This window comes from Nodosilinea sp. FACHB-131, from assembly GCF_014695395.1.
Lineage (GTDB): Bacteria > Cyanobacteriota > Cyanobacteriia > Phormidesmidales > Phormidesmidaceae > Nodosilinea.
This window is the reverse complement of sequence record NZ_JACJOF010000005.1, coordinates 115,344-173,014: the sequence shown is the minus strand read 5'-3', so window position 1 is coordinate 173,014 and position 57,671 is coordinate 115,344. Positions and strand designations below refer to the sequence as shown.

Sequence of the window (57,671 nt, the reverse complement as noted above, 5' to 3'; positions counted from 1 at the left end):
TTCGACCCAGAGGACTTTGACGCCTTTCGTCCCGTTGCCGTGATCGATACCGTACTGGCTCAGCAGCTCTTTCAAGCGGCTTCGCCCCTGGGGGAAGGTATTTTCATCAACGGCACCCGCTTCACTGTGATCGGTTTGATTGAAAACAAAAACCTGTACGGTAGCGAAGAAGGAGAACCTACCGGCACTCTCTGGGTACCTGAACCCTACGGCGACCTGTTGCAAGGGCGCTTTCGCTTCGGGGGCCAAATTCAAATTGCCCTGCATAGCCTCAACGACTTTGAGACCACCCGCGACGGCGTCGAAGCTCAGCTCCAGCAGATGTTTCCGGGCTACGACCTGTATATCGATGGCAATGTCGCAGATCTCTACGAAGAGGAGCAGCGCCAGCGGGCTTCCATTCGCGTGCTCAAGGCTGTGGGTCTACTGGCCCTGGTGATTGGCGGCGTCGGCATTGCCAATATCACCATCGCCGCCATTATGGAACGCACCCGCGAGATCGGCCTGCGCCGCGCCATCGGGGCCACCGATTTGGAGATCATGGCCCAGTTCATTGCCGAAGCGGCCCTGCTCAGCCTGATCGGCGGCACCACGGCGGTGGCGACCGTCCACGGGTTGACTAAAGTGGCGACCACCACCGTGTTTGAGGCCCCCTACGAGTTCAACTGGCGCGATGCGGCCCTGTCGATGGGTGCTGCCTTCGGTGTCGGCGTGGGTGCTAGTTTCCTGCCCGCTCTACGAGTCACGCAGATCGATGTCGTGCAGGCGCTGCGAGGGGAGTAGGGTTAGGGAAGAATGGGTAAGCGAGTGGATGGGAATGCGCTGTGCCCTATAAGGGCAGCGATTGCAAATCCACTTTAAACTGCTGATGTTCGGGGGACTGTAAGCCTGCCTGTAATACAGCCAGAACTTGGGTCATATTGCCCTGTAAAAGCGCTGTCTCGGCTAACCACAAACCCGGAAATGTGGCACTGCGAACAATACCATCGGCATCTATCGGCAGGGGCTGGTAGTCGCCATCTACTAGGTAGAACCAATCCAATCTGTTTTCATACACTTGCCAGACAAGGTATTCGGGTACGCCGTTACGGCGGTAGGCCTGTTTTTTGTCGCCCAAGTCAATGGCAGCGCTGCTGGCAGCAATCTCAATTACCAATTCGGGAGTGCCTTCTAGATAACCATCGGGGCTGAGGCGGGCCTGGCCGCCAGCGACTTCATCAATCAGCAGCACAATGTCGGGCTGAGGTTCATTGTCGAGGTCAAGGCGAACTGTGGGTTCAATGCCCGATCGAGTGCCGGGCGTTAGGGCCGCGTAGGTGCCTATCCAAGTGTTTAAGCGGCTATGAGGTTCGGCATGCTGTTGAAACCTGAGCGGCGACGCCACGTAAACAACTCCTTCAATAAATTCAGCTTTTTTAACGGTAGAGGCTTTGTAGCGCCGCTCAAACTCGGGGCGGGTGAGGCGATCGCCGCTCTCAAGGGGAGCCGTTGTGACACCAGTGGTTGGGGCTGAACCAGCGTGATAGGTTGTCATAGCAATGGGGCGAGTTGTTGGTTCTATCCTACTGGGTAGGTAGAGCTGTGGTTAGGGAGGCAGCGAAAATGATGGGAACTTCGACGATTTTAATTAGCCAGCGACTAGGTCTGTGGGGGGTAGCTCTAGGCTTGGGCGTTAGCGCGATCGCCCTCCCCACCCTAGCCGAGTCTATCCCCCTCGCAGAGCCGGCCACTGACCTGCCAGCCCTCGAACCCGTTCTACCCACGGCGGATGCTGCCGAAGTTGTAACGCTCACGCTTACCGACCTGCTCAACCTGACCCTGGAGGGCAATCGCGAGCTGCGCAATCAGGCCCTAGGGCGCATTGTGCAGCGGCAGCAGCTCGCCGCCGCCGAGCAAACCTTTAACCCACGGCTAACACCAACGCTGCGGGTTGATGCCACTCGCAGCAACTCAGGCAACGGCGGTGATGCAGAGTTAACTCCGGGCTCGGTGCTGCTGGGGGGCAGTGACACCGATCTGGACCAGCAAATACGGCTCGACACTACCCTCACCACCCGCCTGGGCACCAGCTTTGAGCTAGGGCTGACGCCCTTTGAGGACGGGCAATCCCTACAATTTAGAGTCAGCCAACCCCTGCTGCGTGGCTTCGGCACCGCCGTCAATGAGGCTCCGCTCAACCAGGCCCGCCTGGGCGAAACCCGCAACCAGCTGGCCCTGCGCAACACCGTCATCGCCACCCTCACTACCGCCATTTTCAGCTACAACAATTTGATCGATGCCCAGGCCCAGGTCGATATTCAGACCCAGGCCCTAGAGCGGCGGCAGCAGCAGCTCGATATTTTGCAGGCCCTGGTAGAGGCGGGGCGGCGGGCCCCCATCGACCTATTTGACCCAGAGCGATCGCTGGCTGATGCCCAGCGCAGCCTCGTCGATGCTCAAAATCAGCTCGACCAGGCCAATAGCGCCCTACTCAACCTGATTGGCACCGATCGCAACCTGCGCTTTGTCGCATCTGTAGAAACTATCGCCGAGCTGTTTGCCGCCGCCGCCGCCCAGTTGGCCACCTACCAGCCCGATGCCCTAGTGACTCTGGCCCTGACCCAGCGCACCGACTACCAACAGGCTCAGCTCCAGCGGCAGCAGCAGGAGCTCGATCTGCTGGTGGCCCAAGATAACCTGCGCTGGCAGCTCGATGCCGTCGCCGATGGCACCCTGGGCGATGGTTCCCGCAGCGCTATGGGGCTAGTGGCCACTCGCACCTTTGGCGACCCCCAACCCGAAACTAACCGTCTAGCTAGCGACATCACCCTGCAACAGCAGGACAACACCCTAGCTCAGCTGCAAGACCAAATTCGCAACGATGTCATCGCTGGGCTCAATGAGGCTCAGGCTAGCTTGAGCCAAGTGGTCGCCGCAGAGCGAGCTACCCTCAACGCTCGACGTCAGCTCGAAGCAGCCCAGGAGCAGTTTCGCCTAGGGCGGGGCAACATTAGCCTGTTTCAGCTGATCAACCAGGAAGAGGCGCTAGTGACGGCTGAAACTAACGAGCTGGAAGCCCGCATCGCCTTCCTCAACAGCGTTGCCCAGCTAGAGCAGACCGTGGGCATTACGTTCGATCGCTGGGCAGCGGAGCTGGAGATTGCCCCTGAGTTGCAGGGGTAGGCGATCGGACAAATGCAAGCAGTCAGCGCCTCTAGAATGGGCTGCTGCCGCTTAATTTCTACCCTGAAAACCCACCGTCAGATAGACGGTCTATCGAGCAACATCCGTGAACATACTTAAATAACGAGTTCTCCTACCGCCATGCTAGATGTCATAAGTTCCACAGTTAGGCCGCTGCTGCTGGATGATCAAGTGCTGGAGGTGGCTTACCGACTCTATATGACGGCTCCCCACGGTGGCTCACCTGCTATCAGTCTCAAGCGTTTATCGGAGCTGACCGGCAAAACGCCCCTAAAGTGTCGCAACGCCATTGTGGAAGCTAATGGACTGGGTCGCTTCCCCGATTGCGAGCTACATCCGTAGCCGTCTCATTACAGGCTACACTTTGGGATAGTTAAGGGAAGACAGCACTGAGTTGGGCGTTGCCCTTTTCTCTAGCTGTGGTCTACCTTACCCCTGTAATGATGCTGCCCCTGTGATGTTGTTAAAGCGCCTGGAACCCTTGCTGAGCCGCAAGCGGGTAGCCATTGTCGAGGCGTGCGTCATCGGGCTAGTGTCTGGGCTAGCGGCGGTGCTGCTCAAGCAGGGGGTCGAGCTACTTACCCTGTGGCGCACCTCCAGTACCTTACCGCTGTGGCTGGCGTTACCCACGATTGGTTTGGTGGGCGGCTGGCTCTCGGGCTGGTCAGTCGAGCGACTAGCTCCGGAGGCGTCGGGCAGCGGCATTCCTCAAGTTAAAGCAGCGCTCGGCTTCGCCAAAATTCCGCTAAACCTGCGGGTGGCGCTGGTGAAGCTGGGCAGTACTCTCTTGGCGCTGGGGTCAGGCCTCTCTCTAGGGCGGCAGGGGCCAACGGTGCAAATTGGCGCGGGCCTGGCGGCGCAGCTGAGTCGTTGGGTGCCAACCTCTCCCGAGTATCGGCGGCAGCTAATCTCTGCTGGTGCGGCAGCTGGTCTGGCGGCAGGCTTTAATGCTCCCATTGCTGGGGTGCTGTTTGTAGTCGAGGAGCTGCTACAAGATTTTTCTGATCTCACCCTGGGCAGCGCTATTTTGGCGTCGTTTATCGGGGCGGTGGTGTCGCGGCTGCTAGGGGGGCAGGGGCTAAATTTAACCATGGATGCCCGACCGATAAGCTTGTCGGTGCATGACCTGCCCTTTCTAATCATTTTGGGTTTAATGGCTGGGCTGCTGGGGTCGCTGTTCCGGCGAGGCATCTTTGGCAGTTTGGCCTTCTTTCGCCAGTTTAAGCAGTTGGGATTGCCGGGGCGCATTGGCCTAGCGGGGCTGGTTACTGGCCTGGTTGGGGTGTTTGTACCGGTGGCGGCGATCGACAACACCGGGTTGCAAGAATTTTTGGTGACGGGCTCTGCCGGGTGGCAACTGATTGCGATCGCCTTCGTCGCCAAGTTTTTGCTGACGCTGCTGGCCTATGGCTCCGGGGCTCCAGGGGGAATTTTTGCTCCCTCGCTGGTGCTGGGGGCAGCGTTGGGATGTCTGGTGAGCTTCTTTGCCCAGGGCGTCTACACGGGCTTTGGCGCCTGGCCCCCGCCAGCTGATCTGGCCACCACTACCACCTACGCGCTAACGGGTATGGGCGCTTTCTTTAGCGCGGTGACGGGGGTACCAATCACCGCTATCGTCATCGTGTTCGAGATGACCGCCAACTTCAACCTAGTGCTGCCCCTGATGATTGGCTCAGGAGTTGCCTATCTGATTGCCGATCGCGCCAACGACGGCTCGATCTATAACCGCTTGCTCGCTCTCCAGGGTATTCATCTCGAGCCGGTGCCTCAGGCTAACAATCCCTGGGGACACCTTAAGGCGGCAGATTTAATGCAGCGTCGAGTCGAAACCCTCTCTAGCCAAATGAGCCTATCCGAAGTGGCGCAGGCCTTTTCGCGATCGCACCATCGCGGCTTTCCGGTGCTCGAAGACGGTCGCTTGGTAGGCATCGTCACCCAGAGCGACCTGAGCGACTCCACTACCCAGGGGCTAGATGACGACGCTGCCCTGGCCGATATTATGACCCCCCACCCGGTCACCGTAGCCCCCGATGCTCCCCTGCCCCGAGTGCTGCACTTGCTCAACCGGCTCAAGCTCAGCCGCCTACCCGTCACCCAGGGCAACAAGCTGGTGGGCATCATCACCCGCGCCGACATCATTCGCGCCGAGTGCGACCAGGTCAGTGGCGATCAACTCAAACTCGGCCCCCAGGCTGAGCCCTCCTATGTAGTGTTTCAGCAGCAGGCTCCCGCCACCGGCCAGGGACGACTGTTGCTGCCCCTAGCCGATCCGCGCACCGCGCCCGATTTGATCAAGATTGCGGCGGCGATCGCCCATGGCCTGCACTACGAACTGGAGTGCATTCACGTCGTCCCTGTGCCCCGCAGCGTCGCCCCCGCCGAAGCCAAGGTTGACCTGCAAGGGGTAGAACCCCTGCGCCAGCTCGCCCTCTCCTACGCCGAAAACAGTGGGCTATCGGTGCATTTTCAGGTGCGGGCGGCCCACGAAATTGGTCGCACTCTGCTCGAAGTGATCAAAGAGCGCCACATCGACCTGGTGCTGATGGGCTGGCACCACCCTAGTCTCACCCCCGGTCGGGTAATCAGTGGCGTCGTCGATACCCTAATTCGCCAAGCCCCCTGCCAGGTCGTGGTGGTGCGTCCCGGCCGCAATCTTACCTTCAACCACTGGCTGATTCCTACTGCGGGCGGGCCCAACGCCCAAAGCGCCCAGGCCCTGCTGCCTGGCCTGCTCACCCTAGGCCACTCCCCCGAAATTCAGCTTTGCACTATCTGCCACCCCGAAAAGGGCGAGTGTCTCACCCTCCAGCACCTCTCTGAAATGGCTAACGGCTTAGAAGAAACTCTGCGCCGCCCAGTTTATACCCAGGTGCTAACCCATCCCTCGGTTTCGGAGGCGATCGTGGATATGGCAAATCTGTGTCACAGCGACGCAATTTTGCTCGGTGCTTCCCGCGAAAATTTGCTCAGCCAGGTGATCAAGGGCAATGTGCCACTGGAAATTGCACAGAACACTCACATGACCGTCATCCTATTGCGCCAAGTTGAAGGCTAAACTCAGAAGCGACCTAAACCTTAACTGCCGAATTGGCGTGTATCCATTGTCTGTAGACTACCGACGAAAACGTTTTAACCTTCGTGGCGACGGCCATAAAAAAGCCGCCTTTTAGGCGGCCCGAATTTGACACAAATCACGCTAGTGATTACCAGTATCTAGTGATACGGTCACCAAAGTTCATAGGAGAACTGGTAGCGTATCGTATCTGTGGCTTAGGTATCTGCTTCTGCCGACTCCTCTTGCTTACGCCGTAGCGCAGCTACTCCCAGTCCAAGCAGGCCGGGCAGCAGGAATGGGGTTGGAATTTCCTCGGTTGTGATGCTCACTCCGTAAGTACCCGAGCCGTTCGGTACACCGGTAAACGAAAGGCTACCAAAGCCAGCGACTTCGCCGCTGGAATCAATAAACCGGCCGCTTAGGGGAGCCAAACCGCCAATGGATACAAAGTTCCTATTTTGGAATCGGGTTCTGACTAATTGTCCTGCATCTAGAGCAAAGGTAAAGCCGTTGCTCAATGTAAAGAAATCAGAAATTTCCGCAAAGCTGTACAGCCCTTGGGTAATTCCGTCAACAGAAGGGTCATTATCAAAGGGGTCTACGCGGTCAATCGTGAAGGACGAGATCAGCGAGGTAATGGTTACCCCGACAAAATCGCCGGTCGTTGTTCCCAAATTTGGTGCTCCAAGGTTGAAGGTATCGGTGCCAGGGTTAACACCTGGATTAACCCCCGACAGCGAGTTGCTGAAGGAGATGCTGCCGTATAGACTGGCCGCGTAGGCTTCATCTGCATTAAATACAGTTGCAACCGAACCCATTGCCGCTGCACCCGCAACAGCTAGGCTGAGCTTGGAAAATGTTTTCATGGCTTCAATCCTTATCCAAATATAGAGATTTAGTTCAAATTAACTTTGGGCAATGTAGCTGCGGTAGATGAAAAATTCGTGTTTGTGGCTGTGCCCTAAAGTATTAGAAATCCCTGATTCGAGGGAGCAGACTATAATCCGATTGGTTGGGAGATGCAGTGCAGTGGGATGTTGTTGCCTTGTACTTTGGGTTTTCTATTAAGCTCCAGTAGTAGCTTTAAAGTGGCCAGATCAGACTAGAAACCGTTTGCAACTCTTGATTTGCTGCGGTAGCTGCACCTTGGGTAGATTCATGCCTGAAGCTTGAGAAGTCATCCACTGTACAGAATTTGGTAGATTCTACGATGTCTGCGTTGAAAGATGCACTTCATGCCCACCCTTATAGATTAAATTACACAGGCAGAATTTGCTCTGATTTACAATTTCAAGTCGCCTTTCTTCAAGGAATCAACAAAATGTGTAAAGCTTGCCTTTATCTGGAAACATTGCAACTCGGTCACTCGGCAGATGCGTAAACCCATTTGCGTTTGGGCTCTTTACAAATTAAACGGGTAGTAGTGACAGCTTAGAGGCAGCTTCTTTAGCAATTAAGCCAACCAAAGGAATCTTGGCAATCCAGAGTTTCTCTAGCGCTTGCTCAAGTTGAATCGACTTAACAGTGCCTAGATGAGATACGAGCACCAATCCGCTGGTTTCCGCCGAAAGTAAGGCGGCGTCGGCGTACTCAGAGAACGGTGGAGAGTCGTAGATAATTAAGTCAAAATAAGACTCGGTTTTGGCGACAAACTGTGTCATCTTAGATGACGATAAGAGCCGAGCCGGGTCGATTTCTGTGGTGCCTGTGGTTAGTACAAACAGATTGGGTTCAGTGGGCGATCGCTTAATCACATTCTTTAGATCCAGCTCGCCAGCTAAAATGTTGGCGAAGCCCTGGTGATTAGGTAGCTCTAAAAAGTTGTGCAGGTGTGGAAAGCGAAAATCGGCATCGATCAGCAGCACTCGATTGCCTAGCTCAGCAGCGGCCCAGGCCAAATAAGCGGCGGTGGTTGAGTCAGCCAGCTGGTTGTCGGCAGAGCTAATCACCAGCGATCTGAGCGGGCGATCGGCATCGAGTCGCTGTAGGTTGGCCACCAGCGATCGAAACGCCTCGCGATAGGCGTAGAGATCATCAATGGGCAAATCTCCCTTTTTAGGCCCTTGGCCATTCAACATCTCATCGACTACCTGATACAGCGACAGTAAATGCTGCTCGTCATAACCCCGTTCAACCGCCCCGTTGTGGGGAATCAGCCCTAAAATGGGTACTGGCGTAACCCGTTTGAGATCGCGGGCGGTGTAAAGCACATCTTTTTGAGAGTCGAGAGCGAGGGCCAAGCCGACTCCGAGCAGCAGTCCAAGTAGCCCCCCCAGCACTAAATTGTTTGACAAATTGGCGACATCCGTCGCCACCGTCGCAGGGGTAATCAGCTCCCAGGGTAGCTCGCGCTGAGCTGCTTCAATCTGTAAGGTTTCGCGGCGCTCTAGCAGCTGGCTCAAGTTGGTGTTAGCAATGGTTAACTCTCGCTCTAGATCAGTAAACTCACGGGTAACCCCAGCTAGCTGGCCTACGTCTACATTGAGGTTGGTGAGCGTAGACGAGAGAGCCGCCTCTCTCGCCGCCAGAACGTCAATTTGGCCCATTAGCTCTTGCTGAGCGTTGGCCCCTTCGCGGGCCATGAGAGCCAGCAGATTTTGGCGCTGCTCTTGCAGCACCTGCATATCGGCGCTTGTGCTACGAAAAATCGTAGAAGCCTGAGCAATCTGGCTATCTAGGGTCAGTAGTTGCTCAACTAGAGCCTGATAGCGGCTGTTGCTGCTGAGCACTGACGATACCGAAACGTCCTGAGGGCGCTCGCTCAGCTGGCGTTCTAGTTCTTCGTAACGGGTCAGGTTTTCTTCTAGCTCAATCAGTACGGCCCGATACTCATTTTCAAAGTTAGCAATTTGGCCAGATAGCTTGCTGCCTTCAGCCTCAGGGGTGATTAAATTAGAGCCTTGGCGCAGACTTTGCAGGTTGCCCTGGAGTTCATCTACCCTTTTGCTAGCATCGGGTATTTTGTCCGCTAAGAACTTAAGCCCCTGCTGTAGATCGCGCTGGCGCGAAGCTAGCCCGTAGTCTAGAAACGTTCGGGCAATTAAACTAGCCACATATTCGACATCTTGAGACGATGCCCCCCGATATGTTGCCCGAACAATTCTTGATTCTTTCGTTAGTTGCAGACCTAGTCGGCTTTTAACTTGGCTATAACAAGTTCTATTTAACTCTTCTTCAGACAGACCCGTTGAGGCGGCTTGGTTCGAAGGTACACAGCCCTCTAGCCCCTTAGCGCGCAGATCGGCTACTACTGGCTGCAGCACCCCAGGGCTGGTTAAGATTCTGGTTTGGTCACCCAAAGTTAGCTCCGTCTCCTGCTGATTCACAGGCACCTCAGACAGCGAAGAGATCACCTCAGTTTCAGCACTTTGGGGCTGAATCAAAATTTCAAAGGTGGCGGAGTAAGAGGGTGGGCTGAGGTAGGCCCGTAATCCTGCGGCTCCGGCAAAAGCAGCGGTTATGCCAGCAATTAAGAGCAGTCTGCGCCTGAGGGTAGATAGCAGGCTGCTCAAATCTAGCCCGCCTTCTGAGCCAGAGTCGGCCCCCGCAGCCATGGGTAGTGTGGGCGAAGGTTGGAGAGTGTGAGCTTTCATCCCTGATTCCTAAACTAAGTGTGGTTGTGGGCGGTGAAGAGGTGCTCCAATCACAAAATGTGCGCTCCAGCAGAGGCAAGCACGCGGTAAGCCGCGTCCTTGGGCCCCGATCAAAATAAGTTGAAGATGCGGAAGGGTGCAGACAAAATATTCAGGAAATTGGCGAGGGGGTTGGCTATGCCGCCCAATGTGTCTGAGAAACTGGCTAAGCCCGATCGCCCGACAATAATAATGTCGTTATTCTGCAGCGCTGGATTGTCAGCATCGCTGATGCCTTGGGCAAAGTCGATGTTGATCTCTCGCTGGGTAACTGTGCCATCTGGGTTAAGACGCACCAGCCCCACAGTGGTTTCCCTCGCGCGAGTGTTAAAACCACCAGCCGCTAAAATTCCCTGGTTGAGCGGCGTATTGGGGGGCACCTCAACCAGCCCAGCATTGCGCACCTCACCTACGACATTAATGCGAATGGTGTCGGGCGCAAAACTGGCGGACGCCAAGCTAGAAGCCTCCGCTGGCCCCAACGCTGTCGTTGCGGTGGGGATAAACACTGTATCGCCTTCCTGAAGCAGTGCGTTTTGCTGGGTTGCGCCCGCCTCTAGCAGGCTCCACAAGTCTACGGTAAAGACTTGCTCACCGCTGGTGCGGGTCAGACGCCGTACCTGCACCTGGCGAATGTTGGCCATGGGCTTAATGCCCCCTGCAATTTGAATGGCATCAGTAATTTTGGGAGGCCGGGCCGAGCTGCCACCGCCTTCGCCGCCGGGTAGACCGGCATCGCCAGTGCGGGTGCTGCCGCCTCTCAGGGTATACGGGCCAGGGCGAAAGACTTCGCCCACCACCGCAATGTTGATGGGTGAGGTGTTGGTCGGCGCGATCGCCGCCTCAGCCAGCAGCTGAGCCTCTTCGAGGGGTACCAGAGTAGACGGAATAAAAATGCTGTCACCATCGCGCAGGGTAATGTCTTGGCCCAAATCGCCGCCACTGACCAAATCCCACAGATTGACAGCAAATAGTTGAGTCTGTCCGTTGCGCAGTCGCCGGATCTGCACTTCGCGAACGTTGGCGCTGCCGGTAACACCCCCTGCCTGGGTCAACAACTGAGTAATCGTGGGAAAGGCTGTGCCGTTGATGGCGAGGGTGTACGATCCAGGCCGGTTAACTTCTCCGGCGACTCCAATCACCAGCGGACGGCGAGTCAGCAAGTTGAGCGTTACCCCTGGGCGGCGCAAAAATTGACTATAGCGGGCCGTAATTCGCTCAGTGGCGGTATCTAGGGTAAGACCCTGCACGTTGACATCGCCTACGACCGGCAGCGTTAAGGTGCCGTCGACCTGCACTTCAAACTCGCCGCTGTATTGGGGCAGCTGAAACAGCGCTAGCTGCACGCGATCGCCGGCCCCTAGCGTGTAAGGCTCATTGGTCACCTGTGGCGAAAGACGAGGTGCAGCAGTCGTTGTTGGAGGTTTTTGGGCCTCTACTACAGGTACCGCGGTCGTGCTGCCACCCGGCATGCGTTGGGCTGGAGCAGCGCTGGGGTAGAGGCCATCAATGCCGATGAGCAGCACGCCTGCAGTGAGGGCTAAGCCCAAACGCTGCTTTAGCAGCGCCTTAGATATAACTAAATTAGACATGAGTAGACTCCCTTTTCGGGTAGAGTAGGCCCTGCGTCTATCCAATATCCGTAGGTCTAGTCATGAATCCGAAAGGTTTTGGCCTCGGACCGTAGTTTTACCGAAGCCTTTACATAATTTTTGTAAATGGGTAAAAGCCGCTAAGATAAGCTAAAGGAGAGTACGTATTTTCACTGGCCAGGCAAAAGTATGTCACATTAAGTTATGTACATGCTAATGTTTAGCAGTGCATCGCTCTATCAAGGGCTTAGGCCATTCCCTCCAGCCATGGTCTAAGCCAAAGTCAGTCATAGCTCAGGGGCAGTATTAGTAGTTACGATATCGACGGGGAAATACGGGCAGGAAAATTTTCTAAGCAACCTGGTCCAGATAAAACCGTTAAAGTGGGTTAGTAGGGGTATACCTGAAAGTCCACATTTCTATAATTGCTTTGGAGCGGTCTAATCAAGTTTGGCTCTGCATTCTGGACAAACCAAATGTGGTAGTTAGGCGTCATTTTTCCTTAAACGATGAACTTTTTTAGACGGTGCGCGTCTCAGGTGTTTTAACGGGTCCATAGCTTAGCTAGCTACGGACTGCGTATGCCGGATGTAAACTAGTAGCTTTTAACTGACAAATCCTATCGGGGCGTCTACCACTGATTGTCCTTTAAGCTCCTTAGGATCATGTCAATCTCCAAGAATCTCATCAATGAATCCGTAATTGGATTTTCGGTTGCGGCCAACCCTTTTGCAGAGCAAATTGATCTGATTATGCACTGGGGTCAACAGCGGCTGAGCCGGGTAGTTTGTGTAGCCAATGTGCACATGCTGATGGAAGCGCGGTGGAACGAGACCTTTGCTAAGGTGCTAAGCCAAGCCGATCTGCTCACCCCAGACGGTATGCCCCTAGTATGGACTTTAAACCTGCTGCGCAAGAGTACTCACGATCGCGTCGCGGGCATGTACATTCTGCGCGAAGTATGCGAACGCGCCTCAGCATCGGGGTTGCCAATTTATTTCTTAGGCACCGATGAGTCGACCTTGGGCAAAATGCGGCAGCGCCTGCAAAAAGAGTATCCAAACCTCATTATTGCGGGCATGGAACCGCTGCCTTTTCGGCCCCTAACTCCCGAAGAAGACGCCCAGGTTGTTAAAGATATCAATGCCAGTCGGGCCGGAATTGTGTTTGTTGCCTTGGGCTGCCCCAAGCAAGAAATTTGGATGTATCAACATCGCTCTAAAATTAAAGCGGCAATGGTAGGCATTGGTGGAGTCTTTCCTATCTATGCCGGCATCAAAAAGCATGCCCCCGCTTGGGTACAAGACTCGGGGTTAGAGTGGCTCTATCGGCTCACCCAAGAGCCGGGTCGTCTGTGGCAGCGGTACTTTAAAACGATTCCACCTTTTGTCTATCTTTCGATTAAGCAGGTGGTCGTTACCCGATTGCACCGCCGCATTAATCGCATGCTGAGGGCGTTCTAGAGCAGCACTTCAAGTTTGCCTTAAACGCTGAAACGTAGTATTTTTCTAATCGGTAGCACACTACTCAACAGTTCGGATCCCTGGTTATTGCTGTCAAAACGTCACTTTGTACCCCCTGATCAAAGGGGAAGTCAAGATCTATGTTAGTGAGACACGCGAGCATAGGAATAATAGCGATTTGTCAGAAATGGGCTACCTGTGGAGGCTTTCTCGATCACTTCCCCTTTGAGACTGTTCGAAAAATTGATCTATCGTGACTTTAACCACCTGCTGTCCCCCAGCCCTCCCTAAAAAGGGGGATGCTCAAGTGACTCAAAATTCTCCTCCTCAAAAAGGTTTGTGGTTTCTCGCAGGGTAAAGAGAGTTCTGCAGTTTGTAGCGCTGTTTTACGAATTCTGTATAGCCATACTAATACCCCTAGAGTGCTCACCCCATTTCCACAAAAGAGATGGGGTGAATGGCCTTTGTATACAGGAGAAAAAGTGCAAAAACCATGGGAATTCCAGACTGATTTTAAGATTCTTCCTGATTTTCTTGCCGTCGCTAGAAACTGAGTGTATGGCCGTATCTACCTCAAGAGATTATGACTCAGCCCCGATCGCGCAATCGTAACCGATCTAAACGACGGAGCATTCTCTGTCCTCTCCATGGTGGCTATCTTGACAGCGTTAGCCAAAAATATCCTCTCTTTGCCACTAAGCCTGAGCATTTGCAACAGAGTGGGCTTAGCCGTCGGGCGGCTCTTGCCCTGGTTGCTGGCTTGGGCACAGTTCCTCTAACAGGGGAATGGCTAGAGGCCTTTTGGTGCGATCGCTGTCAAGCCACCCAGTGGTACCACGTGCGCAAGACCGGAGCCAACCAGTACACACTCTGTACGGTGCCGGCGACCCTGTGGATGCAGACTGCTGGAGTAATTTTACCCACCGGCAACCCCACCGTGGGTGAGTTCACTCGTCGACAGGCACGGCAGACGACCTACGGCGGCGTGAAGGATTTTCACCGGATGGGGTGAGGAGATGGAGAAGATGAGGAGATAAGGAAGCCAGGGAATCGGGAATGTAAAAACACATTTTTAATTTCCTTTCTTGCCGCCCTCATCTTCCTCACCTTCCTTACCTCCCCTATCCTCCTCACCTTCCTTAATCGTCACTCCTGTTGTTCATTCACTATCTAAACCCTATGACTAATCCCAAAAAAGCTCTCGTTACCGGCATTACCGGTCAAGATGGCTCTTACCTAAGTGAACTACTATTAGAAAAAGGCTACGAAGTCCACGGCATTATTCGTCGCACCTCTACTATTAATACCGATCGCATTGATCACCTCTACGAAGACCCTCACAGCGATTCGGCTCGGCTATTTTTGCACTACGGTGACCTCACCGATGGCACTACCCTGCGGCGCATTCTCGAAGAGGTGCAGCCCATAGAGATTTATAACTTGGGGGCACAGTCTCACGTGCGGGTGAGCTTTGACTCACCTGAGTACACCGTTGATGCGGTGGGTATGGGCACTTTGCGCCTGCTCGAAGCCATTCGCGACTATCGCCAGCGCACTGGCATTGAGGTGCGCTACTACCAGGCGGGCTCTTCAGAAATGTACGGCAAAGTGCAGGATGTGCCCCAGAGCGAAACCACCCCGTTCTATCCCCGCAGCCCCTATGCCTGTGCCAAGGTCTATGCCCACTGGCAAACGCTCAATCACCGTGAATCGTACGGCATGTTTGCCTGCAACGGTATTTTGTTTAACCACGAGTCACCCCGCCGGGGCGAAACCTTTGTCACTCGCAAAATCACCCGCGCTGTGGCCCGCATCGTCGCTGGGCAGCAGAGCAAGATCTACATGGGCAACCTCGACGCCAAGCGCGACTGGGGCTACGCCAAAGACTACGTCAAAGCCATGTGGCTGATGCTGCAGCAAGACGAGCCCGATGACTACGTAGTAGCTACAGGCGAAACCTACTCGGTGCGCGAATTTTTAGACATTGCCTTTGGTCGCGTCAACCTCGATTGGCAAGATTATGTGGCCTTTGATGAGCGCTACCTGCGCCCCGCCGAAGTAGAACTGCTAATTGGTGACCCCACCAAAGCCAAGACCAAACTAGGCTGGGAACCATCGGTAACTTTTGAAGAACTGGTGCACCTGATGGTCGAAGCCGATCTGCAAGCGCTGGGCTTGGTGACGCTCAACGGCAGTGCGGCTACCAGCGTGCTAGACCGAGCCACCCTACGGGCCGCTGGGGGCGTAACAGTCGGGTAGAACTTTTAGTGGGGTTTCGCTCAAGCAAAGCCCCACTGACCAGACAACAGGTGCAGAGCCACGTAACCCTTTGGAGCCCGCCGTACGTGTTGTTCAACCCTTTGGTAGACCTATGTTTCAGTTCTTTTTCGCTCCTAAGGCATACCAAGCAACCCTGAACGAAATTCTTGTTATTCCAGATACTGTGCAGTTGGCACCCACGCATCCATCGGTTAACTCTGTCTTAAAGCGATGCTTAGATGTGGTTGGCGGTTTGCTAGGAGTTTTAATCACTCTGTTCTTGCTGGTTCCCATTGCCGTTGCCATTCAGCTCGACAACCCTGGCCCGATCTTTTTTAGCCAGCTGCGCTGTGGGTACCAAGGGCGACCCTTCCGAATTTGGAAGTTTCGCTCGATGGTGGCCAATGCTGATGAGCTTAAACATTTGGTAGAGAACCAGGCGCAGGGCCTGATCTTTAAGAATGAAAATGACCCTCGCATTACTCGGGTGGGCAGGTTCTTGCGGCGCACCAGCCTAGACGAGTTCCCTCAGTTTTGGAATGTGCTGTGGGGCGATATGAGTTTGGTAGGCACTCGCCCGCCGACCCTGAGTGAGGTACAGCAGTACAAGCCTCACCATTGGCAGCGGCTCAACGTTAAGCCGGGGCTAACGGGCAAGTGGCAGGCTCAGGGGCGATCGGCGATTAAAGACTTTGAGGCGATCGTCAAGATGGATATTGACTACCAAACTCAGTGGTCTTTGGGACACGATGTGCAGTTGATTGTGCAAACTCTTGGTGCTGTAGTGCTCAGTCGAGGAGCTTTTTAGCGATTAAGACGTTGATTAAGGCAGGTATAATTTCCCAGCCACCCTTAGAATTAAGGGTAATTGAAGGTTTAGACTCCTTTGTGATTGAGGTATTTAAGGGGGCAGATAGCTTAATTAAGCCAAGTAAAGCATTGTGTGCCTAACAAGTCTCAACTAGCGTTGGGTTCTCCTCTGAAGATGCTCCACAAACACTGCATTTTGTCTATCCAAAACTAAAATAATACGTTGGGCAGTAACCACATACCGTATACCCATGTAAAAATCTAGGCGTTAAGTTAATAACGCCTAGATTGAGAATGCGCTTTGAAGTAGGACTTTTGTTAGATTTTGCCTAAGTAAGTAGATGGGCTTAGCGATGCGGATTGCCAGACACTTGTAGCTTGAGTGTGTAATTAGCTTTAGCGATATAGAGCAGCAGCGTGTGTATGAGTATTACCACCGCTAACATCTCTAGCGTTTCTTCTAGTAAAATACTAACACCTACACTATGCCCTTGTGAAGTTAAAATACTTTCTACCATTTCCATGCCGATTGAGCCACTTAAAAAGACGAATCCTGCCAAAATAAACCGCGACGAAAAGAATAAAGGAAGTCGTTTCAAAAAGGGAATGTAGATTAAGCTTACTGCAAACACAATTGGGATGAAAAAGAGATACCACCTATAATACATAATGCCTTCTCCACGACCCATAAAATATATAGATATTGGGCCTACAATCCTGTCGTGAATTCCAGATGCCTCGTCAAAGCTCATAAATAGTAGAAGGCCACACATTCCCAGCCAATGAAAGAATAAATTCTTCTTCGTTGTCGATTCATGAAAAGAAATAAGTCCACATAACCCTGCAGCCAATAGCAAGTTTAGAGCTGAGAAATAAGTAGGTAAATTTCCTTCAAATCCCATATGGAAGAAACGAAATACTCCTAAAAGCGGAGGGCGATGAAGAGCAATGAATTTACCTACTAGATGAACAAGAATATGTCCACCAGCAGATAAGACTACGGTACCTAGTAGAAAAAGGCTCATTTTGTGAGGACGAAGGTTTACCTGTGCATAGCGATTTAAGGTTTTTTGCATGAATAGAACATATAAGGGGCACAAAAAATGAAGACCGCGCTCGTACCCGATCGCTGTCAAGTCGCATTAAAACAAGCCTCTCGTCCAACACCACAGCGATAGCTGAGTGATTGATCCTCAGGATAGGTTAAGTAGAATGACGTTCTACCCAACGCTGACTAGGTTTTTTGGGGTCTTGCTGCTGCGTTACATAACCCACGCCATGACAAGGATTTTGGAGGTTTTGTCAATCAACTAGCGGTGACAGACGGCTTTGCCTTACTTTTACCTAGCCTTAACCTTTTATCCGGAAAGTATCTCGAAATTTCCTATGGGTAGCCGCCGGTATTATGGAAAGCTGGCATATCAACCGCTTACGCTCTTCGAGCCGTCCAAGCATCTATCTGATAGGTACCGTTGACGCCTACGGTAAACTGTAGAGGCTGTCTAGGACCGCGCAATCTTTCAGTTGCATTATCGGTAAAGCGATCGGCATCAGACAGGTTGATTAACTGGTTGTTTTGCACCGTTGCCCGGTAGCTGACATCGTTGCGCATCAGCGGACGAGGGTTGGCAGCAGTGTTGTCAAAGATGTTGTCTTTAATCACAATGGTGGCAAAGTCAGTAGCAGGATGAAAGCCAAAGAAACCCTCCCGACGATTTTGGCCGTTTGACTTGACGTGATTATTGTAAAAGCGAAAATGGTTGTAGGGGCCGTTTGACCAAAAAATGCCCCGACCCGGATTATTGATCAGGTTATCGTGAAAATCGGTCGGCCCTGGGGCTGGCTCATTGCCAAAGCTAGAGATTAAATTACCACCGTCTTCACTAACTTCAAAATCAAACAGATTATGGTCAATCTCGGCGGAGTTTCGTGTCCACTCTAGGGTGTAAGATTTTTTGAGCCAGTTATGGTGAATATGAAACGATCGCCTTTCATTAAGTACCGGGCCGCCACCAAATTTTGGAATAGAAATCACGCCATCAAAGCGGTTGTGATCAATCTCAATATTGGCATCGTTCTCGAATGGGTACTCTAATGAGAAATTGACCTGCACATCGTTGTGATGAAACCGTAGATTGCTGCCACCACGGCCCTTGAAGCCATAGAAATTGCGATCTAGTCCTTCAGATTTTTGAATCAAGTTATTCCAAAATTCAGATTTTTCCGTATGGGTCATAAATAACGCCCCGCTCGTCCACTTTACCTCGCCCCCGGCATCGATAAACTGGCAGTCGTGCACCTTAAGACCACTTAGGCCAAGGGTGCGCACCCCGCTCCAGGCAAAGTTATTAATTTGCAAGTGGCTCAACTCTAGCTGGTCGGCATCGTCGGCATAGATAGCGCCATGCAGCGTGGGGCCGGTGAGCGTCAAGTTGGCGACCTTGACATCGTTGGTGTTAATCAATTTGAGCAGGTATGCGTCGGGGTTGTCTTGATTAGGCAGCCCATCAAGGCCAGGAGCCCAAGACGAGGCGGCCTTGATTACCGTTCTCTCTACGCCATCGCCCATCAGAGTCATACCGGGTTTGAGGACCAGTGGGGACGACAGCTCGTAGATACCCGGCGGCACCCTAACCGTGTCGCCGGGGGCACTTTGGGCCACCACCTCATTCAGGTGAATAGGGTTGGCCCGCTGCCCCAGAGCGATCGCTAGTATCAAAACAGTTGCACACAGCAGCGCTGCCAGTCGCGTTATCGATCGCGTCATGAGAAAAATTCTGCAAAAACGGCTGCGTCTGCGGAGCAGAGCCTGGGGCTAGCAAAAACCACAGCAATAAGGACGTTGCTACCTTTAGGAGTGGCTCGCCCAGGCACACTCTTCAAAAAACGAGCTACTGATCCTCAATCCGGAACAATGCTCGAGATCTAAAGCAGTCTTTACATACAGCCAAACCCTAGAGAAAGTACGGAGGCTTTGGGCTACTGATCCGGAACGGGCCGGTTAGCCTTGTAAAGGAAAATAACAACTTAAGCTAAACCCCCCTATTTAGAGGGGCCTTGTTGCAGAGGGGCTTTGATGGTCGTCTTAGATCTCAGTCTCTTTGCCCTGTTCTAGAACGCTCTTAGAGCGATCGGGCAGAGTATAGGACAGGTGTACCTAGGCGTTGCTCTCATTAGGGGTAGCGCTTGCGTTGCCTAAATGGTTCAGCAAAAGATTAAACAGATGCAAAGGATGGTTTGAACTGTTGTTTGCATGGCCTATAGTCTGCAACGCATTCCATAAGCCTTTCTTGATATGGCTCAAACGCTGCAAAGGAGAGCTTCAGTCTTTCTTTGCAACCTATAAGGCTTTCTTTGAAATACTTATAGGTTGCAAAGAAAGCTATAAGCGTTTTAAAGAAAGGTTGAAGTCGTGCAAAGAAAGCTTTAATGCTTTTTAGCAAGGACTTAATGCCTTGAGAGAATTTTCGGATCTTTTTGGCGTTTAACCAAAAACTGGCCTAAAGGGATCCTAATTTGCACGGTGATGCTTGGCTTGGGTGCTTGGCTACAGTGTGGAGGTTGGAACGAGTACCAACACTGTTGTTTATTTATGCCATTGGGGTATCTGCATTATGTCAAGACGCAAAAGGTTGTCTCCAACGTTGGAAAAGGCTGAGCTACGGGCTGCGTCGATGGACTCGATTGAGCAGAAGCTAGATTTGGGTAACGGGCACACGCTGGAGCTATATTGGGAAGCGATTAACGCTTTGCGGGCTAAGCAGCAGCAGTATAATGCGCTGCTATCGAGTGTGGATAACCTGTATAACGAGCTACTGGCCGATGAGCGGGCACTTGGCGAAATGTCTGAACATATGCTGAGCGGAGTGAAGGTGAAGTTTGGCCGCGATAGTTATGAGTATGAGATGGCGGGTGGTGTGCGGCGCTCTGATCGTAAGCGACCTCAGCGTAAGGTAGCAATGCCTGTTGTATAGGAACAGACAAAAACTGAATAGCAAAAGGGCGATCGCATACAAATACGCGATCGCCCTTTTTTTAAATTTGCCAAAACAAAACTCTAGCCAGCTTGCACTTTATCAATAGTCCCAGTCATGTATGTGGTTGATGTTTTGCTTACACTAATCTACGGGCATCCTGGCTAACTAATATAATCTCTAAAGACTAAACACACCGTAGATCAGATGAAGTGCTAGCGGAATACAACAAAGTTCAGCTTGATATAAATATTGTGCCTTACTTAGGCTACACCCTTAGCGGGTAAGCAAAAGCTTGAATACAGATGAATGCAGGCTTTACTTATATTTTAATAGTTTAAAGGTGATTTGTAAATATGACTGGAATTCTAAATTTTGTAATACCAATCTTACATCCAGAAAATGCTAAAAACTGGCATGTAGTGAAGAAAAATCTAGAAGAGACAATGCGATCGATATCAGGACAGATTAGTGATAACTGGAGGGCGACAATTGTTGCGAACAAAGAATCTGATCTTCCTGAGCTACGACCAAAATTTCAGATTAATTATGTAGACTTCCCCCCAAATCCTATTTTTGAGAAGGGAAGTCAAAATATTGAAACTTTTCGTGATGCTGTTCGTCTTGATAAAGGGCGTAGGTTACTTTCTGGAATGCTTCATGTCAGAAAGTATTCAACTGATGATGATTACATTATGACTGTGGATGGGGATGACTTGATCAGTTGTAATTTAGCTTCCTTCGTAGGACAAAATTCAGGCGCAAATGGTTGGTATATACCAACAGGTTTTTTTTGGGAAGATGGAGGAAAACTATTGTATAAAAGCTCTATCTTTTCGAGAAGATGTGGGACCTCACATATCGTTAAAATTGGCCTTTTGTCTTTGCCAAATAGTTTTGATGCCGCTCAAGATGATTATGTGAAGAATATGCTGGGTAGTCATATTTTCATAAAAGATTTTATGGAGAAACAAAAAACTCCTTTAGATCCCCTATCCTTCCCTGGTGCTGTATATCGCATCAATCATTCAGAATCACATAGCAAATCGTCAGGACTGTTAGGTAAGGTTTTTCTTCAAAATGGCGTTTTGAAGAGTCCCAAGAAAGTCATATCAGAAACTTTAAAGTTTCGGCTAATTAATACTTCCTTTAAAAAAGAGTTTTGGGGTGTTTAAATGTTTTCAAAATTAGCGTAACTTTTCGGCTTAATTTACTTGACGAGATCCAGATAAAGACGACACGTCGCAATATTTACTTTTCTATGTTCTTAAAGATTTTCAATCCAGTCCAGTACCTTTTCAAACAATCGGTCAAATCTACCGGATTTTGGAGCGACAACGCTTTGGTGCTGCGAGAGCTAAAGCCCCTTCGCAACACGGTTGTGGCGGCGATTGTATTTTCGGTACTGGGTGCCTTCGCGGAAGGTGGCACTGTTGGCATTATTGCCTCGTTTTTGCAAGGGTTAACTAACCCCGGCGAGCCACCGCTGCAAACGGGTTGGGCTTGGTTTGATGTTACTGTGCTGGCTACCCAAGCAGCCCCAGCGGCGCGCATCTATCGCCTATCAGCGCTTATTTTGGTTTTGATTTGGGGACGAGCAGCGTTTTCTTATCTGGCCCTAATCATGTCGCGATCGGTGACGTTTAACCTGGTCGAAAATCTGCGCCTGCGCATTTTTGACCAGTTACAGCGAGTGCAGCTGAGCTACTACACCGAAACGCGAGGCAGTGACCTGGTTAGCAGCGTTGTGGCCGATGTCAACAATGTGCAGCAGGTGTTTGGGGTATTAACCACTTTTTTGACTCAGGGCACAACGTTGCTGGCTTACCTAGCGGCTATGGTCTTGCTGTCGTGGCAATTGACAGTAATCTCTATTCTGCTGTTTGGGTTGATGTCGCTAGGCATTAGCAGCATGACCCGGCGCGTACGCGAAATTAGCTTTGAGGTGCCCAAGGCCAACAAGCAAATGACTGGGGTGCTGTTGTCGTTTATCAACGGCATTCGCACGGTGCATGCCTCGGGTACCCAGGAGTATGAGCAGCAGCGCTTCGTTGAGGCAACCGAGAAGGTGCGCAAGGCTAACCTTAACCTAGAGGGCCTTGCGGCGTTGGTGAATCCTTTAGTGCAGGCAGCGGCGGCCACCATACTGATTTTGATGGTGGCTATCACGTTTAATTTCTTGATTGTGAGTGGACAGATGCAAGCGTCGACGGTGTTGACGTTTTTGTTTGCGCTGACCCGGTTAACGCCTTTTGTGTCGTCGCTTAACAGTTCTAAAACCAAGCTGAGTAGCTTACAGGGGGCAATGCACAGCGTTAACGACTTGCTGAGAGAAGACAACAAGCCCTATCTGCAAGATGGCACTGTTATATTTAGCAAGTTGCAACGGTCAATTGATTTGGTTGGGGTTGATTTTGGCTACAAGCCCAACGAGCCAGTGCTGCACGACATTACTTTGTCGATTAAACAGGGAGAGACCACGGCATTGGTGGGATCTTCGGGGGCAGGCAAGACCACTCTAGCCGATCTCATACCTCGATTTTATGACCCCAATCGAGGCAAGGTTTTGGTGGATGGTGTTGACCTGCGCAATTTGCGAATTAACTCGTTTCGCCAGCACATGGCCATTGTGAGCCAAGACACGTTTATTTTTCATGATACAGTGCGGGCCAATATTGCTTACGGAACCACGGACGTAACTGATAGTGCCATTGTGGAGGCGGCCCGACAGGCTAATGCATTGGAGTTCATTTTGGCGCTGCCTGAGCAGTTTGAAACCGTGCTAGGTGATCGCGGCGTGCGGCTTTCCGGTGGGCAACGGCAGCGCATTGCCATCGCTAGAGCGCTGCTGCGAAACCCCGACATTTTGATCTTAGATGAGGCGACGAGTGCGCTAGATTCAGTGACGGAGCAGTTGATTCAAGAGTCTTTAGAGCAGTTGTCAAAGGGTAGAACGGTAATTGCGATCGCCCACCGTCTATCGACAATCTCGAGCGCAGATAAAGTAGTGGTTTTAGATAAAGGCCGTGTTGTAGAGCAGGGCAGCTATCAAGAACTGCTCTATCAGCAAGGGGCACTATGGAAATACCATCAAATGCAATTTGAAATGGCCTCAAGCTAAGCCTGATGACTACCGCTCTAACCAGTTGTAAATTGCTATGTAAGTATAGGATTTCCAATTATGGCAAGCTCTGAAGATCAGTTAATTAGTGTCATTGTTGTATCTGACTTCGAAGGTGCAGAGAGCAAACTTTGGAGCGATGAAGAAGTCATGTTGAAGGCATTAGCCCAGCAAGATTTTACTGAACAATTTGAGGTAGTCTTAGTAGAGAATGGAGAGTTCCAAGACCAGGTACCAAAAGGTCTTTATGAGATTTTTCCAAGGCTAAAGCTACTGTTTACCAACGAGACACAGTCGGCTAGCCTAAAAGACTATGGAGTAGAGCACACCACTAGCAACCTGGTAGCCGTGCTAGAAGCTGACTGTCCTCCTAACCGTAAGTGGCTAAGGGTACTGGCCGAATCTATGCGGCAAAACCCTGATATTGCTGTGGTCAGCGGCAGAACGAGCTACGGCGATGAAACCATGTATAAGCGGGTAATGAGCCTGCTCGACCGCAGCTGGGACGACTATGGCAAGCCTAGCTACACGCCAATCATCTCTAATAACGGTGCTCTCTATAAACGAGAGGTGCTAGAAAAGTTTCCTTACCCAGAAACGATTACACCATTTCTGTCGGCTACGCTGCGCAACAACCAAATAAGAGATGCTGGATATAAATTTTACTTTGAGCCAGAGGCGGTAATGCGTCATGCTATTGGCGGTTTAAATTTTGTTGCCGATGTACGACGTAATAAGGGCTACTCAGCGCTGAAATATTTAGGCTATGGCACAGGCTATGGAGCCATGATTAGGGTAATGACCCATCGCTGGCGCGATCACATTTTCTGCTTTGTCAAAAAAGGGTTCAAGTACTTGAAGCCCCAAGATTGGCCACTTGCTATTTTGATGATATTCATTGTTCCTTTCTTTGAGATTCCTGGCATGATCGACGCCATCAAACAAGTAAAGGAAATTCCTAATACCTCTTATAGGTAGAGTATATTTTGTTTTCACAAACCACCGCTGCCTAGATTTCATCTTGCCAGCAATAAGCGTTTGCTAATGAATCTCATGAATGGTTGCTTTGAATAGCTTCTTATAGTGAAAGCTAGCTTTGGAGACATCGTTAGCTCATCAGTCATAATGTTGATTTGCTTGACACACATGTCGAAAATAATCAATCAAATTCTCATCTTCAAATAAATATCTTATCGATTGGAATATGTTAAGCAAAAACGGCATAACAATTTGTGGTTTTTACGGAAACTTTAACTTGGGCGATGAGGCCATGCTTGAGGGAATGATTGACCTTTTCAGGACTTGTCAAGATGACTTAAAGTTTACGATTATTTCTAATAATCCAAAGGATACACTTCGACGTTTCAACGTCCCTGCTATTAGGATGAAGAGCCCTAAGGTATGGCCTGCGATTGCCAAAAATAGGCATTTCGTTCTCGGTGGTGGTGATCTCTTGCGAGATAGCGTCCACAAATCTGTGGCAGCAAGCTGGCTTCCCTATATGCAAAAAGCGATAGCTCTGAAGCGAAATACTATGCTTTTGGGAGTAAGCGTAGGTGAAATTTGGCGCCAGGAGACTAAAGAACTGGTTCCAAAAGTTCTGAATAAAGTAAATTTAATCGCGGTTAGAGACGATCTCTCGAAAGCTAGATTAGAAGAATTAGGTGTGTCTCAGAAAATATACGTTATGAGCGATTTGGCTCTACAGAGCTTGGCGCTTAAATCGAATAAAACTAAAAAAGACTTTATAGAAAGAAAAGCGAATACCCGTCTAGAAGTTGGAGTTTCGGTTAGGAATCTAGATGGTAGAGGACGATCTCTAGATGGTGCTGACCATAACAAACTTCAGGGTGAAATAGCAAAAATAATTGACTCTCTAATCGAAAAATATGAGGCTCGGGTTCACCTTATCCCATTTAGAACTTTAGAGAACTCGTTGCATCCTATAGATGACGATTATGTCAGTTCTCTCGAAGTTTTGCGTCACAGCCGCTACTCAGCTCAGTGCATAGTTCATCGATGCTTTACTTCGCTTGACGAGCTAGGCCAACTCATTTCGAGGCTCGACCTGATGATGGGAATGAGACTTCATTCCCTGATCCTCTCATCTGGCATGGGTGTTCCAGTGATTGCTGCACAATATGATCCTAAAGTTGAAGGATTTATGAGGGAAATTGGCCAATCACATCTCTCATTTCCTCTTTCAGAATTTACTCATAAAAAGATTTTTCCAGTCTTGTGCGACACTCTTGATAACTTGCCGGTAGTTGCTAATAAAATGACTGAAAGTGTATCAAACTACGAGCGGAGAATTGAGACTTTAGAAAGCGATTTGAAGAGCATTTTAAGTTGATTCTGAATTGGTTTAATCTTAATACTAAGTTCTATATCTAAACATTTGTAAGTACCTGTGATGAAAGTTAGCTTTGCTCCAAAATTAGCGGGTATCAATCCCTACCAGGAGAAACTGGCCAGTGGCCTAGCTGATTTATCGGTGCAGCTCCAGGGTGTGGAGTGGCACAGAGCATATCTTCCAGCAGCAGTTAGCGCATGGGAGCCTGATATTATCCACCTCCACTGGATTCATCAGTACTTTGACTCCCCCAATCCTTTAAGAAGTCTTATTAAATTCGTTAAATTTTTTCTAGGCTTAGTGGTGTTAAAGTTCCAGAAAAAAACAATTGTCTGGACAGCCCATAACTTGAAAAGCCATGACAGCAAACGTCCCTGGCTCGATGTAGTGGCTACCAAATGGGTGATCCGTCTGGCAGATGGCATTATTGTTCATTCGGCGGCAGCCAAACAAGACATTCTTGACACCTTTCGGGTGAACAGCTCCAGCAAACTCTTTGTCATTCCCCACGCCAATTACATTGGTCAGTACCCCAACACCATTACCCAGGCTGATGCGCGCGCGCAATTGAGCATTGCGCCTTCCGAGTTTGTTTTTCTATTTTTTGGCCTGATTCGAGCCTACAAAGGTGTGCCTGATATCCTCGACGCCTACCGTCAGCTGTCGGGAGATGCCACGCTGCGGTTGCTGATTGCTGGTGCTGCTAAAGACACAGTCCTACTAGAGCAAATTCAGCACTATGCCGAGAGCAATCCTACTATCACTTTGGATGTTCGCTTCATCCCCGATGAGGAGGTTCAGGTTTACATGAACGCTAGCGATGTCGTGCTGCTGCCCTATCGTCAGTTTTTAACCTCCGGGGCGGTGCTGCTGGCTATGTCCTTTGCCCGTGCCTGTATTGCCCCTCGCCAGGGCTGCATTCCCGAACTCCTAGACGATGACGATGCGTTTTTGTATGATCCGGCCCAGCCCGATGGGCTGCTCAATGCCATGCAGACTGCCCTAGAACAGCGGGGGCGCGTGACTCAAATGGGGCAGCACAACTACACCAAGGCCCAGCAGTGGAGCTGGGAATGGGTTGCCCAAAGAACCCAAGATGTGTATGAGAAATGTCTGCAATGGGGTGAACCATGACTCAACCCGTCGTCTCGATTATTATTCCGGTCTACAACGATCGCGATCGCCTGGCTCTCTGCCTTGATGCTTTAGACCACCAGACCTACCCCAGTGACCAGTACGAAGTCATCGTCATTGACAACGGCTCCGATGCCCCTCTCGCCGACCTAGTTAGCCAGTTTAAACAAGTCCGTCTAACCCACGAAAACCAACCAGGCTCCTACGCTGCTCGCAACCACGGCCTTACCCTAGCCCGTGGTGAAATTATCGGCTTCACCGATTCCGACTGCATTCCCGCCAAAAACTGGATTGAAACTGGAGTGGCCCAATTCTTGGCTACTCCCAATTGTGGCCTAGTAGCGGGCAAAATCGAGCTTTTCTTCAAACAGTGCGATCGCCCCACCGCCGTCGAGCTATTCGACAGCCGTAACTTTTTACAGCAGCACCGCTATATCACCGAAGACCACTACGGAGCCACCGCTAACCTATTTACCTCCAAAGCCATTTTTGATGCTGTTGGACTCTTTAACGCCCAGCTCAAATCGGGTGGCGATCGTGAATGGGGGCAGCGAGTCTACGCCGCAGGTTACCCACAGATCTATGCTGACGACGTTTGCATCGCCCACCCTGCCCGCCACTCCTGGCCTGAAATTTCTAAAAAAATTGTGCGCGTTATTGAGGGACGCTACAAGATGGAACACCAGCAAACTGAGCCTATAACCCGATTTTTAAAGCGTATGGCCTGGCAAACCCGCCCCCCAATGCAGGATATTAGCCGAGTTTTTGCAGACAAAAAAGTTCCTAGCCTGCATCATCGTCTAAAGCTGAGTATGGTATTTATTTCTATTCGCTACCTTAGCCTTTGGAAAGAGATTCAACTTTATTTCAAAGCTCGACTGGCTCAATAGTCATAACTGTGTTACCTACACAAAAGCTTTAGATTATGGTTAACCTAACTGCTTTAACACCTGATATTAGCGTAGTTATTCCAACCTATAACCGAGCTGATATTCTCTCTAGAACCATTGATAGTGTTCTACAACAAACCTATCGAAATCTGGAGCTCATCATTGTTGATGATGGCTCTACCGACGGTACCGCAGCCCTAGTCAGCGCCATTGATGATGCCAGAGTGCGCTTTATGCCTCTAGGCAAAAATCGAGGCGGTGGTTATGCTCGCAACCAGGGCATTAAGGCTGCTGCCGGCAAATACATTGCCCTGCTCGACAGCGATGACGAATGGCTGCCTAACAAACTGGAGCTTCAGATTGCCCTGCTCGACAGCGCTACTGACCCCAAAGTGGTTGCCGCCTACTGTACCTACTACGAGCGTCATGAGCTTACCAAGCGCGATGTGTTCATTGGCACTACCCATGCTGGCGATATCTTTGACCGGCTGCTAGCCGGATGGTGCCCGCCTTCGTCAGCGGTGCTCACACACCGTGAGGCCCTGCTTGAAGTCGATGGCTTTGACGAGAACCTGCCCAGCTTTCAAGACTTCGACCTGTGGCTGCGGCTAGCGCAGGCGGGCTATCGTTTTGTAGTAGTCGATCAGCCAATGTTGATCAAGCACGTCCATTCAGGGTTGCAGGTGAGTACTAACCCTGCTGCCAAACTTAAGGGATTTGAAATTTTTGAGCAGCGCTGGGGCCAGACTATCAAGCAACGCCTGAGCGTGCAGACCTACGAACGTTGGGCTGCCCAACACCTAGCCTACGTCCAGTTGAGTCAGTTTCGGGTAGCTTTGGCTAAAGGAAAGATATTGGCCGCCTGGAAATTTTTTATCGGCATGACCCAGTATTTACCCCACTCTAGAAAGCTGATGATTAAGGGATTTTTGTTTGCGATTTTAGGCAGCAAACGCTATGCCAAGTTGGCTGAGTCGAATGCTGTAAAAGGTAGTTAAGTTTCCTTTTTAGCCCTTTACCTAGCCTGTTAAGCCATGAAATTTTCGCTCATACTAGCCACGCTGGGCCGTACTTTTCAGGTTAAAACTTTTTTAGAAAGCCTGGATCAGCAGAGCTATCGAGATTTTGAGTTGATTGTGGTCGATCAAAATTCTGATGATCGACTACTGTCGTTGCTAACTCCTTATAAAAACCATTTTTCAATACTTCATCTACGTTCTAAAAAAGGTCTTTCCCTTGCCCGTAATGTCGCCTTAAAGCAAATATCAGGAGATCTGGTTGCTTTTCCAGACGATGACTGCGCTTACACTCCTGATCTGTTGGAAGAAGTTGCCCATTTTTTCAAAGAACAACCGGAACTTTCTGGTCTTGTAGGCCGCGCAGTTAACCAGCAAGGGAATGATTCATCTGGCCGCTGGGATCATGTGGCTGGCACTGTTAATGCCTTTAATGTTTGGCGGAGAGGAACATCCTTCACTATCTTTCTACGACGAGCTGTCGTAGATGCAATTGGACCGTTTGATGAAACATTAGGTGTTGGGGCTTCAACACCCTGGGGGTCTGGTGAGGATATTGACTATTTACTACGAGCTGTGAGTGCAGGATTATATTACGATCCATCCTTTCTAGTTATTCATCCCACCAAGGTTGAAGCTTTAGAGAGTGTCCAGTCCTTAGAAGCAATTCAACCTAAGACACCACATGCCAAGACTTACTTCTATGCTATGGGCAGAGGTCGAGTACTTCGTAAGCATAACGCACCTTTTTGGTTCCTTCTGTACAACTGGTTTCGGCCATGTACAGGCATTATTTTGTCCTTACTTCAAGGAAAGATCGACAGAGTTAAATCGCACTGGGCAACTCTTAAAGGAAGAGTACAGGGTTGGTTAGGCTGGGCGTAAGCTCAACTAAAATGTAGCTACTTTTTATTAAACAGTAATGCAAGTTTTTTTTTACACTAGATATTTCTCGCCTGATCTTAAATACATTATGAGTGAGGGCACTAAAAAATCGCTCCATGGTCTCTGCACTGGTATGGCAGCCTGCGGAGTAGACGTCACCCTCCTATGCGAAGGCAGTTCTGGATATGTACATGAAATGCCTGAGAGATATGTAATACGTAGCTTTAAGCAAAACGAAAAGCAAAAAAAACTTTTTTTGCCTTTAGCTCTAAAAAAATTTATAGCAGAAAACTTAGATGCTAACACTCCCATATTTCTCAGCGGCATCTTTCAACCCAAAATCTATTTATTATCTCGCTTTTTGAAAAGACATCACATTCCTTACATTTATGTTCCCCACGATCCATATGCACCTTCTATTTTTAGCAAGAACGCTCATCTAAAGTGGCCCTACTGGCTTTTGTGCGAGCGCCTCTTGCTAAAAAATGCGTCTGCTGTTCAAGTTCTAGACCCTAGACATGAGACTTATCTGCGAAACCTTAATATCAGGACTCCTGTTGTGTCTGTGCCCAATGGTTTTTCTGAAAATGACGTTGTGGATGAGTCATCACTAACTTGGCAGTGCAATGACGTCCCACAGCTTTACTTTCTAGGTCGTTTTGACGCCCACAATAAAGGGCTAGATCTACTGCTTAGGGCATTTGCTCAAATTTTGCCTAAAAGCCCAGCCCATTTAACCCTGCAAGGGGTAGACAAAGGAGATAAATTCTTATTGGAGAAATTAGCTAGAACGCTATCAATTCAAGATCATGTTACCTTTTTAGCTCCTGACTATAATCTTCCTTCTTCATCTTTAATTCAGCAATATGATATTTTTTGTCTTCCATCACGGTTTGAGGGATTTGGTTTGTCGGCTTTAGAAGCAATGGTAAGCGCTCGTGTTTTACTAGTGTCTAATGTTGCAGGTATTGCACCTCATGTAGAAAGTGCTAAATGTGGAGTTACCGTTGAACCAACGGTTCCTGCCATTAGCAAGGGATTATCTAAATTGTTTGAACAAAATAATCAATGGAAAGCTATGGGATTAGCTGGCAGAAGTTATGCTTCTTCAAATCTTCAATGGAAGTGCATTGCTCAGAAAGCAATGCATGACTATCAATGGTCGGTTTAAACTTTCTTTTGTCAAGACAAATATTTCGCTCTTGGCTTATTGATTCTATTTTAGGCTGGGACTGATTGAAGTGTAAATTACCATAATTGTTTCTTAAAACTTTGAACTAAACTTCAATATCTTACACTTGAATTAGTTTTAACAACCGACAGTAAATTTAGGCTTTCTGCCTCTTCTGCGGTGGACCGTTCAGAAAGCGCGGGGGTTTTCAGTACTTGCTTAAGAGACTCGGACCATTAGCGTTTAAATTCTCATTTTAATAATTTGCACACATTGCTAATTTTAAGGCGCTATATGCAAGTTATGTCTAGCTAATTTTATCGTTTTGCTAGTAGTTTTCTGATTTTTTATTTGTTAAACCATGAACCCAATCAAAGACTTTAAAGTAGCCTTTTTGCTTCCATCCACATGGTTTTATTGGCAGCCTGTTTTAGCCAAACTAGCAATTAAATTTCCTCAAACAAAATTGTTTACTACGCATTGGACTGGTTTTTCAAAAGGTTTGGATCAGGCTTTTTTGGTTCAAGAACTAAGTCAAAGAAAATTCGTTGAAATTAAATCGTCAAAAGAAGGATATAGTTATGGATTTACCTATCTACCGTTAGGAATAGTAAACAAATTATTAGAGTTTAAGCCAAACTTTATTTTTTCAAACTCTTTCGGCATTTGGACCATCCTTGCCATTCTTGCTAAACCTCTAGGACGATGGAAAATTATCATTGCCTATGAGGGTAGTTCGCCAAACGTTGATTACGCTAAATCACCGTTGCGGCTAGGCATCCGCAAGGTAATGGCTAAGTTTTCTGATGGTTTGGTGACTAATAGTCAAGCAGGTGAACGTTACTTAGTTGAGGTTTTAAAAATTAGCCCAGATAAAGTTTATAAAAAGCCTTATGAAGTACCTGTCGCTGAGGCGTTTTTAGATAAACAGTTAGACTCGACAGATTTACCGATAGAGCCAGGCAAAAAGATCTTTCTTTATGTGGGTAAAATTGTACCTCGTAAAGGAATTCACTATCTATTGAACGCCTGCGTAGCTCTTAAGAAGAGTGACATTGAGGATTTCGCACTAGTAATTATAGGTAACGGCAACCAAAAAAATGAACTTGAAGAATTTTGCAACAAAAACGGTCTTAACAGTCACGTATTTTGGCTAGGGCGTATTGATTATCAACAATTAGGCGCATATTTCAAAAAAGCAGATGTCTTTGTTTTACCAACCCTTGAAGATACGTGGGGTATGGTTGTTCTTGAGGCAATGTTGTTTTCAAAACCGATTTTGTGCTCTAAGTGGGCTGGTTCGTCTGATCTAGTCGAACATGGCAAAAACGGATATGTTTTTGATCCTCGAGATACCAACGAATTATCTCGCTATATGGCCTCCTTTATAAAGGATGGTGAAAAAGTTATCCGGATGGGTCACGAATCTGGTGAAACCATTAAACAGTTTACTCCAGCGCAAGCTGCTGATAATTTTGTTGAAATCATTGTGAACACGATGGATTAATCGTTCATAACCGTAGACATGCCTGTGGATTCCTGACGAGACTGCTATCTGATTCTATTTATCCCTTTTATCCCAGCCCGTGTATTCACACCCAAAACTATGAAAATGCGTCTTATTTTCTTGAGAAAGTTTTCATCTAAGCTATTTAGAAAGCTTAGAGAGGGTTTGGCTATATTAATTTTACCCTTGGCAAATCTAATATTTTATCTTCGTCATCAGGAGATAGCTCAAAAAAAGAAGATTATCTTTGCTTTGACCCCTCCTGCCCATCTGAACAATATTGGTGATCATGCTCAGGTTATAGCGATAAGGAATTGGCTAAAAAAACATTTTCCCAATCTTCCGGTTATAGAGCTTGATAAAGAAGAATCTAAATATTATTTAGCGGCTTTAAAGAAGCTTGTTTCAGAGGACGACCTAATCATCTTTCAGAGTGGGGGTAACTTAGGCGAAAGGGGAATGTGGACCGAGAGATTTCGTCGTCTTTTGATATCGTCTTTTCCTAATAATAAGATTATCAACCTGCCGCAGTCTATTCAGTTTAGCGATACTCAGTACGGCAATCAGGAAAAGGAAAACACAAAGCGTATATACGGCGAACATCCTGACTTGGTGATGATCGCTAGAGACAGCATGAGTGAAATGATCGCTCAGGAGCTTTTCCCAAAGGCCCTTGTCTTTAAAATGCCTGATTTTGTTTTAGCACTTCCTCCGAGGAACGTTTCTAAATCTACTACTACACCGAAGATTTTGTTATGTCTCCGGCATGATGATCAATCGGCTCTGACAGATGATAGCCGAAAAAATATCGAAGAATTAATTCCTTATGAGTGTAGTAGCTTCGACACTGAAACAGATTTCCCAATTGCCAAGAAGCTACAGGAGAAAGTTGTAACTGAAACCTTAGACAAGTTTTGTGAGTTTGATGCGATTGTCACCGATCGGTTTCATGGTCTAATATTCTCAGTTGTTTGTCGAAAGCCTTGCATTGTTGTGCCAACAGTTGACCATAAACTTACTTATGGAATTCAGTGGTTTAGCGATTTGTCCTTTATAAAATTAGCAAAAAACCATGATGAAATTCCTCATTTGCTTGAGGAATGTATAGCAATAGAAGAACGAAATACTCCCGACTGGAACTCATCTTATTTTGATCACATACCTAGAATGGCTGGAATTTCTTAATGGTATTTCTGGAAGCTCTGTACATATTTGGAATTGTTTATGTCTCAACTCGAGAAGAAAAATATAGTTATTTTCAATAGTATTCTTCTTGCTAAATCAGAAACTTTTATTAAAGCTCAAGCGGAAAGCCTAAAAGAGTACAATTATTTTTTTGCTGGCTCTCGCTCAATTGAGGGCATATCTTTGCCTCCTCAAAAATTAATTACCGTCAATCGAGGAGGAGTACTAGGTTTTTTTAGTGAAGGCTTCTTTAAAGTCTCAGGTTTTGCTCCTAGATTCTATCAAGATCTTGGGAAACTAGAGCCGTCTTTAATACATGCTCACTTTGGACTAAGCGGATCATTAGCTCTACCTGTTGCTGCCAAGATGAAACTACCTTTGGTAGTGACCTTTCATGGATCAGATGCAACCTCCACCGATCAATATGCTCGTAAAGCCTCTCTAAACCATCGAATTTATTTGAGAAGGCGCGAGCGGCTTAAGAAAGACGCAACAACTTTCATTGCGGTTTCAAATTTTATTAAAGCTAAGCTTTTAGAGAAAGGGTTCCCTGACAAAAAAATTGTTGTTCATTATATTGGCGTTGATATAGAAAAGTTTACTCCAAAAATAGCGGTTAAACGCAAGCCAACTATACTCTTTGTAGGGCGGCTGACTGAAAAGAAAGGCCTCGAATATCTCATTCAGGCTATGGCCAAGGTGGAAATGATTATGCCTGAAATTGAATTGCTGATTGTTGGTGATGGGCCACTTCGGAAACCATTAGAAAATTTGGCTTCACAAACGCTAACAAACTACAGATTTTTAGGTTCTCAGCCCCACGATAAGATTCGAGACCTTATGAATGAATCTATGCTTTTAGCAGCACCTAGTGTAACTTCGTCAACCGGTGACTCCGAAGGTTTACCCATGGTCATATTAGAAGCTTTAGCTATGGGATTGCCAATCGTAAGCTCTTTTCATGCCGGCATACCAGAGGCGGTTCTACATGGAAGAAATGGATTGCTCGCTCAGGAAAAAGACTTTGGTACGATTGCAGATCACATCTTATTAATCCTACAAAATCGGACATTATGGCAAAAGTTTAGCATGGCCGGAAGAAGTCATGTTGTGGAAAACTTTGATCTAAGAAATCAAGCCATAAAGCTGGAAGAAATTTATTCTAAAGCGGTTGAAGAAGCTACGCTTTTGACGTGATATCTTGAGTAACTTGCCTAGTATTTTTGCAGCATTTATTTAAGTTCTAAAACCCGGTCAGAGCTTGTATGGACTTGATTAAAGTCTTTTATTTGATTTTTTATTAATTGATGAAACCACTTAACATTTTGATCTCTGCCTACGCCTGTCAGCCTCACATGGGCTCAGAGCCTGGTGTTGGCTGGCACCTTGCTCAAGAAATGGCCCAGCACCACCAGGTTTGGGTACTCACTCGCACTAGCAATCAATCGGCAATTGAGGCTGAACTAGCTCAGCACCCTATCGATACTCTGTCATTTCTATACTGCGATCCGCCCCCGGTCGCTAACTGGTTGCCCCGAGCTCATGTGCCCCACTATTACGCTTGGCAAGTGGGTGCCTACTTTGCTGCTAAGGCATTCCTTAAAACTGTAGATATCGATCTGATTCACCATGTTACTTATGTGCGCTACTCTACCCCTAGCTTTTTGGCGTTGCTGCCTGTGCCTTTTGTTTGGGGTCCTGTGGGAGGAGGCGAAATGGCTCCCAAATCTTTTTGGAGAGACTTTAGCCGCCGAGGCCAGTCCTATGAAATAGTACGTAGCTTAGTGCACCGTGTAGGTGAGCTAGATCCCTTTACCGCTATGACAGCCCGCCGCAGTGCTCTGGTCAAAGCTACCACCCCCGATACCGCCCGCCGCTTGCAGCCTTTTGGTGTGACACAGTTAAAAGTCGAGTCAGAGTCAGGCCTGTCAAACCAAGAAATTGCTCAGCTTAGCCAGTGTCCTACACCTAGTCCAACGCCCTTTCGCTTTATTAGCATGGCTCGCCTGCTGCACTGGAAAGGGCTGCACTTGGGCCTGCGCGCCTTTGCTGCTGCTCAACTGCAGCCCGATGCTGAGTACTGGATTTTGGGCGAAGGACCAGAGCGAGCCAGCCTACAGGCCTTGGCGGAGCAGCTTGGCGTAGCTGAGCGGGTTAAGTTTTTAGGTCGCCTACCTAGGGCCGAGACACTTCAACAGCTGGGTCAGTGCCACGCCTTGGTACACGCCAGCCTACACGACTCTGGGGGTTGGGTTTGCCTTGAAGCCATGGCCGCCGGTCGCCCAGTAATTTGCTTAGATCTAGGTGGGCCTAGTGTACAGGTCACCGCAGAAACTGGCATAAAAATTCCTGCTACCGACCCTGTTCAGACTGTTCAAGGTCTGTCCACCGCTATGGCGAAACTTGCCTACGCCCCCGAGCTATGCCATCAGATGGGTGCTGCTGGGCAACGACGGGTGCGACAGCACTTTTCATGGGAAGCCAAAGGCCGAGAACTGAGCCAACAGTACCGCGCTATTTGCCAGGAGGTTGCCCCATGCGCATCCTAAGTATTCATAATGCCTACCAAATTAGGGGAGGAGAAGACGAGTCATGCGCTGCTGAAGAGCGTCTGCTCGAAAACTATGGACACCAGGTCGATCGCTACACTGCCACCAACGACGATATTCCCACCTACAACCCTTTGCGGTTGGCAGCCAAAACCATCTGGTCACAGACTGCCTACAAGGCTGTGCGACAAACCCTACGGGCCAACCGCTACGACGTTGTGCATGTGCAAAACTTCTTTCCGCTGATTTCGCCTTCGGTATACTATGCTGCCCAGGCTGAGGGAGTACCTGTGGTGCAGACCCTGCGGAACTATCGACTCATTTGTCCCAACGCCCTTTTTTTTCGTGATGGACAAGTATGCGAAGACTGCGTAGGCAAGGCAATTCCCTACCCTGGGATTATGCATGGCTGCTACCGCCAGAGCAAACCTGCTAGTGCCATGGTTACAGCCATGATCAGCACCCATCGAGTGTTGAAAACTTGGGATAGGCAAGTGAATTTGTTTGTTGCTCTCACCCAATTTGCCAAACAAAAGCTGGTAGAAGGAGGCCTAGTAGCCGACAAAATTATCGTTAAGCCCAACTTTATTGATCCTGATCCTGGGGTGGGCAGCGGCAGCGGCGGTTTTGCACTATATGTGGGTCGTCTCTCAGTAGAAAAGGGGTTAGACACTCTAATCGATGCCTGGCGACAACTAGCCGTACCTTACCCGCTTAAGATTGTCGGTGATGGCCCTTTAGCAGACATGGTAAAAGATGCTACCCAGACCATACCGGCGATAGAGTGGCTGGGCCGTAGGCCTATGAGTGAGGTGCATACCCTCATGGGAGAAGCCAGCTTCTTGATTTTTCCGTCGAAGTGGTATGAGACCTTTGGGCGAGTAGCAGTAGAAGCCTTTGCCAAAGGTACCCCAGTAGTGGCAGCGAAAATTGGGGCGATCGCTGAGCTGGTAGAAGCTGGAAGAACTGGACTGGTTTTCGAACCTGGTAACGCTCAAAGCTTAGCGCAGCAGGTGCAGTACATGCTTAATGACCCGGACCAACAGGCCATCATGCGCCGGATCGCTCGCCAAACTTATTTAGACCGCTATACCGCTACCCAGAACTATAGCTACATCAAAAGTATTTATGAGAAAGCTATATTCAGCAGAGCAGTTTAATGACCAATTATCACTCTTTCAATAGTTATATAACCAAGAATCAGATAAGGGGATTTATATCTAACCCCAGCCTGGTTTTGGTTGCCTTTGCCAGTGCCTTCTTTCCGAGAATAATTGAGGCTATGGGGGCACCAGCACCTATAAATTTTCTACACTTCTGTATCACACCCATTGTGTGCTTGCTGGTCTACCTCCGTTGCGGAAAAACCAGTTTTAAGCAGAAATCAATTGTCCGGTCAATTTTGATAGGTCTCTATGTTTACTTTGCTGTGAGCACTGCCAGCGCCATTGTCAATAATGCTGGAGCCGTAAACATTTTTCTAAATTTCATGATTCAGTCAGAGCCGTTTTTGGTCCTGTCAGCAATTATCAGCATCTCATTCAATGAGCAAAACTTAGGAAAATTTAGACGATGGATAATGGGTTTTGGCTTACTACACATAGCCCTATCTTTGGGTCAATACTTAGCTTTAAAGGCAGGTATTCTTACATACAGTCGCCTAACTCTCAATGACAATGTTCAAGGCGTTTTTTATTTGTCTAACGGCGGCCATGTGGTGGGCGGCACTGTAGTTTTTATCTATGCTATCTACTTTTATATAACAGCTAAAAAGGCCGGCTTTGGGTTGCGAGCAGCGGTGCTAGCTGCTGGATTTCTTGAAATTTTAGTGGCTGATGCAAAACAAGTCCTCCTAGTCGCGGCTGTAGCTTGGATTGTGTTAATCATCAGCCGCACTAACGATATCAAAAAGACGCTTAAATACACATTGCTAGCTGCTGTAGTCATCTATGGATTTTACTGGTGTATTTACAATATAGATGTCGCCTATCTAAGCTCATTCCGAACTTGGATTAGACCCGAGATTTATGGCCCTAACGGCGATGCCACCCTTCAAAAACTTCTACCTCTACGCTCAATTCCTGAGTATTATACGTCAATCTTAAACTGGTTCTTGGGGCTAGGGCCAGGGCATACAGTGGGGCGCATTGGCGGTTGGATGATTCGCGATTACGACAGTTTACTTGACCCGCTAGGTGCAACTCGTCACCCAGTAGTACAATCCATTTGGGATTATTGGCTTAGCGGTTATCTCGATTCCAGCTTTTTCTCACCCTTCTGGACATGGGCAGGTGTTTGGGGAGATGGTGGCTTTATAGGCCTAGGCGTTTATGTCAGCCTCTGGGTGTTACTTTGGAACAGGGTCTGCGTAGATGATCTCTCCCGATTTTTACTGTTAAACGTCATAGTCAACGGTTTTATTATGACCGGCATGGAAGAACCTGGGTTTATGCTCACTATTGCCGTGTTACTGGGATTACGATGGCACGAACTGAATCCTGTGTCATCTCAGAGTCGGCAAAGCTTCTTTAACGGCAAAAATAGGTATCTGGCTTAAAGCCTGCTGCCGTTCTATAAATTTTTAGTGAAGACCACTCAATCGTTCTCTAAGTCTCCGGGTTTGATATAGCCCAGCAGAAAGATGTGATGGTGATCCTCTTCTGTGGCTCTACAACCTACCCGTCGTCTTCTATGTGTTAGCTATGACTAGTACTTCTAGTTCCCCATTTGCCACTGTGCCCCGATCACAAGCCCCTGGTGGCATCATCTTCTTAGTTCTTGGCTTAGCCTGCATTCTAGGCTTTGTGATGAACCTTCTGACTGCTGCCATTCCCCCTAGCCCTATGACTCTTGAATGGCGGATTGGTTTTATGCAGCAGATAAGTGGCCGCAGCATTTCGCTGTTTCTAGGTGTGGCTATGGTGGTTTATAGCAGCTTAGGACAGCGAGTGCTCTCTCGCTACCTAGCGCTAGCTTGCTTAGTCGGTGGCGTTTTGTTTCTGCTGTCGGGCGTGATTGTTATTCGTGACGGCTTAGTGCTTCAAAATCAAGCACTTAGCACCATTAAAAGCGAGGCAACAGAAATCCGCTCTCAGCTACAAACGGCACAGGTTAATCCCAATCTGCCTCCGGAAGTTACTCCTCAACGTGTTGAAGAAGCCTTAGGCCAACTCGAGATTCAGGCCGAAGCACTCAGCCAAAATGCTCGTAGCAGCACCACTCAATCCATGATGTCTGTGCTAAGTACCCATGTTGTCATTGGTTTAGGACTGTTGGCGCTGGGTAGGGTCGCTATCAAGCACAATCACTAGGTGGCTCTACAAATGCGAAAGAGCTAGGTAAAAGCGTAGATAGCAGTTATTCCTGCCTAGCTTTTTCAACAGTATCGTGACGCTACTTTCTACAACTATGGCTGCCCCTACCTTAAACCTCAAACCTCACCTACAAACTGCTTGGGGCTGGATAATTGCTTTAGCTAAAGACTTCCATGGGCGTATTGTGCTACTGGGACTGACAGTCGGACTGATTTATCTGCCGGTGTGGCTGGGCTATTTAGTACCAAGAGCCCTCAAAGGCAAAGTTGGTTGGCTTTTAGTGCTATGTATGTTGGGGTTAGCTGCTGCTGAACTGTGGAATCGTCGTTCTGTTCTTAAAGCGTTAAGAGCTTCTGAAGAAGATCGTCTTCTAGGACAATTGTTAATTGTAAGCGCAGCGGTGCTGTTTCCATTCTGTCGCTTTGCAATTTGGCCTCAGGCATTTTTGTGGTTGGTAATCTTAGCGGGCATTGCTTGCAGCGCCTGGGGAGTTAGCTTTTTTAGTCGGTTTATGGTGCCTGTGGTATTGATTGGCCTCACCACGTACCCGCGCATTGGTTTTATTTCTCGCTTTATCTGGGATTTTTTTACTCCTTACCAATTTTTAGAAATTAAGATGGCTGAGGTGGGCAGCGCCGCTATGCGGGCCATTGGTTTCCCGGCAGTGCAGGAGGGTGTCTATATCACCTTTCCCGAAGGTGCTGTAGAAGTAGGCTGGGGCTGTAATGGGCTAGATATGGCTCTTTCTATTGCCGCCACCGGCTTCTTTATGGGAATTCTCTACAAGCAAAAGACCCGCCAGATGGTAATGCTTATTGGCGTTGCTATGGTCATTTCACTTATATTTAATATTCCTCGCTTAATGTTAGTGACCATTGCTCATGTGTATTGGGGCGAGTGGTGGTTTAATTTTTGGCACGGCTTCTGGGGCGGGCAAATTTTCGTCGGTATATTGCTGACAGTTTATTACTATGTCATGATGACAATGGTTGAAAGATCAAAGAAATGTCAAAAAAATAATTAATTTCTTTCTATTGATTTTTTACTGCCTTGTAAGTTCTCAATAAAATATTTGTTTAGTGTTGGTATTTACACTTAGATCAATTTATACTGAGTAACGAAGGGCAGAAAACCGAGCCTTCTACCAGTCAATTTTTATGAGCTCCACGCTCTGAAAATGAGGGACACTACCACAGTCTATTGTCGTTCATTGAATTTACACCTTTTATGAAGAAACAGCTTTTGAGCAGTGCCCTTGCAGTAGGGACTGTAGCAACTGGTTTCATGATGCAAACCAATTCTGCAAACGCATTCACAATCCAAACTACAGGTTGTGATTTTTCAGGAGCCGTTTACTGCTCTAACGTGGAGAGCGGAAATGACAATCTCACCCAGTTGCGGCAGTTCTTGACTGACCTCAATAATTTCGTCAACCCAGATCCTGTTGCTGATCCAACCACGTGGGGCAATGGTGGGCTTGATTCTGAGGAAGACTTTATTGCTAAAGTAAATGCTCCTTCCACAGTAGCGAATGAGGGTTTGGCTGGCTATTTATCAATTGGCTATAATGGTTCTCCAGGAGACTCTAGATCAGGGACATGGCAGGTCATCAACCAATTTTTGCCTAGTGGCAATTTTGATGGCCCCTTTGTCCTTGCTATGAAAGCGGGACCTAACTTCGCCTTCAACTACTTTGACGGTACAATTCAGGCTGGAACCTGGACAACTGCCAGATTCATCAATAATGGCAATGGCAATGGCAATGGCAATGGCAATGGCAATGGCAATGGCAATGGCAATGGCAATGGCAATGGCGGTCCAGTTAACGCCTTCTCCCACGCTACCCTCTACTCCACTCCAGAGTCTATTCCTACTCCGGCACTGCTGCCTGGGCTAATTGGCATGGGCGCGGCGGCCCTGCGCAAGCGTCAACAAGAGGAAAGCGAGAGCGCGTAGCAGCGTTTTTAGCTCTAGCGTCTGTTTAATTGTCGAGAGCGCTATCTCGCCCAAAGAGATAGCGCTTTTCTTGCTGTTTTTTGAGGTTTTATAACGCGAAGTTTTGGAACATTTCAGTAGTATTTAGCGTCCTAGAAGTAGCAGCTTATGAGAGTTGTTGAGTAGGTTTACGGAAGGCGATGGCAGTTTGTAAAGTTAGTGTAAGTGAGTCAATAGAGCTGGGTTAACTGATAAATAACGTACCTAACCTGCCCAGCTAATTGTGCATTACTTCAGGGCTTTTATTTACCAACTCTGTTTGTCGTCTTTGCCTTTGTTCTGTAGGTTTGTCTTTAGAAAATCAACCGGTAGTCGTTCTTCGATCAAAATTGAAAGATGACCGCTGGCTGATACCTGATTAAAGCTTTGGATTGTAGCCACGCGAATCATTACGCCCCTAGACTGGAGACATATTTAACTTACGAGCCTTAGACCTGCTTCTAAGGCTTAGAACAGGCATTGAGGCAACATTTATTCCCTTTAGGTTGGAAAAAATGACGACTCAAAGTGTTCCTAGCTTGATTAAAGGCATTGTTTTTGTAGATGACTCGATCGCTGATGCAGATACGTTGCTTGAGGGGCTTGACCCTAATCTAGGCGTTATTTTCCTCGACTCTGCCCAAGATGGTATAGCTCAAGTTACTAATGCCTTAGAATTATCCTCTGGCTTAGAAAGCATCCATATTATTTCCCATGGTGAATCGGGCAGTTTGACGCTAGGGTCAACTGATTTCAACAGCAACAATCTAGATAGCTACAGCAGCTACCTAACCCAATGGCAAAAAGCCATGACCAGTACAGCAGATATTTTGTTGTATGGCTGCAACGTAGGGTTTGGCCCCAGCGGCAAAAGCTTTTTAGATCACTTGAGCTATTTGACAAAAGCAGATATCGCCGCTTCTGACGATATCACTGGCAACTCGGGCGATTGGGATTTTGAGCTAGTCACCGGCTCTATTGAGACAGCTATAGCCTTGAGCGCCGAAGCCCAAGCTAGCTATGCTAGCAACCTCAATATCATCACCGTTACCAGTACTGCCGACAGTGGCGCGGGGTCTCTACGGGCTGCTATTGCTTCAGCCCCGGCAGGCAGCGTAATTAAGTTTGCCCCGACCTTGGCCAACAAAACTATTACTCTCACCAGTGGTGAGTTGTATCTGGGCCGCAACCTCACTATCGATGCCACTGAGGTTGCAAATCTCACCATTAGCGGCAACAACAGCAGCCGAGTGTTTCAGGTAGGAGGCTCAAACAACCCAGTGACGGCCACCTTCAAAAACTTGATCATTGCTAATGGCAACGCACCCGCTGGAGGCGCAGGGGGTGGGGTGAGTGTGGCTAACTATGGTGGCATTACCCTTATGGGTTGCCAAATCAACAACAACAAAGCCGATCGCAGCGGCGGTTTAATGCTTTGGGCAGGGGTTGAGGCCAGAGTGATTGACTGTAGCTTTACTGGTAATGATGGCAGTCGCGTTAACAATGGATTCAGCGGTGGAGCAATTTCTACCAATGGTTCAGGAGGAGTCGGAGAAGCATCGTTTTTAATTGTTGAAAACTCTCGCTTTACCAATAATAAGGGCTTCAACGGCGGCGCTATTTACAACTTATCTAGCCCAACAACAGTTACGAAATCTACCTTCCTCAACAACATAGCTATTGGCGATGGAGGAGGCGCTATCTTTGGTGATGGTGCTGGCCCCGGTGGCACCAGTACAACCCAAGGAACCTCGCTACTAATTCAAGACAGCCTCTTTGAATCCAACAAAGCTACAGGTGGTGGTGGAGCAATCTATGCTTGGAGCTACGGTAACGAAAAGCTGATTGTAAAAAATAGCACTCTGCTTAATAATTCGGTTAGCCGTAGCGCCAGAAACTTGGCTCGTGGTGGAGGCATTGAAGCTAACGGTGGCAGTATTACGCTGCAAAACATTTCGGTGGCGAATAACCTGGCTGATGGGCAGGGAGGTGGTTTGTGGGTACAAACTAAGCTACCCGTCAACATTACCAACTCGACTTTTTCGAGCAATCGAGTAACTAGTGATGCGGGTGGTGCGATGTTCCTCAATACTGACGCAACAGCCTCAGTCAACATTGTGAACTCCACCATTGTTAACAACTATGCCGGGCGGGCTAACGGGGCGCTGTGGATGAACAGCGGCAATAAGGACTCAATTACCTTGCGCAATTCGATTGTCGCCTTTAATAGGGCGATCGATACACGGCAGAACCAAGTAGGCTACACCCCCCGCGATGGCGGCGGCAATATTGAGTTTCCAGCGCCGGTAAATTCTGGCCCACGTGTGGCTGCTAACAGCCGTATTGTTGATCCACTGGTGGGTCCGCTAATGAAAATTGGCAATGACCTGGTACATCCCCTGCTGTCTGGCAGCCCAGCGATCAACACTGGAGTGAAAGGCACTGGGGTGCCCACCCAAGACCAGCGGCAGTTTACCCGTGACTCTATGCCCGATGTTGGGGCTTTTGAGCGTGGCGGGTTACCGACCACGGGCGGTTCCGGAAACGACATTCTTTTGGGCACTTCAGCGATCAATAGCTTTTCTGGAAGCAGCGGCAACGACATCCTTTTAGGATTGCGCGGAGCCGACACTCTAACCGGCGGTACTGGAGCCGATCGCATTGTCTATACTGGGCGCTCGCAATCCGAAACTTTTAGCCAGTCAACCTTGGCGGCGCTGGATCGCATTGTGGGCTTTGATGCCACCCAAGGCGATCGCATCCAGCTCGACTACAACAACAACCTGCTCACCTTTGAGCGACCATCGGGCCTATTTAATGCTGGCTTGAAGACTGGCTCTACCCTAGAGCAGGCCACACTAGCGGCTTACCAAGATAAAAGTCAAACCGCCAGTGGAGCGCAAGCCATGGCGGCCAACCAAGCGGTGTTTTTCCGGTGGGGCACCCGCACGTTTCTGTCGGTTAATGATAGTACCGCTGCCTTTTCTAAAGACACTGACCTTGTCGCCGAAATCACAGGCATACGCATGGCTGGGAGTGATTCCACGGCCGGGACTCTAACGACGACTAATTACTTTGCGTAAAACGACGATTTTTACCCAGTAGACCTCTAAAGCCCTGGCCGTCTAGCCGGGGCTTTGTAGATCAGGGCGGCTCGCCCATAAACATCCAGTGAAGCTAGATAAAATTGGGCGGAAACCACTGTCATCCTTTGAATAGGGTTGAAGTAAACCTTTGCCCTAGCAGTGGTGTGCCCTCTCTCCACTCTAAAACTAAGCATTTATAAATCTGGAGTTTTATCTATGGTTGGTGCCTCAAATCCGCTCTCTTCCCCCTCTCTCAGCGGTCAGGCGATCGCCCGTGTGGTAGGTCTCACCTGTGTGTTTGGTTTTTTAGTTGATATGACCGCGCTCACCTTCCCATTGGGGTCGGGTACGGCTTGGCGGGTGGGGCTGCTGCAACAGATGGGTGATCGCAGTATTGTGTTGCTGATTGGCATTGGCCTACTCATCTATAGCGCCTGGGAAAATCAAAATCTGCGCAAGCCCCTCGGCTTTCTAGCCCTGGGGCTTGGAACGCTCTTTTTGCTAATTTGCATGCTAGTTGTGCGCGACAGCTTTTCGCTGCACTCCCAGGCAATTGACGATATCGGCAACCAGGCTACACAACTGCAAACTCAGGTAGAAGCTAGCCGCTCTAATCCAGAGGTTGCAGGTAATGCTTCTGAAGACGACTTTGCCAATGCCCTTCGGGCGATCGATACCCAGGCTGAAACTTTAAAGCAAAACGCAAAGACTACCATTACCAAAAGCGGGATAGCCAGTACGAGCAATTTTGCCGTAGTGGGCATTGGTTTACTCAGTCTGGGTCGCTTGGCAATGGGTGCCAAGGGTCGAATTGCCGGGCGCAGCACCAAAAAGATGAGAAAAACGGTATAACTTAGGGCGCTATAGCTATCTAATAGAGTACTAAGGCTCCAGAGCTAAGTCGTAGGCGATCGCGGTGTGACCTCTTCCGCTTGCAAAGCAGAGCGAGAAGTCTGGGGCGATTCTCCAAAGGGGCTGCTTTGCGATGGTCAAAGACCGGCCTTTATAGGCGATCGCCCCGCACCTGGCACCAGCGAAATCAAATCCTCAATATTTTGCTGCATGGTGTGACAGATGGTGTCGAGGGGCAGGTCGTTGGGGTCGTGGCCAAAGGGGTTTTCGATCTCAATGCCGATCTCCTCAATGCCAAACACCGCAAAGCTGATCAGCCCTACTAAAAAAGGTGTTGCCCAGCCCACCGAATCCACCATTTGAAAGGGCAGAGCCAAGCAGTACAACATCAGCAGCTGCTTTAGGTGAATGCTGTAGGCCACTGGCATGGGCGTTTTAAGAATGCGCTCACACCCTCCTAAAGCATCCACTAGGTCATCTAGCGTCTCCAGGCAGTAGGTGAGCTGGTGGGTGTTGAGGGAGCCTTGGGCCTGCTGGGTTTGCAGGTAATCGGCTACCCAAAAGGCGATCTCCAGCGGTGGGTTGTTCATCTGCCGCAGTTTGGCAAACCGATCGGCGGTAAGTAGGCTGGCCAGCTCGCCATCGGGGGGTTCACCGCGCAGGTGCAGTTTCATGGCGATCGCAAAGGCGGGCAGCTGGCGCACGGCTGCCATTTTGGCCTCGTAATCTCCTGGCTGGGGGGTCTCGATCGCCACCCACATCTGCCGGGCTAGGTTGCGGGTCAGGTTCACCACGCTGCCCCACAGCTTGCGCCCCTCCCAAAACCGCTCGTAGGAGGTGTTGGTGCGAAAGACTAGCAGCAGACCCAGCACCAGGCTAGGCACCAGCGACCCTAAGATGGGCGACGCCAAAGGCCAGCCCCAGCTATACAACAACAAAACGCCCAGGGCAAAGGCCGCGCACAACAGCACGCGGGGCATGACCGCCGGTATCACCGACCCCCGAATGCGAAACAGCAGCTTAAACCAATCTTGTTCAGAGCGGCGAGCGCTGCGTTTGATAGTTTGGTTTGGCACTGGCTCATTCCCTTGCACAATCTCGATTGACCTAGCGATATGGCCATGGCCATGGTGGTCAGGTCAAGCTGAAGATAGCAATTTTGCAGTGGCAATGGCGAGCCAGGTCGCGCATCAGTTTTTGGCCTTGTCAGATTCCCATGGGCTGAGCTATCTAGCCAGCGCTACTGCTGCGGGGACTGTAGACACTCTAGGTCAGGTCTGCTGCTTGACCCACCTCGACAATTTGGTCTACGGCAAGCGCCAGTTCTGGAAATGTTGGGGACGTCAGCATCTGACCAGGAAGAAAAGCCTGGCCTGCTTCATATTCTTCGCCTCGCCGACGATACATCCACACCGTCGGCACCTTGGGGGAGCCAATAAACCGCACGCCACCTAGGGCGCGGTAGTCCACAATCCAATACTCTGGAATGCCCAGCTTTTCGTATTCGGCCAGTTTCGTTAGGTAATCATCCTGCCAGTTTGTGCTCACAACTTCTACCACCAACCGCACTGAGTCACCGGTTGAAATACTGGAATGCCTCTTCCAGTAGGGGTCGGTTTTAACCTTGGCCTGGTCTAGCACGATGATGTCGGGCAGGTAGCCCTCCCCTTCCCGCAGCGGCTTGACCAAACAGGACTGAGGTATGAAGCAGGGTAGGCCCAGGCGCTCAATTTCGAAATCGAGCTTTCTCCGCACAAGGCTAATCACTTCCTCATGAGCACCGATGGGGCGCATTTCTAGGATGACTCCATGGCGCAGTTCATAGCGGCCACCGTCTTCGGGGTACCGCGCTAAAAATTGTTCAAACGTGAGGGGTTGAGAGGCAGCCCGAACCATGATGGCCTCACCGATTCCTGGTTTTCTTTACGCTATACCGTGACGGCATAATCGACCAGTTGCAGCAGACGCGATCGCAGCGTTTCTAGCCCCAGCCGCTCGGTGGCGGAGATAAACAGAGCTTGTGGATACTCCTCTTGGGCGATCGCCAGCACGTCGCTGCCCACCCGATCGGCCTTGTTAAACACCAGCAGCATCGGCCCCGGCACAATCGGCATGTCCTTGAGAATGCGCATTACCCAATGAATCTGGTCTTGCCAGGCGGGATGCGACACATCCACCACGTGGAGCAGGGCATCGGCCTCTGTGACCTCTTCGAGGGTGGCGCGAAAGGCATCCATTAGCGAGGCGGGCAGCTCTTCGATGAAGCCCACCGTATCGGTGACCACCAGTTGGGTAGTTTCGTTAGTGTCGGGGTTGGTGATGGCCAGGCGGCGAGTGGTGGGGTCGAGGGTGGCAAATAGCTGGTCGGCGGCGTAGACCTCGGCGTTGGTCAGGGTGTTGACCAAGGTTGACTTGCCCGCGTTGGTGTAACCCACCACGGCGATCGAGGGCAGGTTATCGTCCTGGCGCCGGTGGCGCAGCCGAGCGCGATGGGCCTGAAGCTGGTTTACCTCCTGCTGGAGCCGCTGAATGCGCCGCTGAATGGCCCGGCGCTCGGTCTCCAGTTTGGTTTCCCCTGGGCCTCGAGTGCCGATGCCGCCCCCCTGCCGCGACAAGGACTGACCGCGCCCCTTCAGCCGAGGCATCTGGTACTCCAGCTGGGCCAGCTCTACCTGGAGCTTGCCGGCACCACTTTTGGCTCGCTGGGCAAAGATATCGAGAATCAGCTCGGTGCGATCGACCACGCGCAGGCCCACCATATCTTCCAGGTTGCGCACCTGCATGGGGGAGAGGTCGCGATCGAACACGATTAGATTGGCCCCTACGGTCTGGGCCGCCAAGGCCACTTCCTGCACCTTACCGGCCCCTAGCACGGTCTGAGGATGGGGGCGAGGACGTTTTTGAAACATGGTTTCTAGCACTTCGCCGCCCGCGCTATCGACTAGGCGCTCTAGCTCTTCGAGACGGTGCTCAAAGTGTTCGAGGGTTTGATTGTTGGTAAATAGGCCGACAACCAGGACGCGATCGCGCTCATCCTCTACCTGTAGAGCCGTAAAGGCGCGGCTAAACTCGGCCTCTAGCCCTTCAGCTAGGGCAAGAAAGTCTTGCTGAGCCAGATCGTCTAAGTCAGTGGGGGCCGATACCAACCAGCGCTGCTCGGGGTGAGGCACCAGGTGGGCCAGGTAAGTGCTCTGGATGTAGCCCGTGGCACCACCACCACGACGGGTGAAGCCGGTGCCCGTCAATGCCACTACCGCCAGCACATCTAGCCGCTGTAGGGCCATGGTGGTCAGAATGGCGTCGCTGGGTGGGTCGGACTCAAACTGGGTGGCAATACAGCGGATGCCGCTGAGGCGCTCAGCCCCATAGCGGGGCAGCTCTGAAGGGGGAATTTGGGTCTGCCGCAGGGTGCCTACCCCCACCCGAATTACCTGACCGCGTCGGTTGACGTAAGCGCATAGGGGGCTGTCGATGTCGGTACTCACTGCCGCTAGTCGCTGGGCAAACTCGGGGGTCACTACACAATCCCCCGGCAGCCGCTGGTGATAAATGCGCTGTAGCTGCTTGAGCTGGCTGGGCTTGAGGCCCTTTAAATTGCCATAGATGGTTTCGATAAGGTCAACCTACTCCTGAACCTGAGATGCTTTAACCCTGCTGAGGAGGTGCAGTTTTGATACTGAGAAACCTACTCTCAATGCGGGATAAAATGCGGGATAAGAATATAGATTATATAACGTTTGACTTTGGCTACTGACCGATGAGCGGGTAGGAGGATTGAAACTGTCTCATCGAGAGGCCGTGGCGGGTTGCCTAACCAACAGTTCTCTAGTGGAAACTGCTGCCAACTGTTTTAGCTGTGTTGTGCGGCTAAAACGAACCAGATCTCAAAAGAGGACGCTGACATAGCGTCCTCTTTTGAGATCTGCCCTTCAGGCAGCAATGGGTAATGAAGCTGCTTCAATTAGAACAGACCCAGCCAGTGGAAAAACCCTTGGCCAGTAGTCAGTTCAACCAGCAGGGCGCCGAGAAAACCAATCATGGCGAGACGACCGTTCCAGAGTTCGGCGCTGGGGTTAGACCCAAATTCGAACTTAGTCCCGTACTCACCATACTTGCGGGTAAATTGACCGTCGTAGGTAACTTTGTCTTGTGGGTTAGCCATCGTGAAAATGCCTCTATTGATACGTTACAGCTGAGCAGTTGCCACGCCACACCACTTGGGGGTTAGGTCCAGCGGCAAACTCCTGAGTACACAGAGTCGTTAGTGGTCAAGAGCTTGCGACGTGTTGTTACCTAACTTAACGATGCTGGCCCGATCAGGCTATCTGTAGTTAGGTAGAAGACTTAGGAAATTCTTGTGCTGCCAACAATTAGACTTGGCTGTCCATCGGTTTGAGTTGACGGGCCAAGGTTAGGTATTAGAGTCCAATAGCTAGGTCCATGAGCGCCACAGCTCACAGTTGAGCATGCTGTAGACCTGATTTGCCGCCCTCCCGTTTCTAACGGGGTCAAACATGTCCGTCGGATTACATAAGTGCCTCACCCTTTGGGAGATACAGGATTCGGTATAGTACTAAGACTGATTTTGAGGGCATACATGGCCAGACAATATCGGGCAGACCGTGAGGATGGGCCGAGTTTTATTCGGTGGCCTTCAACGTCAAAGTCTTCAAATTCCCGCTCTAGGTCGTCGTCTGATCCAGATCTAATTGTTGACCGGCGACGGCTTTACAACTACTTGGATTCCCTAGAGGGCTTGTCGGGAGAGTGATGCTATAGCCTTTGGGGTTTCCAATCAAGTGGTTATGACACTTACGTCCTTAGGAACATGGAAAATCGGTAGGATCCGGCTTATAACACTTTCAAGAAGCAAAGCAAGTTAAGCGAATTAGTGTATTCTTGTTTCGTAATTCTTGACTTCTACTGCTAACTAAGCCCCTGGGACCATTAGCCATGAGTGATTTTCAGTCAGACACCACTTACACAGAGTTTACGGAACCGGAAGACCCCACGGTTATCATTGAAAATTCAGACTCTAGCGCCTCTGCGCTGGGTGATGAAGCCTCTCGTCAAATTCAGCAGGTGTGGGATAAGGTCTCTGCACTGTTGGGCAATCTCCCCGACTATGTGACTGAGTTCATTCAGCGATATCGGCGACCGATTGTCACCGTTGGCCTGATTATCGCGGCGTTTATCGCAGTCAAACTGGTGCTGGCGCTGTTGGGAGCCGTAAACGATGTTCCCCTGCTGGCTCCTACCTTTGAGCTGATTGGGCTCATCTATAGCGGTTGGTTTCTCTATCGCTACCTGCTTAAAGCTTCCAACCGGCAAGAGCTGCTGGGCGACATTGCCGCCATTCGCGACCAGGTGCTCGGTAACGGGGTTCGTTAATGCGTGGGGAGTAGGCAGTGGAGGCATATAGTAAAAACCTCCCAAGAACCCAGTGCCTACCCTCATCCTCCCCACCCCTTACCCTCACACTTCCTTTCGGTTAACTTCCCCTGTGATTTGCGATCGCGCTTTCTATACTGGTTGTAGATGCAACTGGTGGTTGTGCGATCGTTAAACCCAGGGGTTCGTTTATTTATGGCGCAGACAAAAACAATTACCCAAGCGGTAGAGCGGTTGGGCTACCGAGTTACGGTGGGGGATGTGGCCGCTGAAGCTGGTCTGCCCCTAATGGAGGCTCAGCAGGGGGTCTTGGCCCTGGCCTCTGAGGTGCAGGCCCATCTCCAAGTGGCTGAGTCGGGCGAGATCGCCTACGTCTTTCCCAAAAACATCCAGGCAGTGCTGTGGAGCAAATCTTGGCGGCTGCGGTGGCAGTCGACCTGGGAAAAGGTGTGGCGGGTGCTGTTTTACCTGATCCGCGTTTCCTTTGGGGTCGTTCTGATACTGTCGCTGGTGTTGATCGTGGTGGCGATTACGATCCTCGCGATCGCAGCCAGCAGCGCTGGCCGTGAGGACAATGACAGCGGCGGTAGCGGCGGTGGCGGCATGATATTTTTGCCTCGGGTTTGGTTAGGGCCCGATATTTTTTGGCTGTTTGACCCCCAAAGCGATCGCCGTCGTCGGCCTCGTACCAAATCAGAGCTGAACTTTTTGGAGGCGGTGTTCTCCTTTTTGTTTGGCGACGGTAACCCCAACGCCGACCTTGACGACCGCCGCTGGCAAAGCGTTGCTCAAGTAATTCAGGCCAACGGTGGGGCCGTGGTAGCCGAGCAAGTCACCCCATTTCTAGACGACCTGGGCAAGGGCTGGGATAAGGATTTGGAAGACTTCATGGTGCCCGTGCTCAGCCGCTTTAACGGACTGCCCCAGGTCAGCCCTCAGGGCGGCATTGTGTATCAGTTTCCTGAGCTACAGGTGACGGCCAAGGCGCAGCGCACCATCACCCCTCCCCCATTCCTACGAGAGTCGCCTCGTAAGTTTAGCCAGGCGACGTCTGGGCAGATTATTGGGGCCATTGTTTTGGGCAGTGCAAACTTAATTGGAGCACTGGTGCTGGGCAGCATGCTGCAGGATCAGAGCCTAGTCGCTGATCTTGGCGGTGTTGTCGCCCTGGTCAACTCGCTCTACTGGCTACTTTTGGGCTATGGGACAGGCTTTTTAGGCCTGCCCCTGGTGCGTTACTTCTGGGTGCAGCAGCAAAACAGCCGCATTGCCGCCCGCAATGCCAAGCGTGAGCAGCGGGCCGAAGTCTTGAGCCAGCTCACCGACGACCAGCGCGAAAAGCTGGCCTTTGCCCAAACCCTCACCCTTCAAACGGTGGTGGGTACTGACAACCTGGCCTACACCACGGAGAGCGATCTGACTGAGCAGGAAATTGCTCAAAAGGACAAGATCGATTCCGAGTGGCAGCGACTGCTGGAGCAGCGGGGGGGGAAGTAGGGGAGTGGGCAGGTAGGCGGGTGGGCGAGTGGATGGGTTAAAGCTGATCCATCTACCTGCCTACCCGCCTACTCGCCTACCCCTCCACCTCTAACGTGGATCAACGATCGCTCCGACAAACAGCAACGTGCCCGTGTTGCGATCGCGAATGGCGGCTAAGAAGGGCCGATCGACCACCATCTCAAAGGGCGAGTCGGGCGGCAGGGCAACCGAGGTGGGTGCGATGCCGATCGCAGTGCTAGCAGCGGCTTCGGTGCCGGCTTCATTAACTTCAATAAAGGTCTTGTGGCGCACCTGGTTAATGAAGGCGTCTAGCTCGGTGAGACCCGAGAAGTCGGCCTGGCCTGCCTCAAAGGCAATGCCCATACCCAAAGCTTGCAGGGCGGGGATCAGATCGGCTTCGTACTCAAACTGAAATTTGGGCAGCTGAATCTCACCGGGGCGTGATCGCATCTGGCCCATCCAGCTCTCCCAGGTTTCAGGGGTGAGCTGCGCCGATAGGGTAGCCAGGTCGGTGCCGGGGGTGGGTAAGATCACCTCAAAGCTGAGCGCGCCGTTGCCGTAGGGCAGACTCACCGCTTGAAACTGGTCGGTTTCCAAATACAAATAGTCGTCCTGCTGGGCCATCAGGGGATGCTGGATGGTTTCGCCGCTGGCCAGGGTAAAGGGGCGCTCTGCGGTGCGGGCGCGGTCAAAGGCTTCGCTCCAAGCCCCTTTAAAATAGACGGCGTTAACCAGCACCAGAAGCTGGTCGGGGGGCAGCTGATCGACAATGGTGGGGATGCGATCGCGAGTTTTCTCTTTAACCCAGCGGTTGATGCGATTGGTGGCAGCGGGCTGGCTAAAGTCAAGAGTTGCTACTTCGGCAGCGTAGGCCGTCTGCATGCGCTCCACATAGTCAGGCCGCACCGGTAGGCTTTCGTTTACCCAAAGGGAATTGGCGATCGCTAGGGCCACCTCGGGATCGAGCTGCGTCAAATATTCAGTTAGAGCCTGGTTGCCTGCGTTGAGCTGATCGATGTCTAGACCCTGAACCTTGAGCGTGTTGGCGATCGCCGCCTGAGTCTCCCCGCTGGCGCCGTTGTAGGCTATAGCCAAGGCCAGAGCCACGCTGGTTGGCGATACCAGCACATTCTCATTGGATGTCGCTTGACGCAGCTGCTCAAACAGAGCAAAGCCAAAATCTAAATGAGCCTGGGTCAATTCTTTATCCACGGTGGAAGCCTGGGCTGAACGGGGGGCACCTGAGTTGTCGTAGGGAGCCGGTTCGGGGGCAACAGGGGGCTGGGCCTGTAGATGAGCACAGCCTAAGGCCAGGGCGGCTAGCCCGCTCGAAAGCACAGCCCAGCCAATCCATCGGTGTTTCATGGGGGTATTTGTTAACGCTGCCCCCACCTTGCCACGGCGACAGGGGGAGGGAGGCGTGGTTGCAGGAATGGAAACTGATGGTTCGGGGTTCTAGGCCTGTCCTACTTAAACCCTAGGACTGAATGGCTTTGGCGATCGCCACACAAGCCTCAAACGCCGCACTGGTCTTTACCCCCTGCCAATCCACCGATGGAATGGCCGCCTGGTAGCCCTTCATCTGCAATGCCGCAATTAAGCGATCGCGGTTGGGAATATCCATCTGTCCGTGCCGCCCAATGTCACCGAGGGGATAGTAATAGGGCGGCAGATCGATTTCTTGGGCCATAATGGCCAACAGCTTGGCCTGGGAACTCCATCCCCATCTGTCTGCTAAACCCTGCATCTCCGCTAGCATAGCCGCGTCATGGAGCGAACCTAGCCACATTGGCCCGCTCACTACGGGTGGATCTGGCGCTCCACATGGGCAATTCACCCGGCCCAGGTGTCGCCAATCAGCGGTTTGAAAATGGCCGCAGCGGTGGCAGTAGGCCACAAAACCATAGTTACTCTCTGTCAGCGTTGGTTTGCTGACCAGGCGGACCATGACCCGATGCACCTGGCCTGTGAACAGCGAAAAGACTGGCTCTATACCCATTCCCCGAGCCGCTGCGGTCTGGCCCGCATGGCCAATTATCAGCCGCAACCCCTGCTCATGGGCGGCGGGGTGCGATCGCCCGCAGGCGCCGTAGGTTCTCAAACATCGCTCTGGGTCATGGCCACTGGTAGCCCGGCCATCGGTGCTGGTCAGATATAGCAGCCCTCCTAGACGCGTGGCCCACAGCCCGGTGCTCACGTATGGGGCAGGGCTACCAAAGTTGTCGATATCCACCAGGTCGTAAAAGTCGCGTTGCTGGTAGCAGGTGAAAAATACCTGGTTGGCATCCTGATGAGTGATGTGGCAGGCACCGGCGGGCAGAGCCGCTAGGTTTTGGGCCAAAACTTCGGCTAGCTCAGGATTTCCTTCATTAGCCCATACCCAGTCAGCTCCAGACTCCAGCCCGTAGCGTAAGGGCCGCACGCCACAGCCGGTCATCGCGTCCAGCACCCGCAGATGGCCATGGCGCTGGCGATAAATAGCTGCTGCCAGCACCGCCAGATCGCGGGCGATCGCGCTTTGGGGTCGGTAAAAAGCAGACCCTACAGTAAAAGTAGCCTTACCTTCCTGCACTACCGGCGGGGGCGACCCTGGGGTCACCGCGCCGCCTCAACAGCCTTAGCGATCGCGCCCTCTAACGCCAGCTTCTCCAGTTCTGTAAGCACAAACACCTCTTGTACCGTCTTACCCTTGCGGGCAATCAGCTTGAATCCGCCGCGAATAGGTACCGACACTTTTACCCGCATCTCGGGGGAGTGGGCTCTAACGTTTGCAATTACCCCTGGGGTGACGGTGCCAATGCCAGGCTGCTCTAGGAGCCGTTCGAGAATGGGAATGAGCCCGGGCAAGTGGGTGGAGTGGTTCCAAACTAGGCGACCGTCCGAGGCTTGTGTCATTGGGGTAGTTTTAAGAAAGATTTAAGAAAGACTACTTGATTATGCTTTTTCAAGGGGGGCCATCGTCAAGCCAGCGCGGGTGAGCTGGGTGTGATACAGCTCCGCTTGCTCTAGGGGGCCAACCCATACAACCGCCTGACCATCGTGGTGCACCTGGTTAGTCAGCTCCCAGGCGCGATCGCCATCTATGCCCGGAATATATTTCATTAAGCATTCCGCCACATGCTGAAACGTATTGAAATCGTCGTTGAGCACGATGATTTTGTAGTTGGGATACGTCTGGCGCGTGGTTTCACGCGTCTTTGCGGGGGCAGCGGCGGGGGCTGAGGAAACTGCTTGGGGCAAAACCGGAGTCATAGGAAGTGAACCTAAACCTATTGTCCTGCATACAGTTGCTAGAAGCTCGTCTGACAGCGATCGCTGATGCGACTGGGGCTTTGCACAGCCGATCGATCCCAAAATCTAGCTCACAGCTAGCAAGTACCAGCTATGAGCCCGTCAAGGGTTCTCAAACAACTTCTAAGCAAATTTTCTCCCCCTAGTGTATCGAATTCTGGTCACCCCAACCTGCGCCCGGCCATTGCCCGCGCGCGGGCTCAGCTCAACTCAGTGCTAGAGCCGTCGTGGCTCCACCGCTCCACCGCTAAAGGGAGAGCATGCGCTCGAGTTTAGGAATAGTTAAGGGCAGGTCGATGTAGGCGTCGGCGCTGTATGAGCCGCCAGCAGCTGCATCTTCCGGGAGCAGAATAACCACTTTGATGGGCTGAGGCACCAGCGATGGTTTCAGCTGCTGCAAATGGTTCTCCAAAGCTGGATTGCAGGCTTCGCGATCGCCCACGAGCAGCAGGTGGGGCTGGTGCTCTTTGAGGTGTTGGTGTACCTCAGCCCAGCTGCGGCAGCCGCTGACCTGCCAGCCGCAGGCCCTCACGTAGGCCATCAGCGCCCGGTGGTGATCAAGGTCAGTGTCTACTACCACCAGGCGCTGGCCGCCCGTACCTACCGGCACCGCCCGCACCACCCGCACATCGGCAAGTGAACTACCCTCTGGCCCGTGCATGGGTAGAGAGAGCACAAAGCAACTGCCCTGCCCCACCACCGACGTCACCCGCAGATGTCCACCGTGGAGCTGGGCTAGCTGTCGAGTGAGCGCTAGCCCCAGGCCAGCGCCCTCGTACTGCCGATCGAGGCCGCGATCGATCTGAGTAAACGGCTGAAAAATCTGCTCCAGTTGGTCCGCCGGGATACCAATGCCCGTGTCCTCAACCTTGAATTCCACCAGGGCTTCGCGGCTATGCACCGTCAGAGTAACCTGCCCCTGGGCCGTAAACTTAATGGCGTTAGTGAGCAGATTGAGCAGCATCTGCCGCAGGCGACGCTCGTCGGCAATGCAGGTGGTTATCCCTAGATCGGCCAACTGGTAGGTCAGCACCAGTCCCTTTTCGGCGGCGCGAGGCTGCATCATCGCTAGGCAAGCTTGACAGAGTTCTGTCAGCGACACCTGCGACAATCGCAGGTGCTCTTGGCCTGCCTCCACCTTGGAGAGATCGAGAATGTCGCTGATGATGGCCAGCAGGTGTTCGCCGCTGCCGTGAATATAGTCGAGGTATTCTGCCTGCTTAGGGTTAAGCGAGCCCACCACCTGCCGAGACAGCAGTGCCGACAGGCCTAAAATAGAATTGAGCGGAGTGCGCAGCTCATGGCTAATCATTGCCAAAAATCGGCTTTTAGCCTGACTGGCCGCCTCTGCCGCCCGACGCTGCGCCTCTAGGGCCTGAGTGCGATGGGTCTGACGAGCCACATCGAGCCTGCTCTGTTCACTGCTGGCCTCTCGCTGCTTCAAGACCTGTTTCAGCTGCTCAAAGGCAACGTCATCTCGGCAAAAGGGCCTCAGGTCCTCTAGGTCGTTGGCGGTCATAGGGTCATGGTAAAGCAGGCAAGCAAAGGCGTGGATTGGGGAACATCTGGCCACAGGCTAGATATTCCCCAATTAAACCTCACATAGCTGGGGCCACAACAGCTTGAAAATATTATTTAGAGCGCAACAGCGTGGGCGCAATGGAGCTGGAAAAGCAGTTAGCCAAAGTGCTGAAACCCTTGATTAAAGCTGAGCACTTCAGGGGTAGCCCGGTCGCTAAGCCATAGCTCAACCCCTGCCGCCACCGTCGTCTCACCCACGATCGCACAGCTATTCCCCAGGGCTGCCCGCAAGGCCTCGGCCTGGGGCCTGGGCAAACACAGCACCAGCTCAAAGTCTTCGCCGCCGTAGAGGTACCAGTCAAGGGCCTGCGATCGCCCCACCCAATTTACCAACGCCTCATCAAGGGGCAGATCGCGCTCCCGCAGAATGGCCCCGACCCCGCTGGCCTGACACAGGTGCAGCACCGCGTTGGCCAGGCCATCGCTGGAGTCCATGACGGCGATCGCTCGGGCGTCTGCGCCTGTTCCCAACACCTGCCAGAGGGCGGCGATCGCATCCAGCCTCGGCTGGGGTTTTTGGTGGGCCGCAATCCAGCGATCGCGATCGGCCTGGGCTACCCCAGCCCCCTGCTCGGGATGCAGCAGTAGCTCTAGCCCCGCCCGCGACAGGCCGTGGGAGTCAGTCACCACAATGGCCTGCCCTGGCTGAGCCTTACTGCGGTACAGCGCTCGCTGGGGGGCGACACTGCCGAGGGCTGTAATGGCCACGCTCACAGCGCTGGCCCGGCACAGGTCACCACCGAGCACGACCCCACCCCAGCGGTTTAGGCAGTCGGCCATCCCCTGGTAAAGCTCCTCTACCCACGCCAGGGACGTGTGCCCCGGCAGGCTGAGGCCCACGGTAATGCCCTCAGGGGTGGCGCCCATCGCCGCTAAATCTGACAAGTTGGCGGCTACTGCTCG

General features: G+C 50.8%; 47 protein-coding genes (2 of these 47 cut by a window edge). 31 read left to right on the top strand and 16 right to left on the bottom strand.

The genetic code is table 11. The features are described 5' to 3' along the window. Nucleotides 1-783: the 3' portion of an ABC transporter permease gene (locus tag H6F75_RS02820; protein WP_190749015.1), read on the top strand. 414 nt of this gene lie to the left of the window's left edge; 783 of the gene's 1,197 nt are visible here — the last part of the coding sequence; its start codon lies off the left edge, out of view; it ends in the stop codon at nt 781-783. 46 nt (nt 784-829) lie between these two features. On the opposite strand, the gene H6F75_RS02815 is transcribed toward H6F75_RS02820, so the two are convergent. Next, entirely contained in the window at nt 830-1,534 is a 705-nt protein-coding gene (locus H6F75_RS02815) for a Uma2 family endonuclease (protein WP_190749013.1), read from the bottom strand. Nucleotides 1,535-1,602: 68 nt separating this feature from the next. Here H6F75_RS02815 and H6F75_RS02810 point away from each other — a divergent pair, with 68 nt between their 5' ends. The 3 genes from H6F75_RS02810 to H6F75_RS02800 all read left to right on the top strand — a co-directional run bounded on the left by H6F75_RS02810 (nt 1,603) and on the right by H6F75_RS02800 (nt 6,238). Next, entirely contained in the window at nt 1,603-3,162 is a 1,560-nt protein-coding gene (locus H6F75_RS02810; protein ID WP_190749011.1) for a TolC family protein, read from the top strand. Between the two features lie 141 nt (nt 3,163-3,303). After that, the gene (locus tag H6F75_RS02805) at nt 3,304-3,525 is read left to right on the top strand and encodes a hypothetical protein (RefSeq protein WP_190523459.1); all 222 of its coding nucleotides are present in this window, start codon (nt 3,304-3,306) and stop codon (nt 3,523-3,525) included. Between the two features lie 115 nt (nt 3,526-3,640). Then, a complete protein-coding gene (locus H6F75_RS02800) occupies nt 3,641-6,238 on the top strand; it encodes a chloride channel protein (protein WP_190749009.1) in 2,598 nt (865 codons plus the stop codon). A 215-nt stretch (nt 6,239-6,453) separates the two neighbouring features. On the opposite strand, the gene H6F75_RS02795 is transcribed toward H6F75_RS02800, so the two are convergent. From H6F75_RS02795 to H6F75_RS02785, 3 genes are all read right to left on the bottom strand, one after another. Beyond that, entirely contained in the window at nt 6,454-7,104 is a 651-nt protein-coding gene (locus H6F75_RS02795; RefSeq protein ID WP_190749007.1) for a PTPA-CTERM sorting domain-containing protein, read from the bottom strand. A 543-nt stretch (nt 7,105-7,647) separates the two neighbouring features. Beyond that, on the bottom strand, nt 7,648-9,831 hold the full coding sequence (locus H6F75_RS02790; RefSeq protein ID WP_190749005.1) for a tyrosine-protein kinase domain-containing protein: 2,184 nt from the start codon (nt 9,829-9,831) through the stop codon (nt 7,648-7,650). Between the two features lie 110 nt (nt 9,832-9,941). Further along, the gene (locus H6F75_RS02785) at nt 9,942-11,462 is read right to left on the bottom strand and encodes an SLBB domain-containing protein (RefSeq protein WP_190749003.1); all 1,521 of its coding nucleotides are present in this window, start codon (nt 11,460-11,462) and stop codon (nt 9,942-9,944) included. A 665-nt stretch (nt 11,463-12,127) separates the two neighbouring features. Between H6F75_RS02785 and H6F75_RS02780 the strand changes: the two genes are divergently transcribed. From H6F75_RS02780 to H6F75_RS02765, 4 genes are all read left to right on the top strand, one after another. After that, a complete protein-coding gene (locus H6F75_RS02780) occupies nt 12,128-12,925 on the top strand; it encodes a WecB/TagA/CpsF family glycosyltransferase (protein WP_190749001.1) in 798 nt (265 codons plus the stop codon). Between the two features lie 583 nt (nt 12,926-13,508). Continuing rightward, nucleotides 13,509-13,937, top strand: a complete 429-nt coding sequence (locus tag H6F75_RS02775; protein WP_190748999.1) for a hypothetical protein — start codon at nt 13,509-13,511, stop codon at nt 13,935-13,937. Between the two features lie 167 nt (nt 13,938-14,104). Next, a complete protein-coding gene (gene gmd, locus H6F75_RS02770; RefSeq protein ID WP_190748997.1) occupies nt 14,105-15,184 on the top strand; it encodes a GDP-mannose 4,6-dehydratase in 1,080 nt (359 codons plus the stop codon). A 112-nt stretch (nt 15,185-15,296) separates the two neighbouring features. Then, nucleotides 15,297-15,992 carry a sugar transferase gene (locus H6F75_RS02765; RefSeq protein WP_190748995.1) on the top strand — a complete coding sequence of 232 codons (696 nt, stop codon included), beginning with the start codon at nt 15,297-15,299 and terminating at the stop codon, nt 15,990-15,992. Between the two features lie 349 nt (nt 15,993-16,341). Here the strand turns inward: H6F75_RS02765 and H6F75_RS02760 are convergent, their stop codons facing one another. Together H6F75_RS02760 and H6F75_RS02755 are read right to left on the bottom strand one after the other, a co-directional pair. After that, on the bottom strand, nt 16,342-17,070 hold the full coding sequence (locus tag H6F75_RS02760; protein WP_139297018.1) for a hypothetical protein: 729 nt from the start codon (nt 17,068-17,070) through the stop codon (nt 16,342-16,344). A 353-nt stretch (nt 17,071-17,423) separates the two neighbouring features. Continuing rightward, complete coding sequence (locus tag H6F75_RS02755; RefSeq protein WP_190748993.1) at nt 17,424-18,761, bottom strand: right-handed parallel beta-helix repeat-containing protein; 1,338 nt, start codon at nt 18,759-18,761, stop codon at nt 17,424-17,426. 865 nt (nt 18,762-19,626) lie between these two features. Here H6F75_RS02755 and H6F75_RS02750 point away from each other — a divergent pair. From H6F75_RS02750 to H6F75_RS02650, 21 genes are all read left to right on the top strand, one after another. Next, nucleotides 19,627-19,968 carry a hypothetical protein gene (locus tag H6F75_RS02750; RefSeq protein WP_206754662.1) on the top strand — a complete coding sequence of 114 codons (342 nt, stop codon included), beginning with the start codon at nt 19,627-19,629 and terminating at the stop codon, nt 19,966-19,968. 356 nt (nt 19,969-20,324) lie between these two features. Continuing rightward, the gene (locus H6F75_RS02745) at nt 20,325-21,143 is read left to right on the top strand and encodes a galactosyl transferase (RefSeq protein WP_190748990.1); all 819 of its coding nucleotides are present in this window, start codon (nt 20,325-20,327) and stop codon (nt 21,141-21,143) included. A gap of 86 nt (nt 21,144-21,229) precedes the next feature. Beyond that, complete coding sequence (hepA, locus tag H6F75_RS02740; RefSeq protein WP_190748988.1) at nt 21,230-23,089, top strand: heterocyst formation ABC transporter subunit HepA; 1,860 nt, start codon at nt 21,230-21,232, stop codon at nt 23,087-23,089. A 60-nt stretch (nt 23,090-23,149) separates the two neighbouring features. Further along, nucleotides 23,150-24,067 carry a glycosyltransferase gene (locus H6F75_RS02735; protein WP_190748986.1) on the top strand — a complete coding sequence of 306 codons (918 nt, stop codon included), beginning with the start codon at nt 23,150-23,152 and terminating at the stop codon, nt 24,065-24,067. 226 nt (nt 24,068-24,293) lie between these two features. Then, the gene (locus H6F75_RS02730) at nt 24,294-25,442 is read left to right on the top strand and encodes a polysaccharide pyruvyl transferase family protein (protein ID WP_190748984.1); all 1,149 of its coding nucleotides are present in this window, start codon (nt 24,294-24,296) and stop codon (nt 25,440-25,442) included. A 387-nt stretch (nt 25,443-25,829) separates the two neighbouring features. Beyond that, nucleotides 25,830-26,576, top strand: coding sequence for a glycosyltransferase family 4 protein (locus H6F75_RS02725; protein ID WP_190748982.1), 747 nt, complete (start codon nt 25,830-25,832; stop codon nt 26,574-26,576). After that, the gene (locus tag H6F75_RS02720) at nt 26,573-27,466 is read left to right on the top strand and encodes a glycosyltransferase (protein WP_190748980.1); all 894 of its coding nucleotides are present in this window, start codon (nt 26,573-26,575) and stop codon (nt 27,464-27,466) included. Before H6F75_RS02725 ends, H6F75_RS02720 begins: the two co-directional genes overlap by 4 nt. Before the next feature lie 35 nt (nt 27,467-27,501). Continuing rightward, nucleotides 27,502-28,464: a glycosyltransferase family A protein gene (locus H6F75_RS02715; RefSeq protein WP_190748979.1), complete on the top strand. Its 963-nt coding sequence runs from the start codon at nt 27,502-27,504 to the stop codon at nt 28,462-28,464. A gap of 36 nt (nt 28,465-28,500) precedes the next feature. Beyond that, nucleotides 28,501-29,367 carry a glycosyltransferase gene (locus tag H6F75_RS02710; protein ID WP_190748976.1) on the top strand — a complete coding sequence of 289 codons (867 nt, stop codon included), beginning with the start codon at nt 28,501-28,503 and terminating at the stop codon, nt 29,365-29,367. An 88-nt stretch (nt 29,368-29,455) separates the two neighbouring features. After that, nucleotides 29,456-30,538: a glycosyltransferase gene (locus tag H6F75_RS02705; protein ID WP_190748975.1), complete on the top strand. Its 1,083-nt coding sequence runs from the start codon at nt 29,456-29,458 to the stop codon at nt 30,536-30,538. A 361-nt stretch (nt 30,539-30,899) separates the two neighbouring features. Continuing rightward, the gene (locus H6F75_RS02700; protein ID WP_199303717.1) at nt 30,900-32,045 is read left to right on the top strand and encodes a glycosyltransferase family 4 protein; all 1,146 of its coding nucleotides are present in this window, start codon (nt 30,900-30,902) and stop codon (nt 32,043-32,045) included. Nucleotides 32,046-32,144: 99 nt separating this feature from the next. Then, on the top strand, nt 32,145-33,230 hold the full coding sequence (locus H6F75_RS02695) for a polysaccharide pyruvyl transferase family protein (RefSeq protein WP_190748973.1): 1,086 nt from the start codon (nt 32,145-32,147) through the stop codon (nt 33,228-33,230). A gap of 39 nt (nt 33,231-33,269) precedes the next feature. Further along, nucleotides 33,270-34,427: a glycosyltransferase gene (locus tag H6F75_RS02690; protein WP_190748971.1), complete on the top strand. Its 1,158-nt coding sequence runs from the start codon at nt 33,270-33,272 to the stop codon at nt 34,425-34,427. 110 nt (nt 34,428-34,537) lie between these two features. After that, nucleotides 34,538-35,779, top strand: a complete 1,242-nt coding sequence (locus tag H6F75_RS02685) for a glycosyltransferase (RefSeq protein WP_190748969.1) — start codon at nt 34,538-34,540, stop codon at nt 35,777-35,779. Then, nucleotides 35,767-36,939 carry a glycosyltransferase gene (locus H6F75_RS02680; RefSeq protein ID WP_190748967.1) on the top strand — a complete coding sequence of 391 codons (1,173 nt, stop codon included), beginning with the start codon at nt 35,767-35,769 and terminating at the stop codon, nt 36,937-36,939. Before H6F75_RS02685 ends, H6F75_RS02680 begins: the two co-directional genes overlap by 13 nt. Beyond that, a complete protein-coding gene (locus H6F75_RS02675; RefSeq protein WP_190748965.1) occupies nt 36,939-38,336 on the top strand; it encodes a hypothetical protein in 1,398 nt (465 codons plus the stop codon). Before H6F75_RS02680 ends, H6F75_RS02675 begins: the two co-directional genes overlap by 1 nt. Before the next feature lie 286 nt (nt 38,337-38,622). After that, on the top strand, nt 38,623-39,090 hold the full coding sequence (locus H6F75_RS02670; RefSeq protein ID WP_190748963.1) for a hypothetical protein: 468 nt from the start codon (nt 38,623-38,625) through the stop codon (nt 39,088-39,090). A gap of 97 nt (nt 39,091-39,187) precedes the next feature. Further along, nucleotides 39,188-40,117: a cyanoexosortase C gene (gene crtC / locus H6F75_RS02665; RefSeq protein WP_190748961.1), complete on the top strand. Its 930-nt coding sequence runs from the start codon at nt 39,188-39,190 to the stop codon at nt 40,115-40,117. Nucleotides 40,118-40,293: 176 nt separating this feature from the next. Further along, complete coding sequence (locus H6F75_RS02660; RefSeq protein WP_206754661.1) at nt 40,294-41,049, top strand: PTPA-CTERM sorting domain-containing protein; 756 nt, start codon at nt 40,294-40,296, stop codon at nt 41,047-41,049. A 533-nt stretch (nt 41,050-41,582) separates the two neighbouring features. Beyond that, a complete protein-coding gene (locus tag H6F75_RS02655; protein WP_190748957.1) occupies nt 41,583-44,150 on the top strand; it encodes a DUF4347 domain-containing protein in 2,568 nt (855 codons plus the stop codon). Between the two features lie 219 nt (nt 44,151-44,369). Beyond that, nucleotides 44,370-45,005 (top strand): HpsJ family protein, encoded by a 636-nt coding sequence (locus H6F75_RS02650; RefSeq protein WP_190748955.1) that lies wholly within the window; start codon nt 44,370-44,372, stop codon nt 45,003-45,005. Nucleotides 45,006-45,142: 137 nt separating this feature from the next. Here the strand turns inward: H6F75_RS02650 and H6F75_RS02645 are convergent, their stop codons facing one another. From H6F75_RS02645 to H6F75_RS02630, 4 genes are all read right to left on the bottom strand, one after another. Beyond that, the gene (locus tag H6F75_RS02645; protein ID WP_190748953.1) at nt 45,143-46,081 is read right to left on the bottom strand and encodes a bestrophin family ion channel; all 939 of its coding nucleotides are present in this window, start codon (nt 46,079-46,081) and stop codon (nt 45,143-45,145) included. Between the two features lie 190 nt (nt 46,082-46,271). Then, nucleotides 46,272-46,901, bottom strand: coding sequence for a Uma2 family endonuclease (locus H6F75_RS02640; RefSeq protein ID WP_190748951.1), 630 nt, complete (start codon nt 46,899-46,901; stop codon nt 46,272-46,274). 32 nt (nt 46,902-46,933) lie between these two features. Then, nucleotides 46,934-48,619 (bottom strand): GTPase HflX, encoded by a 1,686-nt coding sequence (gene hflX / locus H6F75_RS02635; RefSeq protein WP_190749080.1) that lies wholly within the window; start codon nt 48,617-48,619, stop codon nt 46,934-46,936. Nucleotides 48,620-48,966: 347 nt separating this feature from the next. After that, nucleotides 48,967-49,167 (bottom strand): chlorophyll a/b-binding protein, encoded by a 201-nt coding sequence (locus H6F75_RS02630; RefSeq protein ID WP_190748949.1) that lies wholly within the window; start codon nt 49,165-49,167, stop codon nt 48,967-48,969. A 791-nt stretch (nt 49,168-49,958) separates the two neighbouring features. On the opposite strand from H6F75_RS02630, the gene H6F75_RS02625 reads away from it, so the two are divergent. Then, a complete protein-coding gene (locus H6F75_RS02625) occupies nt 49,959-50,396 on the top strand; it encodes a CAAD domain-containing protein (RefSeq protein WP_190748947.1) in 438 nt (145 codons plus the stop codon). A 195-nt stretch (nt 50,397-50,591) separates the two neighbouring features. After that, nucleotides 50,592-51,893 carry a hypothetical protein gene (locus tag H6F75_RS02620; protein ID WP_190748945.1) on the top strand — a complete coding sequence of 434 codons (1,302 nt, stop codon included), beginning with the start codon at nt 50,592-50,594 and terminating at the stop codon, nt 51,891-51,893. A gap of 90 nt (nt 51,894-51,983) precedes the next feature. Here H6F75_RS02620 and H6F75_RS02615 read toward each other — a convergent pair whose 3' ends face one another. From H6F75_RS02615 to thiL, 6 genes are all read right to left on the bottom strand, one after another. Next, complete coding sequence (locus tag H6F75_RS02615; RefSeq protein WP_199303716.1) at nt 51,984-53,261, bottom strand: serpin family protein; 1,278 nt, start codon at nt 53,259-53,261, stop codon at nt 51,984-51,986. Nucleotides 53,262-53,373: 112 nt separating this feature from the next. After that, nucleotides 53,374-54,495 (bottom strand): tRNA (guanine-N1)-methyltransferase, encoded by a 1,122-nt coding sequence (locus tag H6F75_RS02610; RefSeq protein WP_190748943.1) that lies wholly within the window; start codon nt 54,493-54,495, stop codon nt 53,374-53,376. Next, complete coding sequence (locus H6F75_RS02605) at nt 54,492-54,791, bottom strand: DUF2103 domain-containing protein (RefSeq protein WP_190523534.1); 300 nt, start codon at nt 54,789-54,791, stop codon at nt 54,492-54,494. Before H6F75_RS02605 ends, H6F75_RS02610 begins: the two co-directional genes overlap by 4 nt. A gap of 39 nt (nt 54,792-54,830) precedes the next feature. Beyond that, entirely contained in the window at nt 54,831-55,148 is a 318-nt protein-coding gene (clpS, locus tag H6F75_RS02600) for an ATP-dependent Clp protease adapter ClpS (protein WP_190748941.1), read from the bottom strand. 286 nt (nt 55,149-55,434) lie between these two features. Next, nucleotides 55,435-56,706, bottom strand: coding sequence for an ATP-binding protein (locus tag H6F75_RS02595; protein ID WP_190748939.1), 1,272 nt, complete (start codon nt 56,704-56,706; stop codon nt 55,435-55,437). A 158-nt stretch (nt 56,707-56,864) separates the two neighbouring features. Continuing rightward, nucleotides 56,865-57,671: the 3' portion of a thiamine-phosphate kinase gene (gene thiL / locus H6F75_RS02590; RefSeq protein WP_190748937.1), read on the bottom strand. 204 nt of this gene lie beyond the right edge of the window; the window shows 807 of its 1,011 coding nt (coding positions 205-1,011); its start codon lies off the right edge, out of view — the gene reads right to left on this strand; it ends in the stop codon at nt 56,865-56,867.

Coding starts and splice junctions, on each gene's coding strand:
- H6F75_RS02815 (WP_190749013.1), bottom strand. CDS start 1,534: ATGACAACCTATCACGCTGGTTCAGCCCCAACCACTGGTGTCACAACG.
- H6F75_RS02810 (WP_190749011.1), top strand. CDS start 1,603: ATGATGGGAACTTCGACGATTTTAATTAGCCAGCGACTAGGTCTGTGG.
- H6F75_RS02805 (WP_190523459.1), top strand. CDS start 3,304: ATGCTAGATGTCATAAGTTCCACAGTTAGGCCGCTGCTGCTGGATGAT.
- H6F75_RS02800 (WP_190749009.1), top strand. CDS start 3,641: ATGTTGTTAAAGCGCCTGGAACCCTTGCTGAGCCGCAAGCGGGTAGCC.
- H6F75_RS02795 (WP_190749007.1), bottom strand. CDS start 7,104: ATGAAAACATTTTCCAAGCTCAGCCTAGCTGTTGCGGGTGCAGCGGCA.
- H6F75_RS02790 (WP_190749005.1), bottom strand. CDS start 9,831: ATGAAAGCTCACACTCTCCAACCTTCGCCCACACTACCCATGGCTGCG.
- H6F75_RS02785 (WP_190749003.1), bottom strand. CDS start 11,462: ATGTCTAATTTAGTTATATCTAAGGCGCTGCTAAAGCAGCGTTTGGGC.
- H6F75_RS02780 (WP_190749001.1), top strand. CDS start 12,128: ATGTCAATCTCCAAGAATCTCATCAATGAATCCGTAATTGGATTTTCG.
- H6F75_RS02775 (WP_190748999.1), top strand. CDS start 13,509: ATGACTCAGCCCCGATCGCGCAATCGTAACCGATCTAAACGACGGAGC.
- gmd (WP_190748997.1), top strand. CDS start 14,105: ATGACTAATCCCAAAAAAGCTCTCGTTACCGGCATTACCGGTCAAGAT.
- H6F75_RS02765 (WP_190748995.1), top strand. CDS start 15,297: ATGTTTCAGTTCTTTTTCGCTCCTAAGGCATACCAAGCAACCCTGAAC.
- H6F75_RS02760 (WP_139297018.1), bottom strand. CDS start 17,070: ATGCAAAAAACCTTAAATCGCTATGCACAGGTAAACCTTCGTCCTCAC.
- H6F75_RS02755 (WP_190748993.1), bottom strand. CDS start 18,761: ATGACGCGATCGATAACGCGACTGGCAGCGCTGCTGTGTGCAACTGTT.
- H6F75_RS02745 (WP_190748990.1), top strand. CDS start 20,325: ATGACTGGAATTCTAAATTTTGTAATACCAATCTTACATCCAGAAAAT.
- hepA (WP_190748988.1), top strand. CDS start 21,230: ATGTTCTTAAAGATTTTCAATCCAGTCCAGTACCTTTTCAAACAATCG.
- H6F75_RS02735 (WP_190748986.1), top strand. CDS start 23,150: ATGGCAAGCTCTGAAGATCAGTTAATTAGTGTCATTGTTGTATCTGAC.
- H6F75_RS02730 (WP_190748984.1), top strand. CDS start 24,294: ATGTTAAGCAAAAACGGCATAACAATTTGTGGTTTTTACGGAAACTTT.
- H6F75_RS02720 (WP_190748980.1), top strand. CDS start 26,573: ATGACTCAACCCGTCGTCTCGATTATTATTCCGGTCTACAACGATCGC.
- H6F75_RS02715 (WP_190748979.1), top strand. CDS start 27,502: ATGGTTAACCTAACTGCTTTAACACCTGATATTAGCGTAGTTATTCCA.
- H6F75_RS02710 (WP_190748976.1), top strand. CDS start 28,501: ATGAAATTTTCGCTCATACTAGCCACGCTGGGCCGTACTTTTCAGGTT.
- H6F75_RS02705 (WP_190748975.1), top strand. CDS start 29,456: ATGAGTGAGGGCACTAAAAAATCGCTCCATGGTCTCTGCACTGGTATG.
- H6F75_RS02700 (WP_199303717.1), top strand. CDS start 30,900: ATGAACCCAATCAAAGACTTTAAAGTAGCCTTTTTGCTTCCATCCACA.
- H6F75_RS02695 (WP_190748973.1), top strand. CDS start 32,145: ATGAAAATGCGTCTTATTTTCTTGAGAAAGTTTTCATCTAAGCTATTT.
- H6F75_RS02690 (WP_190748971.1), top strand. CDS start 33,270: ATGTCTCAACTCGAGAAGAAAAATATAGTTATTTTCAATAGTATTCTT.
- H6F75_RS02685 (WP_190748969.1), top strand. CDS start 34,538: ATGAAACCACTTAACATTTTGATCTCTGCCTACGCCTGTCAGCCTCAC.
- H6F75_RS02680 (WP_190748967.1), top strand. CDS start 35,767: ATGCGCATCCTAAGTATTCATAATGCCTACCAAATTAGGGGAGGAGAA.
- H6F75_RS02675 (WP_190748965.1), top strand. CDS start 36,939: ATGACCAATTATCACTCTTTCAATAGTTATATAACCAAGAATCAGATA.
- H6F75_RS02670 (WP_190748963.1), top strand. CDS start 38,623: ATGACTCTTGAATGGCGGATTGGTTTTATGCAGCAGATAAGTGGCCGC.
- crtC (WP_190748961.1), top strand. CDS start 39,188: ATGGCTGCCCCTACCTTAAACCTCAAACCTCACCTACAAACTGCTTGG.
- H6F75_RS02655 (WP_190748957.1), top strand. CDS start 41,583: ATGACGACTCAAAGTGTTCCTAGCTTGATTAAAGGCATTGTTTTTGTA.
- H6F75_RS02650 (WP_190748955.1), top strand. CDS start 44,370: ATGGTTGGTGCCTCAAATCCGCTCTCTTCCCCCTCTCTCAGCGGTCAG.
- H6F75_RS02640 (WP_190748951.1), bottom strand. CDS start 46,901: ATGGTTCGGGCTGCCTCTCAACCCCTCACGTTTGAACAATTTTTAGCG.
- H6F75_RS02630 (WP_190748949.1), bottom strand. CDS start 49,167: ATGGCTAACCCACAAGACAAAGTTACCTACGACGGTCAATTTACCCGC.
- H6F75_RS02625 (WP_190748947.1), top strand. CDS start 49,959: ATGAGTGATTTTCAGTCAGACACCACTTACACAGAGTTTACGGAACCG.
- H6F75_RS02620 (WP_190748945.1), top strand. CDS start 50,592: ATGGCGCAGACAAAAACAATTACCCAAGCGGTAGAGCGGTTGGGCTAC.
- H6F75_RS02615 (WP_199303716.1), bottom strand. CDS start 53,261: ATGAAACACCGATGGATTGGCTGGGCTGTGCTTTCGAGCGGGCTAGCC.
- H6F75_RS02605 (WP_190523534.1), bottom strand. CDS start 54,791: ATGACACAAGCCTCGGACGGTCGCCTAGTTTGGAACCACTCCACCCAC.
- clpS (WP_190748941.1), bottom strand. CDS start 55,148: ATGACTCCGGTTTTGCCCCAAGCAGTTTCCTCAGCCCCCGCCGCTGCC.
- H6F75_RS02595 (WP_190748939.1), bottom strand. CDS start 56,706: ATGACCGCCAACGACCTAGAGGACCTGAGGCCCTTTTGCCGAGATGAC.